Origin of the sequence: Thermus tengchongensis, assembly GCF_021462405.1 — a bacterium.
GTDB lineage: Bacteria > Deinococcota > Deinococci > Deinococcales > Thermaceae > Thermus > Thermus tengchongensis.
The window spans coordinates 1-50,276 of record NZ_JAKEDU010000008.1; the positions used below are offsets into that span (position 1 = coordinate 1).

At 67.6% G+C, this 50,276-nt stretch carries 67 protein-coding genes and 2 tRNA genes (1 of these 69 running past the window's edge); 45 read left to right on the forward strand and 24 right to left on the reverse strand.

Annotated elements, in window-relative coordinates:
• The first annotated feature begins 83 nt into the window (after nucleotides 1–83).
• The 11 genes from rpmG to lysS all read left to right on the forward strand — a co-directional run bounded on the left by rpmG (nucleotide 84) and on the right by lysS (nucleotide 7,281).
• A complete protein-coding gene (gene rpmG / locus L1087_RS09580; RefSeq protein ID WP_135260992.1) occupies nucleotides 84–248 on the forward strand; it encodes a 50S ribosomal protein L33 in 165 nt (54 codons plus the stop codon).
• A complete protein-coding gene (gene secE / locus L1087_RS09585) occupies nucleotides 248–430 on the forward strand; it encodes a preprotein translocase subunit SecE (RefSeq protein WP_038040676.1) in 183 nt (60 codons plus the stop codon). The genes rpmG and secE overlap by 1 nt, the downstream gene beginning before the upstream one ends.
• The gene (nusG, locus tag L1087_RS09590) at nucleotides 427–981 is read left to right on the forward strand and encodes a transcription termination/antitermination protein NusG (RefSeq protein WP_038040673.1); all 555 of its coding nucleotides are present in this window, start codon (nucleotides 427–429) and stop codon (nucleotides 979–981) included. The genes secE and nusG overlap by 4 nt, the downstream gene beginning before the upstream one ends.
• A gap of 44 nt (nucleotides 982–1,025) precedes the next feature.
• Nucleotides 1,026–1,469 (forward strand): 50S ribosomal protein L11, encoded by a 444-nt coding sequence (rplK, locus tag L1087_RS09595; protein ID WP_015716108.1) that lies wholly within the window; start codon nucleotides 1,026–1,028, stop codon nucleotides 1,467–1,469.
• Nucleotides 1,462–2,151 carry a 50S ribosomal protein L1 gene (rplA, locus tag L1087_RS09600; RefSeq protein ID WP_135260991.1) on the forward strand — a complete coding sequence of 230 codons (690 nt, stop codon included), beginning with the start codon at nucleotides 1,462–1,464 and terminating at the stop codon, nucleotides 2,149–2,151. The genes rplK and rplA overlap by 8 nt, the downstream gene beginning before the upstream one ends.
• 211 nt (nucleotides 2,152–2,362) lie before the next feature.
• Nucleotides 2,363–2,884, forward strand: coding sequence for a 50S ribosomal protein L10 (gene rplJ, locus L1087_RS09605; protein WP_234558691.1), 522 nt, complete (start codon nucleotides 2,363–2,365; stop codon nucleotides 2,882–2,884).
• A gap of 10 nt (nucleotides 2,885–2,894) precedes the next feature.
• Nucleotides 2,895–3,272 carry a 50S ribosomal protein L7/L12 gene (gene rplL / locus L1087_RS09610; RefSeq protein ID WP_038040662.1) on the forward strand — a complete coding sequence of 126 codons (378 nt, stop codon included), beginning with the start codon at nucleotides 2,895–2,897 and terminating at the stop codon, nucleotides 3,270–3,272.
• Nucleotides 3,273–3,348: 76 nt separating this feature from the next.
• Entirely contained in the window at nucleotides 3,349–3,915 is a 567-nt protein-coding gene (locus tag L1087_RS09615) for a UbiX family flavin prenyltransferase (protein ID WP_234558692.1), read from the forward strand.
• A gap of 130 nt (nucleotides 3,916–4,045) precedes the next feature.
• Nucleotides 4,046–5,164 carry an acyl-CoA dehydrogenase family protein gene (locus tag L1087_RS09620; protein WP_038040660.1) on the forward strand — a complete coding sequence of 373 codons (1,119 nt, stop codon included), beginning with the start codon at nucleotides 4,046–4,048 and terminating at the stop codon, nucleotides 5,162–5,164.
• Nucleotides 5,165–5,215: 51 nt separating this feature from the next.
• Nucleotides 5,216–6,007 (forward strand): isoprenyl transferase, encoded by a 792-nt coding sequence (locus L1087_RS09625; RefSeq protein WP_135260987.1) that lies wholly within the window; start codon nucleotides 5,216–5,218, stop codon nucleotides 6,005–6,007.
• A 143-nt stretch (nucleotides 6,008–6,150) separates the two neighbouring features.
• A complete protein-coding gene (gene lysS / locus L1087_RS09630; protein WP_038040656.1) occupies nucleotides 6,151–7,281 on the forward strand; it encodes a homocitrate synthase in 1,131 nt (376 codons plus the stop codon).
• A gap of 2 nt (nucleotides 7,282–7,283) precedes the next feature.
• On the opposite strand, the gene L1087_RS09635 is transcribed toward lysS, so the two are convergent.
• Entirely contained in the window at nucleotides 7,284–7,490 is a 207-nt protein-coding gene (locus L1087_RS09635) for a type II toxin-antitoxin system HicA family toxin (protein ID WP_038040654.1), read from the reverse strand.
• Entirely contained in the window at nucleotides 7,480–7,707 is a 228-nt protein-coding gene (locus L1087_RS09640) for a type II toxin-antitoxin system HicB family antitoxin (protein ID WP_038040652.1), read from the reverse strand. Before L1087_RS09640 ends, L1087_RS09635 begins: the two co-directional genes overlap by 11 nt.
• A 22-nt stretch (nucleotides 7,708–7,729) precedes the next feature.
• Between L1087_RS09640 and L1087_RS09645 the strand changes: the two genes are divergently transcribed.
• The 12 genes from L1087_RS09645 to L1087_RS09700 all read left to right on the forward strand — a co-directional run bounded on the left by L1087_RS09645 (nucleotide 7,730) and on the right by L1087_RS09700 (nucleotide 17,506).
• Nucleotides 7,730–8,980, forward strand: coding sequence for a 3-isopropylmalate dehydratase large subunit (locus tag L1087_RS09645; protein ID WP_234558693.1), 1,251 nt, complete (start codon nucleotides 7,730–7,732; stop codon nucleotides 8,978–8,980).
• Complete coding sequence (locus tag L1087_RS09650) at nucleotides 8,973–9,464, forward strand: LeuD/DmdB family oxidoreductase small subunit (protein WP_135343799.1); 492 nt, start codon at nucleotides 8,973–8,975, stop codon at nucleotides 9,462–9,464. Before L1087_RS09645 ends, L1087_RS09650 begins: the two co-directional genes overlap by 8 nt.
• Nucleotides 9,465–9,473: 9 nt before the next feature.
• The gene (locus L1087_RS09655; RefSeq protein WP_234558694.1) at nucleotides 9,474–9,788 is read left to right on the forward strand and encodes a paraquat-inducible protein A; all 315 of its coding nucleotides are present in this window, start codon (nucleotides 9,474–9,476) and stop codon (nucleotides 9,786–9,788) included.
• Nucleotides 9,782–9,946, forward strand: coding sequence for a lysine biosynthesis protein LysW (gene lysW / locus L1087_RS09660; protein ID WP_038040644.1), 165 nt, complete (start codon nucleotides 9,782–9,784; stop codon nucleotides 9,944–9,946). The genes L1087_RS09655 and lysW overlap by 7 nt, the downstream gene beginning before the upstream one ends.
• 89 nt (nucleotides 9,947–10,035) lie before the next feature.
• Nucleotides 10,036–10,881, forward strand: a complete 846-nt coding sequence (gene lysX, locus L1087_RS09665; RefSeq protein ID WP_038040635.1) for a lysine biosynthesis protein LysX — start codon at nucleotides 10,036–10,038, stop codon at nucleotides 10,879–10,881.
• A complete protein-coding gene (gene argC, locus L1087_RS09670) occupies nucleotides 10,874–11,908 on the forward strand; it encodes an N-acetyl-gamma-glutamyl-phosphate reductase (RefSeq protein WP_234558695.1) in 1,035 nt (344 codons plus the stop codon). Before lysX ends, argC begins: the two co-directional genes overlap by 8 nt.
• A 10-nt stretch (nucleotides 11,909–11,918) precedes the next feature.
• The gene (locus L1087_RS09675) at nucleotides 11,919–12,728 is read left to right on the forward strand and encodes a [LysW]-aminoadipate kinase (protein ID WP_038040631.1); all 810 of its coding nucleotides are present in this window, start codon (nucleotides 11,919–11,921) and stop codon (nucleotides 12,726–12,728) included.
• Between the two features lie 4 nt (nucleotides 12,729–12,732).
• Nucleotides 12,733–14,301, forward strand: coding sequence for a 1,4-alpha-glucan branching protein (locus tag L1087_RS09680; RefSeq protein WP_234558696.1), 1,569 nt, complete (start codon nucleotides 12,733–12,735; stop codon nucleotides 14,299–14,301).
• Nucleotides 14,302–14,317: 16 nt separating this feature from the next.
• Nucleotides 14,318–15,253, forward strand: coding sequence for a nitrilase-related carbon-nitrogen hydrolase (locus tag L1087_RS09685; RefSeq protein WP_234558697.1), 936 nt, complete (start codon nucleotides 14,318–14,320; stop codon nucleotides 15,251–15,253).
• The gene (locus L1087_RS09690; RefSeq protein WP_234558699.1) at nucleotides 15,250–16,095 is read left to right on the forward strand and encodes an NAD+ synthase; all 846 of its coding nucleotides are present in this window, start codon (nucleotides 15,250–15,252) and stop codon (nucleotides 16,093–16,095) included. The genes L1087_RS09685 and L1087_RS09690 overlap by 4 nt, the downstream gene beginning before the upstream one ends.
• Nucleotides 16,092–16,502 carry a CoA-binding protein gene (locus L1087_RS09695; RefSeq protein ID WP_234558701.1) on the forward strand — a complete coding sequence of 137 codons (411 nt, stop codon included), beginning with the start codon at nucleotides 16,092–16,094 and terminating at the stop codon, nucleotides 16,500–16,502. The genes L1087_RS09690 and L1087_RS09695 overlap by 4 nt, the downstream gene beginning before the upstream one ends.
• Before the next feature lie 20 nt (nucleotides 16,503–16,522).
• Nucleotides 16,523–17,506: an A/G-specific adenine glycosylase gene (locus L1087_RS09700; RefSeq protein WP_234558703.1), complete on the forward strand. Its 984-nt coding sequence runs from the start codon at nucleotides 16,523–16,525 to the stop codon at nucleotides 17,504–17,506.
• On the opposite strand, the gene L1087_RS09705 is transcribed toward L1087_RS09700, so the two are convergent.
• Together L1087_RS09705 and L1087_RS09710 are read right to left on the reverse strand one after the other, a co-directional pair.
• Nucleotides 17,417–18,115, reverse strand: coding sequence for an FAD-dependent oxidoreductase (locus tag L1087_RS09705; protein WP_234558706.1), 699 nt, complete (start codon nucleotides 18,113–18,115; stop codon nucleotides 17,417–17,419). The two genes, L1087_RS09700 and L1087_RS09705, sit on opposite strands and share 90 nt — an antisense overlap.
• 27 nt (nucleotides 18,116–18,142) lie before the next feature.
• Nucleotides 18,143–18,218 (reverse strand) — tRNA-Trp (locus L1087_RS09710).
• 67 nt (nucleotides 18,219–18,285) lie between these two features.
• Between L1087_RS09710 and L1087_RS09715 the strand changes: the two genes are divergently transcribed.
• Complete coding sequence (locus L1087_RS09715) at nucleotides 18,286–19,164, forward strand: C40 family peptidase (RefSeq protein WP_234558708.1); 879 nt, start codon at nucleotides 18,286–18,288, stop codon at nucleotides 19,162–19,164.
• A 15-nt stretch (nucleotides 19,165–19,179) separates the two neighbouring features.
• Here L1087_RS09715 and L1087_RS09720 read toward each other — a convergent pair whose 3' ends face one another.
• Nucleotides 19,180–20,106, reverse strand: a complete 927-nt coding sequence (locus tag L1087_RS09720) for a nitroreductase family protein (RefSeq protein ID WP_267964849.1) — start codon at nucleotides 20,104–20,106, stop codon at nucleotides 19,180–19,182.
• 8 nt (nucleotides 20,107–20,114) lie between these two features.
• The gene (locus L1087_RS09725; RefSeq protein WP_234558709.1) at nucleotides 20,115–21,194 is read right to left on the reverse strand and encodes an A24 family peptidase; all 1,080 of its coding nucleotides are present in this window, start codon (nucleotides 21,192–21,194) and stop codon (nucleotides 20,115–20,117) included.
• 63 nt (nucleotides 21,195–21,257) lie between these two features.
• On the opposite strand from L1087_RS09725, the gene L1087_RS09730 reads away from it, so the two are divergent.
• A complete protein-coding gene (locus L1087_RS09730) occupies nucleotides 21,258–22,793 on the forward strand; it encodes a carboxypeptidase M32 (RefSeq protein ID WP_234558710.1) in 1,536 nt (511 codons plus the stop codon).
• Here the strand turns inward: L1087_RS09730 and L1087_RS09735 are convergent.
• From L1087_RS09735 to L1087_RS09750, 4 genes are read right to left on the reverse strand one after another with little or no spacing between them, the layout of a single operon-like run.
• Nucleotides 22,781–23,854, reverse strand: coding sequence for a YbfB/YjiJ family MFS transporter (locus L1087_RS09735; RefSeq protein WP_234558711.1), 1,074 nt, complete (start codon nucleotides 23,852–23,854; stop codon nucleotides 22,781–22,783). The two genes, L1087_RS09730 and L1087_RS09735, sit on opposite strands and share 13 nt — an antisense overlap.
• Entirely contained in the window at nucleotides 23,844–24,188 is a 345-nt protein-coding gene (locus L1087_RS13405) for an ATP-binding cassette domain-containing protein (protein WP_386082805.1), read from the reverse strand. Before L1087_RS13405 ends, L1087_RS09735 begins: the two co-directional genes overlap by 11 nt.
• A gap of 9 nt (nucleotides 24,189–24,197) precedes the next feature.
• On the reverse strand, nucleotides 24,198–24,521 hold the full coding sequence (locus L1087_RS09745; protein ID WP_038040604.1) for a nucleotide pyrophosphohydrolase: 324 nt from the start codon (nucleotides 24,519–24,521) through the stop codon (nucleotides 24,198–24,200).
• A 9-nt stretch (nucleotides 24,522–24,530) separates the two neighbouring features.
• Entirely contained in the window at nucleotides 24,531–25,562 is a 1,032-nt protein-coding gene (locus L1087_RS09750; protein WP_135343788.1) for a M42 family metallopeptidase, read from the reverse strand.
• A 22-nt stretch (nucleotides 25,563–25,584) separates the two neighbouring features.
• On the opposite strand from L1087_RS09750, the gene mgsA reads away from it, so the two are divergent.
• On the forward strand, nucleotides 25,585–25,962 hold the full coding sequence (gene mgsA, locus L1087_RS09755; protein ID WP_234558712.1) for a methylglyoxal synthase: 378 nt from the start codon (nucleotides 25,585–25,587) through the stop codon (nucleotides 25,960–25,962).
• Here mgsA and L1087_RS09760 read toward each other — a convergent pair.
• The 4 genes from L1087_RS09760 to L1087_RS09775 are packed head-to-tail and all read right to left on the reverse strand — an operon-like array spanning nucleotide 25,959 to nucleotide 30,287.
• Entirely contained in the window at nucleotides 25,959–27,443 is a 1,485-nt protein-coding gene (locus L1087_RS09760) for a YifB family Mg chelatase-like AAA ATPase (RefSeq protein ID WP_234558713.1), read from the reverse strand. The two genes, mgsA and L1087_RS09760, sit on opposite strands and share 4 nt — an antisense overlap.
• Before the next feature lie 9 nt (nucleotides 27,444–27,452).
• A complete protein-coding gene (locus L1087_RS09765) occupies nucleotides 27,453–28,589 on the reverse strand; it encodes an MFS transporter (RefSeq protein ID WP_234558714.1) in 1,137 nt (378 codons plus the stop codon).
• Nucleotide 28,590: 1 nt separating this feature from the next.
• On the reverse strand, nucleotides 28,591–29,403 hold the full coding sequence (locus L1087_RS09770) for an EamA family transporter (protein WP_234558715.1): 813 nt from the start codon (nucleotides 29,401–29,403) through the stop codon (nucleotides 28,591–28,593).
• On the reverse strand, nucleotides 29,400–30,287 hold the full coding sequence (locus L1087_RS09775) for a DMT family transporter (RefSeq protein WP_234558716.1): 888 nt from the start codon (nucleotides 30,285–30,287) through the stop codon (nucleotides 29,400–29,402). Before L1087_RS09775 ends, L1087_RS09770 begins: the two co-directional genes overlap by 4 nt.
• 106 nt (nucleotides 30,288–30,393) lie before the next feature.
• On the opposite strand from L1087_RS09775, the gene L1087_RS09780 reads away from it, so the two are divergent.
• From L1087_RS09780 to L1087_RS09820, 9 genes are all read left to right on the forward strand, one after another.
• On the forward strand, nucleotides 30,394–31,521 hold the full coding sequence (locus L1087_RS09780) for an NAD(P) transhydrogenase subunit alpha (RefSeq protein ID WP_234558717.1): 1,128 nt from the start codon (nucleotides 30,394–30,396) through the stop codon (nucleotides 31,519–31,521).
• Entirely contained in the window at nucleotides 31,521–31,823 is a 303-nt protein-coding gene (locus tag L1087_RS09785; protein ID WP_038040591.1) for a proton-translocating transhydrogenase family protein, read from the forward strand. Before L1087_RS09780 ends, L1087_RS09785 begins: the two co-directional genes overlap by 1 nt.
• Nucleotides 31,823–33,175 (forward strand): NAD(P)(+) transhydrogenase (Re/Si-specific) subunit beta, encoded by a 1,353-nt coding sequence (locus L1087_RS09790; protein WP_234558719.1) that lies wholly within the window; start codon nucleotides 31,823–31,825, stop codon nucleotides 33,173–33,175. The genes L1087_RS09785 and L1087_RS09790 overlap by 1 nt, the downstream gene beginning before the upstream one ends.
• Nucleotides 33,176–33,265: 90 nt before the next feature.
• A tRNA-Asn gene (locus L1087_RS09795) sits at nucleotides 33,266–33,341 on the forward strand.
• A gap of 97 nt (nucleotides 33,342–33,438) precedes the next feature.
• Entirely contained in the window at nucleotides 33,439–33,744 is a 306-nt protein-coding gene (rpsF, locus tag L1087_RS09800; protein WP_135260584.1) for a 30S ribosomal protein S6, read from the forward strand.
• A 9-nt stretch (nucleotides 33,745–33,753) separates the two neighbouring features.
• Nucleotides 33,754–34,566, forward strand: coding sequence for a single-stranded DNA-binding protein (locus L1087_RS09805; RefSeq protein ID WP_038040575.1), 813 nt, complete (start codon nucleotides 33,754–33,756; stop codon nucleotides 34,564–34,566).
• Nucleotides 34,563–34,829: a 30S ribosomal protein S18 gene (rpsR, locus tag L1087_RS09810; RefSeq protein ID WP_038040573.1), complete on the forward strand. Its 267-nt coding sequence runs from the start codon at nucleotides 34,563–34,565 to the stop codon at nucleotides 34,827–34,829. Before L1087_RS09805 ends, rpsR begins: the two co-directional genes overlap by 4 nt.
• A 9-nt stretch (nucleotides 34,830–34,838) precedes the next feature.
• Nucleotides 34,839–35,282: a 50S ribosomal protein L9 gene (gene rplI / locus L1087_RS09815; RefSeq protein ID WP_038040571.1), complete on the forward strand. Its 444-nt coding sequence runs from the start codon at nucleotides 34,839–34,841 to the stop codon at nucleotides 35,280–35,282.
• 58 nt (nucleotides 35,283–35,340) lie between these two features.
• Entirely contained in the window at nucleotides 35,341–36,165 is an 825-nt protein-coding gene (locus L1087_RS09820; protein ID WP_234558721.1) for an SDR family NAD(P)-dependent oxidoreductase, read from the forward strand.
• 98 nt (nucleotides 36,166–36,263) lie between these two features.
• Here L1087_RS09820 and L1087_RS09825 read toward each other — a convergent pair whose 3' ends face one another.
• Nucleotides 36,264–36,458 (reverse strand): hypothetical protein, encoded by a 195-nt coding sequence (locus tag L1087_RS09825; RefSeq protein ID WP_038040563.1) that lies wholly within the window; start codon nucleotides 36,456–36,458, stop codon nucleotides 36,264–36,266.
• A gap of 95 nt (nucleotides 36,459–36,553) precedes the next feature.
• Between L1087_RS09825 and lipB the strand changes: the two genes are divergently transcribed.
• Genes lipB through L1087_RS09855 form a run of 6 tightly spaced genes read left to right on the forward strand, consistent with a single transcriptional unit; the run spans nucleotide 36,554 to nucleotide 40,322 of the window.
• Complete coding sequence (gene lipB / locus L1087_RS09830) at nucleotides 36,554–37,216, forward strand: lipoyl(octanoyl) transferase LipB (RefSeq protein ID WP_234558775.1); 663 nt, start codon at nucleotides 36,554–36,556, stop codon at nucleotides 37,214–37,216.
• On the forward strand, nucleotides 37,200–38,174 hold the full coding sequence (gene lipA, locus L1087_RS09835) for a lipoyl synthase (RefSeq protein WP_234558722.1): 975 nt from the start codon (nucleotides 37,200–37,202) through the stop codon (nucleotides 38,172–38,174). Before lipB ends, lipA begins: the two co-directional genes overlap by 17 nt.
• A complete protein-coding gene (locus L1087_RS09840) occupies nucleotides 38,171–38,521 on the forward strand; it encodes a DUF3054 domain-containing protein (protein WP_234558724.1) in 351 nt (116 codons plus the stop codon). The genes lipA and L1087_RS09840 overlap by 4 nt, the downstream gene beginning before the upstream one ends.
• A 9-nt stretch (nucleotides 38,522–38,530) precedes the next feature.
• A complete protein-coding gene (locus tag L1087_RS09845) occupies nucleotides 38,531–39,400 on the forward strand; it encodes an NAD(P)-dependent oxidoreductase (RefSeq protein WP_234558725.1) in 870 nt (289 codons plus the stop codon).
• Between the two features lie 2 nt (nucleotides 39,401–39,402).
• Nucleotides 39,403–40,047 (forward strand): AzlC family ABC transporter permease, encoded by a 645-nt coding sequence (locus L1087_RS09850; protein WP_135260564.1) that lies wholly within the window; start codon nucleotides 39,403–39,405, stop codon nucleotides 40,045–40,047.
• Nucleotides 40,044–40,322 (forward strand): branched-chain amino acid transport, encoded by a 279-nt coding sequence (locus tag L1087_RS09855; RefSeq protein WP_135260563.1) that lies wholly within the window; start codon nucleotides 40,044–40,046, stop codon nucleotides 40,320–40,322. Before L1087_RS09850 ends, L1087_RS09855 begins: the two co-directional genes overlap by 4 nt.
• A gap of 53 nt (nucleotides 40,323–40,375) precedes the next feature.
• Here the strand turns inward: L1087_RS09855 and lpdA are convergent, their stop codons facing one another.
• The 6 genes from lpdA to L1087_RS09885 are packed head-to-tail and all read right to left on the reverse strand — an operon-like array spanning nucleotide 40,376 to nucleotide 45,688.
• The gene (gene lpdA, locus L1087_RS09860; protein ID WP_234558726.1) at nucleotides 40,376–41,761 is read right to left on the reverse strand and encodes a dihydrolipoyl dehydrogenase; all 1,386 of its coding nucleotides are present in this window, start codon (nucleotides 41,759–41,761) and stop codon (nucleotides 40,376–40,378) included.
• Nucleotides 41,762–41,771: 10 nt separating this feature from the next.
• A complete protein-coding gene (locus L1087_RS09865; protein WP_234558727.1) occupies nucleotides 41,772–43,136 on the reverse strand; it encodes a dihydrolipoamide acetyltransferase family protein in 1,365 nt (454 codons plus the stop codon).
• 8 nt (nucleotides 43,137–43,144) lie between these two features.
• Nucleotides 43,145–43,390 carry a type II toxin-antitoxin system HicA family toxin gene (locus L1087_RS09870; protein WP_234558728.1) on the reverse strand — a complete coding sequence of 82 codons (246 nt, stop codon included), beginning with the start codon at nucleotides 43,388–43,390 and terminating at the stop codon, nucleotides 43,145–43,147.
• The gene (locus L1087_RS09875) at nucleotides 43,387–43,596 is read right to left on the reverse strand and encodes a type II toxin-antitoxin system HicB family antitoxin (RefSeq protein ID WP_038040548.1); all 210 of its coding nucleotides are present in this window, start codon (nucleotides 43,594–43,596) and stop codon (nucleotides 43,387–43,389) included. The genes L1087_RS09870 and L1087_RS09875 overlap by 4 nt, the downstream gene beginning before the upstream one ends.
• A 1-nt stretch (nucleotide 43,597) precedes the next feature.
• The gene (locus tag L1087_RS09880; protein ID WP_234558729.1) at nucleotides 43,598–44,572 is read right to left on the reverse strand and encodes an alpha-ketoacid dehydrogenase subunit beta; all 975 of its coding nucleotides are present in this window, start codon (nucleotides 44,570–44,572) and stop codon (nucleotides 43,598–43,600) included.
• 12 nt (nucleotides 44,573–44,584) lie between these two features.
• A complete protein-coding gene (locus L1087_RS09885) occupies nucleotides 44,585–45,688 on the reverse strand; it encodes a thiamine pyrophosphate-dependent dehydrogenase E1 component subunit alpha (protein ID WP_234558730.1) in 1,104 nt (367 codons plus the stop codon).
• Nucleotides 45,689–45,819: 131 nt separating this feature from the next.
• On the opposite strand from L1087_RS09885, the gene L1087_RS09890 reads away from it, so the two are divergent.
• Both L1087_RS09890 and L1087_RS09895 read left to right on the forward strand, forming a co-directional pair.
• A complete protein-coding gene (locus L1087_RS09890) occupies nucleotides 45,820–46,233 on the forward strand; it encodes a 23S rRNA (pseudouridine(1915)-N(3))-methyltransferase RlmH (protein WP_234558731.1) in 414 nt (137 codons plus the stop codon).
• Nucleotides 46,230–46,628, forward strand: a complete 399-nt coding sequence (locus L1087_RS09895) for a metallopeptidase family protein (protein ID WP_234558732.1) — start codon at nucleotides 46,230–46,232, stop codon at nucleotides 46,626–46,628. Before L1087_RS09890 ends, L1087_RS09895 begins: the two co-directional genes overlap by 4 nt.
• On the opposite strand, the gene L1087_RS09900 is transcribed toward L1087_RS09895, so the two are convergent.
• From L1087_RS09900 to L1087_RS09910, 3 genes are read right to left on the reverse strand one after another with little or no spacing between them, the layout of a single operon-like run.
• Nucleotides 46,573–47,001 (reverse strand): DUF2203 domain-containing protein, encoded by a 429-nt coding sequence (locus tag L1087_RS09900; protein WP_135260558.1) that lies wholly within the window; start codon nucleotides 46,999–47,001, stop codon nucleotides 46,573–46,575. The genes L1087_RS09895 and L1087_RS09900 overlap by 56 nt on opposite strands.
• A gap of 51 nt (nucleotides 47,002–47,052) precedes the next feature.
• On the reverse strand, nucleotides 47,053–47,958 hold the full coding sequence (locus L1087_RS09905; RefSeq protein WP_234558734.1) for a biotin--[acetyl-CoA-carboxylase] ligase: 906 nt from the start codon (nucleotides 47,956–47,958) through the stop codon (nucleotides 47,053–47,055).
• 10 nt (nucleotides 47,959–47,968) lie between these two features.
• On the reverse strand, nucleotides 47,969–49,015 hold the full coding sequence (locus tag L1087_RS09910; protein WP_135260556.1) for a glucose-1-phosphate thymidylyltransferase: 1,047 nt from the start codon (nucleotides 49,013–49,015) through the stop codon (nucleotides 47,969–47,971).
• A gap of 34 nt (nucleotides 49,016–49,049) precedes the next feature.
• On the opposite strand from L1087_RS09910, the gene L1087_RS09915 reads away from it, so the two are divergent.
• Together L1087_RS09915 and L1087_RS09920 are read left to right on the forward strand one after the other, a co-directional pair.
• A complete protein-coding gene (locus tag L1087_RS09915) occupies nucleotides 49,050–49,841 on the forward strand; it encodes a class I SAM-dependent methyltransferase (protein WP_135343718.1) in 792 nt (263 codons plus the stop codon).
• 93 nt (nucleotides 49,842–49,934) lie between these two features.
• Nucleotides 49,935–50,276: the 5' portion of a secondary thiamine-phosphate synthase enzyme YjbQ gene (locus tag L1087_RS09920; RefSeq protein WP_038040528.1), read on the forward strand. It continues 48 nt past the right edge of the window; 342 of the gene's 390 nt are visible here — the first part of the coding sequence; the start codon lies at nucleotides 49,935–49,937; its stop codon lies beyond the right edge, outside the window.

Sequence of the window (50,276 nt, forward strand, 5' to 3'; positions counted from 1 at the left end):
GACCGTGGGCGCCGGCGTGGTCACCAAGATCCTGGAGTGAGCTTGGGGGCGGTTGGCCGCCCCTCGAGGAAAGGGGGTGAACCATGGCCAGCGAGGTCCGCATCAAAATCCTCCTGGAGTGCACCGAGTGTAAGCGCCGCAACTACGCCACCGAGAAGAACAAGCGCAACACCACCACCAAGCTGGAGCTGAAGAAGTACTGCCCCTGGTGCGATAAACACACGGTGCACAGGGAAGTGAAGGTCTGATGTTTACCCGGATTGTGCGCTACTTCCAGGAAGCCCGGGCGGAGCTTTCCCGGGTTACCTGGCCCACGCGGGAGCAGATCGTGGAGGGTACCCAGGCCATCCTGGTCTTCACCGTGGTGGCCATGGTGATCTTGGGATTTTACGATCTTGTCTTCCGGTTCCTGATAGGGCTTGTGCGATGAGCATTGAATGGTACGCGGTCCACACCTACGTGGGGCAGGAGGAGAAGGCCAAGGCCAACCTGGAGAAGCGGGTAAAGGCCTTCGGCATGGAGGACAAGATCTTCCAGGTGCTCATCCCCACGGAGGAGGTGGTGGAACTCCGCGAGGGGGGAAAGAAGGAGATCGTCAAGAAGAAGCTCTTCCCCGGATACCTCTTCGTGCAGATGGACCTGGGGGACGAGGAGGAGCCCAACGAGGCTTGGGAGGTGGTGCGGGGCACCCCGGGCATTACCGGCTTCGTGGGGGCAGGGCATAAGCCGGTGCCCCTTTCCCCGGATGAGGTGCGGCACATCCTGGAGGTGTCGGGGCTTCTGGGCAAGAAGGAGGCCCCCAAGGCCCAGGTGGCTTTTCGGGAGGGGGATCAGGTCCGGGTGGTTTCCGGCCCCTTCGCAGACTTTACCGGCACCGTGACCGAGATCAACCCGGAAAAGGGCAAGGTCAAGGTCATGGTCACCATCTTCGGGCGCGAGACCCCGGTGGAGCTGGATTTCTCCCAGGTGGTCAAGGCTTAGGAGGCGTTTGCACCCCCAACTTGGGGGGAGCCTAGGAGGGAAAAATGAAGAAAGTCGTTGCTGTGGTAAAGCTTCAGTTGCCGGCTGGCAAGGCCACGCCGGCACCCCCGGTGGGCCCGGCTTTGGGCCAGCACGGGGCCAACATCATGGAGTTCGTCAAGGCCTTCAACGCGGCCACCGCCAACATGGGGGATGCCATCGTCCCCGTGGAGATCACCATCTACGCCGACCGCTCCTTTACCTTCATCACCAAGACCCCGCCCGCCAGCTACCTGATCCGCAAGGCGGCGGGGCTGGAGAAGGGGGCTCATAAGCCCGGCCGGGAGAAGGTGGGCCGCATTACCTGGCAGCAGGTTCTGGAGATCGCCAAGCAGAAGATGCCCGACATGAACACCACCGACCTCGAGGCCGCTGCCCGCATGATTGCGGGCTCGGCCCGCTCCATGGGGGTGGAGGTGGTGGGCGCGCCGGAGGTGAAGGATGCCTAAGCACGGCAAGCGCTACCGGGCCCTTTTGGAGAAGGTGGACCCTGCCAAGGTCTACACCATTGACGAGGCCGCCCGACTGGTGAAGGAGCTGGCCACGGCTAAGTTTGACGAGACGGTGGAGGTCCACGCCAAGCTGGGCATTGACCCCCGCAAGTCTGACCAGAACGTGCGCGGCACCGTTTCCTTGCCCCATGGCCTGGGCAAGCAGGTGCGGGTTCTGGCCATCGCCAAGGGGGAGAAGATCAAGGAGGCCGAGGAGGCCGGGGCCGACTACGTGGGCGGGGAGGAGATCATCCAGAAGATCCTGGATGGCTGGATGGACTTCGATGCCGTGGTGGCCACCCCGGATGTGATGGGGGCGGTGGGCTCCAAGCTGGGCCGGATCCTCGGTCCCAGGGGCCTCCTCCCCAACCCCAAGGCCGGCACCGTGGGCTTCAACATCGGGGAGATCATCCGCGAGATCAAGGCGGGCCGCATCGAGTTCCGCAACGACAAGACCGGGGCCATCCACGCCCCCGTGGGCAAGGCGAGCTTCCCCCCGGAGAAGATTGCCGAAAACATCCGGGCCTTCCTCCGGGCCCTCGAGGCCAGCAAGCCCGAGGCGGCCAAGGGCACCTTCCTGCGCTCGGTCTACGTGACCAGCACCATGGGGCCCAGCATCCGCATCAACCCTCACTCCTAAGCGCTTTTAGGCTAGGGCCAGGGGCCAGCTTGACCCCTGGCCCTTTGCCCTTTAAACTCACCTATGGCACCCCGGGCGCGAGCGGCGCCCAGGCCAAAGACAGCGGGGGGCTAAAGGCCTTAAACATCCCGCCGAGGCGCTTGAGGGGGAGCGTTTCTCGATAAGCCCTAAAAGTCGGCCGGGGTTCCCCTGCCCCGAAAGGGAGGAAGGCGTGCCCAATAAGCGTAATGTTGAGCTTCTTGCCGCCCTCAAGGAGAACCTTGAACGGGCCCGTGGCTCCTTCTTCCTGGTGAACTACCAGGGGCTCTCCGCCAAGGAGACCCACGCCCTGCGCCAGGCCCTCAAGGAGAAGGGGGCCCGGCTTTTCGTGGCCAAGAACACCCTGATCCGCATCGCCCTCAAGGAGCTTGGCCTGCCCGAGCTGGATGGCCTCCAGGGGCCGAGCGCCGTGGTCTTTTACGGGGACCCGGTGGCGGCGGCCAAGGCCCTTGCGGAGTTCGCCAAGAAGAACCCCAAGGGCATCCCTGAGGTCAAGGGCGGGCTCCTGCAGGGCCAGATGCTTTCGGCCAAGGACGTGGCCGCGCTGGCGGAGCTCCCCACCATGGATGAGCTCCGGGCGGAGCTTTTGGGCGTGTTGCAGGCCCCCATGGCGGAGCTCGTGGGGGTCTTGGGCGGTGTGGCCCGCGAGCTGGTAGGCATCTTGGAAGCGTACGCGGAGAAGAAGGCGGCGTAGGAGGTGGAGGATGGCTTTGGACATTGAACGCATCAAGGAAGAGCTTTCTCAGGCTACGGTTTTGGAACTCAAGCAGCTCATCGACGTCCTCAAGGAGACCTGGGGTGTGACCGCGGCGGCCCCGGTGGCGGTGGCGGCGGCTCCTGCTGCGGCCCAGGCTGCGGCTCCCGCGGAGGAGAAGACCGAGTTTGACGTGATCCTCAAGGATGCGGGGGCCAAGAAGCTGGAGGTCATCAAGGAGCTTCGCGCCATCACCGGCCTGGGCCTCAAGGAGGCCAAGGACCTGGCCGAGAAAGGCGGCCCCATCAAGGAGGGCATCCCCAAGGCCGAGGCCGAGGAGATCAAGAAGAAGCTCGAGGCCGTGGGCGCGGTGGTGGAGCTGAAGTAAGCCCCCGCCCCACGGGGTGCCCCCCAGGCCCAAGGGGCCTGGGGTTTTTCGCCTTCTTGGGGATAGCATGGAGGCCATGGAGCTTCCTCGGGTGGTGGTGGGCCTTACGGGGGCCAGCGGCATGCCCTACGCCCTGGACTTGCTGAACACCCTCCAGGGCTTGGCCGAGGTGCACCTGGTGGTGAGCCAGGGAGCTAAGCGGGTCCTCTGGGAGGAGATGGGCCTGAGCCCCAAGGACCTCTATCCTCTGGCCCACCGGGTGTACAAGGATGCCGACCTGGGGGCCCCCATCGCCTCGGGTTCCTTCCCCACCCGCGGGATGGTGGTGGTGCCCTGCTCGGCCACCACCTTGGGCAAGGTCGCCCTAGGCTTAGCGGATACCCTCCTCACCCGGGCGGCCTACGTTCACCTGAAAGAAAAGCGCCCCCTGATCCTGGTGCCCCGGGAAACCCCCCTGCCCCTCCCCACCCTGAGGGCCATGGTCCAGGTGGCCGAGGCGGGGGCGGTGGTCCTGCCGGCAAGCCCGGGCTTCTACCACCGGCCCAAGGAGATTGGGGACCTTTTGGGCTTCATCACCCAGCGCATCCTGGACCACCTGGGCCTCGAGGCCAAGCGGGCCCCCCGCTGGGGGGAGGGGGGCTAAGCCCTCCTAGGGGCCTGCGGGGACCCTAGAAAGGCTTCGGCCACTCCTTGGGCAGGGCGGAGCAGACGGCGGGGGGTTGTGGACTGTATATGACGTTTTCCTGCATGCCTGCAGTGCTACGATAAAGAGGATGGTGACCACCCCTGAACAGAAGCTGGTGCTGGATACCGTGCGCCAGGTGGCCAAGGAGGTCTTGTACCCCTTAGCCCCGGAGTACGATCGCACAGGTGAATATCCCTGGCCCCAGCTGAAGGCTTTGGCGGAGCTGGGTTTCCTGGGCATGACCACCCCGGAGGAATGGGGAGGGGCGGGGTTGGACTCGGTCACCTGGGCCTTGGCCCTCGAGGAGATCGCCGCCGCTGACCCCAGCGTGGCGGTGATCGTTTCCGTGACCAGCGGGCTTCCCCAGTACATGCTCTTTCGCTTCGGCACCGAGGCGCAGCGGCGCAGGTATCTCCTCCCCCTGGCCCGGGGGGAGTGGATCGGGGCCTTCTGCCTCACCGAGCCCCATGCGGGTTCGGATGCGGCTAGCATCCGCGCGGAGGCCAGGAGGGTGCCCGGGGGCTACGTGCTGAACGGCACCAAAAGCTGGATCACCTCCGCGGGCCAGGCGCAGCTTTACGTGGTCATGGCCCGCACGGAGAGGGGCATCAGCGCCTTTTTGGTGGAGAAGGACACCCCAGGGCTTTCCTTTGGCCCCCCCGAGGAGAAGATGGGCCTCCACGCCGCCCACACCGCCGAGGTGCGTCTGGAAGAGGTCTTCGTCCCCGAGGAGAACCTCCTGGGGGAGGAGGGGCGGGGCCTGGCCTACGCCCTGGCGGGTTTGGACTCGGGGCGCATCGGGGTGGCGGCCCAGGCGGTGGGCATCGCCCGGGGGGCCTTTGAGATCGCCAAGGCCTACGCCGACCAGCGGGAGCAGTTTGGCAAGAAGCTAAGGGAGCACCAGGCCATCGCCTTCAAGATTGCGGACATGCACGTGAAGATCGCCGCCGCCCGGGCCTTGGTCCTGGAGGCGGCTCGCAAAAAGGACCAGGGGGAGCGGTTCACCCTCGAGGCCAGCACCGCCAAGCTCTTCGCCAGCCAGGTGGCGGTGGAGGTGACCCGGGAGGCGGTGCAGGTGCTTGGGGGTTATGGCTACCACCGGGATTACCGGGTGGAGCGCTACTACCGGGACGCCAAGGTGACGGAGATCTACGAGGGCACCTCGGAGATCCAGCGCCACATCATCGCCCGGGAGCTTTACCGGTAGCCTGCTTAGGGCCTTCCCTTTCTCATCCTCCCGCCTTAGGGTGGAAAGGGTATGGTCCGCCGCCTCCTTTCCCTCACCCGGCCCCTCTACTGGCTCTACGAAAGGCGCCTCCTTAAGGAGGTGAAAGGAGGCCCGGTTCCCAGGCACCTGGGCCTCATCCTGGATGGGAACCGCCGCTACGCCAGAGCCTTGGGCTTATCCCCGGTGAAGGGGCACGAGTTCGGGGTCCAGAAGGCCTACGAGGTCCTGGAATGGTGCCTGGAGATGGGCATTAAAACCGTGACGGTCTGGGTTTTCTCCACGGATAACTTCAAGCGTCCCCCCGAGGAGGTGCAGGAGCTCATGCGCCTATTCGTGCGGGAGGCGGAAAGGATGGCGGAGGACCACCGCATCCTGGAGCACCAGGTGCAGGTGCGCTTCATCGGGCGGCGAGAGGGCTTCTCCGAGGAGGTGCTAAGGGCGCTGGAGCGCCTCGAGGCCAAGACCCAGCACCACCAGGGCATGGTGCTGAACATCGCCATGGGCTACGGGGGGCGGGAGGAGATCGTGGACGCGGTGAAAAGGCTTCTTTTAGAGGCGGATCAAAGGGGCCTTTCCCCCAAGGAGGTGGCGGAGGGGCTTACCCCTGAGGAGATCGCCCGCCACCTCTACACCGCGGGCCTACCCGACCCCGACTTCATCATCCGCACCTCGGGGGAGATAAGGCTTTCCGGCTTCCTCCTTTGGCAGTCCGCTTACTCCGAGTTCTACTTCGCCGACGTGCTCTGGCCGGAGTTCCGGAAGATCGACTTCTTGAGGGCTCTAAGGAGCTACCAGGCCCGCGAGAGGCGGTTTGGGCGTTGACAAAAAGGAGGGTTTCGTATACCCTTACAGGCAAGATGCTGGCCCTGGAGAAAAAACTCGGCCGCCGGGGGGTAGGGTAGCCCCAGAGGGTTCCTTATCCCCCGGCCCGAGTTCGGGCCGGTTTTCTTTTTGGGGAGGAGCGCATGCGGGAATGGAAGATTATAGATTCCACCTTAAGGGAAGGGGAGCAGTTTGAAAGGGCCAACTTTTCCACCCAGGACAAGATCGAGATCGCCAAGGCCCTGGACGAGTTTGGCGTGGAGTACATCGAGGTCACCACCCCCATGGCCTCCCCCCAGTCCCGGAAGGACGCGGAGGTCCTGGCCTCCTTGGGCCTGAAGGCCAAGGTGGTGACCCACATCCAGACCCGGCTGGATGCGGCCAAGGTGGCGGTGGAAACGGGGGTGCAGGGCATCGACCTCCTCTTCGGCACCAGCAAGTACCTCAGGGCGGCCCACGGGCGGGACATCCCCCAGATCATCGAGGAGGCCCGTGAGGTCATTGGCTACATCCGCGAAAGGGCCCCCCATGTGGAGGTGCGCTTCTCCGCCGAGGACACCTTCCGCTCCGACGAGCACGACCTTTTGCAGATCTACGAGGCCATTGCCCCCTACGTGGACCGGGTGGGCCTGGCGGACACCGTGGGCATCGCCACGCCAAGGCAGGTCTATGCCCTGGTGCGGGAGGTGAGGCGGGTGGTGGGGCCTCATGTGGACATCGAGTTCCACGGCCACAACGACACGGGTTGCGCCATCGCCAATGCCTTCGAGGCCATAGAGGCGGGGGCCACCCATGTGGACACCACCATCCTGGGCATCGGGGAGCGGAACGGGATCACCCCTTTAGGGGGTTTCCTGGCCCGCATGTACACCCTGCAACCCGACTACGTGCGTAGGAAGTACAAGCTGGAGATGCTTCCCGAACTGGACCGCATGGTGGCCCGGATGGTGGGGGTGGAGATTCCCTTCAACAACTACATCACCGGGGAGACGGCCTTCAGCCACAAGGCGGGGATGCACCTCAAGGCCATCTATATCAACCCCGAGTCCTACGAGCCCTATCCGCCGGAGATCTTTGGGGTGAAGCGCAAGCTCATCATCGCCTCCAAGCTCACCGGCCGGCACGCCATCAAGGCGCGGGCGGAGGAGCTTGGCCTCCACTACGGGGAGGAGGAGCTCCACCGCATCACCCAGCACATCAAGGCTCTGGCGGATAGGGGCCAGCTCACCTTGGAGGAGCTGGACCGGATTCTTAGGGAGTGGATCACGGCATGAGGCTAGAGTTGGCGGAACTCCTCCTCGGTGAGGCCGACGTCCTTGAGGATGCCCAAGAAGGTGCCCCTTTTGAGTTCTTGCCGATGAAAGGGGACCACCGTGCGGCGGCCGTCGGGGTGGATGAGGACGCGGTGGCTTCCCTTGCCGCCCACTTCCTCGAAGCCCAGGCGTTTCAGCTTGCGCAGGACCTCCTCGGGTCTAGGCGGCATCCACCCTTACCTCTACCCACTCCTCTTCGGGCTCGGGGATGGGCAAGCCCTTGGCCTTCAGGGCTTCCAGCATGGCCTCGAGGGCCTCTTGCACGTTGCGGAGGGCCTCTTCCCGGGTGTCCCCATCGGAACGCACCCCGCGCACGGCAGGCACCTCGGCGAGCCATACCCCGGGCTCTTCAGGGTCCGGGTAGACCCGGATCCAGTAGCGTTTCATACCCTCAGTATAGGAGGCGGGCATGGGCCTGACTTTGGCGGAAAAGATCCTCTCCCATAAGGCGGGAAGAGAGGTGCGGGCCGGGGAGCTTTTGGTGGTGGAGGTGGACCAGGTGATGGTGGTGGACTCCATCGCCGGGAGCTTCTTCCGGCGCCTGGAGTACCTGGGGGCCACCCCCCGGTACCCGGAAAGGGTTTCCATCGTCATCGACCACGTGGCCCCGGCGGCCAACCTCGAGGTGGCCAAGGCCCAAAAGGAGATCAGGGAGTGGGGGCATAAGCACGGCATCCGGGTCTTTGACGTGGGCCGGGGGGTCTGTCACCAGGTGCTGGTGGAGGAGGGCCTAGCCCAGCCGGGCTGGATCGTGGTGGGTTCGGACTCCCACTCCACCACCTACGGGGCGGTGGGGGCCTTCGGCACGGGCATGGGGGCCACGGACATCGCCCTGGCCGCCGCCAGCGGCCGCACCTGGATGAGGGTACCGGAAAGCGTCAAGGTGACCTTCCGGGGGAGGCTTCCTAGAGGGGTCACCGCCAAGGACGCCGCCCTCGAGATGGTGCGCCTCCTCACCGCTGAGGGCGCCACCTACATGGCGGTGGAGATCCACCTCCTGGACGGGGCGGAGTCCTTGAGCCGGGGGGAGCGCATGACCCTGGCCAACCTCACCGTGGAGGCGGGGGCTAAGGCGGGGCTGGTGGTGCCCTCGGGGGAGATCCTGGAGCTTTACCGGGTGCCCGACTGGCTCTACCCCGACCCCGACGCCCGCTACGTGCGGGAGGTGGAGATCGACCTTTCCGCCCTTACCCCTCGGGTTTCCGTCCCCTTCTACGTGGACAACGTGCACGAGGTGGCCGAGGTCCGGGGCAAGCGGGTGGACCAGGTCTTCATCGGCACCTGCACCAATGGGCGCATCGAGGACCTGAGGGCCGCCGCTGAGGTGCTCAAGGGGCGGAAGGTGGCCCCGGGGGTGCGCCTTCTCGTCATCCCCGCCAGCTCCCAGGTCTTGGAAGAGGCGGCCCGGGACGGCACCCTCCTGACCCTCCTTCAGGCTGGGGCTACCATCGGCACCCCGGGGTGCGGCCCCTGCATGGGGCGGCACATGGGGGTTTTGGCCCCGGGGGAGGTGTGCGTGTCCACCAGCAACCGCAACTTCCGGGGGCGGATGGGGGCGCCCGACGCCGAGATCTACCTGGCGAGCCCCCGGGTGGCCGCGGCCAGCGCCGTGGCGGGCTACCTCACCACTCCCGAGGAACTGGAGGAGCGCCATGCCTAGGGTCTGGAAGTTCGGCGACCAGATCAACACCGACGACATCCTTCCCGGCAAGTACGCCCCCTTCATGGTGGGCGAGGACCGCTTCCACACCTTCGCCTTCGCCCACCTGCGGCCCGAGTTCTCCAAAGAAGTAAGGCCCGGGGACATCCTGGTTTTTGGGAGGAACGCGGGGCTTGGCTCTAGCCGGGAGTACGCCCCCGAGGCCTTGAAGCGCCTCGGCATCCGGGCGGTGATCGCCAAGAGCTACGCCCGCATCTTCTTCCGCAACCTGGTGAACCTGGGGATCATTCCCTTTGAGTCGGAGGAGGTGGTGGATGCGCTAGAGGACGGCGACGAGGTGGAGTTGGACCTGGAAGGGGGGGTGTTGCGGAGGGGGGAAGAGCGTTTCCAGCTCCGCCCCCCACCCCCCTTCCTCCTGGAGGCGCTCAAGGAGGGTTCGCTTCTGGACTACTACAAGAAGCACGGCCGCTTCCCGGGGGAGTAGACTGGGCTCATGGAGGACCTGGAGATCACCTGTCCGGTGTGCGGCGAGGCCAGCGTGGTGCTGGCCGAGGACATGGAGACCCTAGAAGTGGGGGACGTGCTGGAGTGCGAAGCTTGCGGGGCCTTTTTGGAGGTGATCTCCCTGGATCCCCTCGAGGTGGAGGTGACGGAGGAGGGCCTCGAGGCCTTCTTTGTGGACTGCCCCCGTTGCGGCTACACCTTTGAGGTATCCGAGGAAGATCAAGGCCAAGAGGTGGAGTGCCCGGAGTGCGGCTTCCGGTTTGTCCCTGACTGGAGCGAAGTGGACGAGGAGGAGGAATGGTAGCCACTTGCCCTGAATGCGGTGCGGAGCTTACCCTGGAGAACCCGGAACTGGGAGAGCTTTTGGTTTGCGAGGACTGCGGCGCGGAGTTAGAGGTGGTGGGGCTGGACCCCCTTCGCCTGGAGCCCGCCCCGGAGGAGGCGGAGGACTGGGGAGAGTGAGGCTATCCCCTTAGGGTAGGGAGCCTCGAGGCCCAGAACCGGACTGAAGCCCGGCCTGGGGGTTCTTGGAAGGGGGAAGAGCCATCGCCATGCTGGCCATCCTGTACGACCGCATCCGCCCCGACGAGAGGATGCTCTTTGAGCGGGCCGAGGCCTTGGGCATCCCCTACAAAAAGGTCTACGCCCCTGCCCTGCGCATGGTCTTGGGGGAGAGGCCCAAGGAGCTGGAAGGGGTCACGGTAGCCCTGGAGCGGTGCGTGAGCCAGAGCCGGGGCCTGGCCGTGGCCCGGTACCTCACCGCCTTGGGCATCCCTGTGGTGAACCGGCCCGAGGTCATGGAAACCTGCGGGGACAAGTGGGCCACCAGCGCGGCCTTGGAGCGCCATGGCCTGCCCCAGCCCAGAACCGCCCTCCTCACCGATGCGGAGGAGGCCCTGAAGCTCATGGAGGAATGGGGCTATCCCGTGGTGCTGAAGCCCGTGATCGGGAGCTGGGGAAGGCTTCTCGCCAAGATCACCGACCGGGAGGCCGCCGAGGCCATCCTGGAGCACAAGGAGGTTCTAGGGGGCTTCCAGCACCAGCTTCTCTACCTCCAGGAGTACGTAAGGAAGCCCGGGCGGGACATCCGGGTCTTCGTGGTGGGGGATCGGGCCATCGCCGCCATCTACCGCCGCAGCCAGCACTGGATCACCAACACCGCCCGGGGCGGGCAGGCGGAAAACTGCCCCGTAACCCCGGAGATCGCGGAGCTTTCCGTGCGGGCAGCCCAGGCGGTGGGGGGTGGGGTGGTGGCCATCGACCTCTTTGAGTCGGAGCGGGGCCTTTTGGTGAACGAGGTGAACCACACCATGGAGTTCAAGAACTCCGTGCACACCACCGGGGTGGACATCCCCGGGGAGATCCTGCGCTACGCCTGGGAGGTGGCCCGTGGATAAGAAGACCCTCGCCATCGTGGGGGCCTCGGGGTATGCGGGAGGGGAGTTTTTGCGCTTGGCCCTTTCCCACCCTTACCTCGAGGTGAAGCAGGTGACCTCGAGGCGCTTCGCCGGGGAGCCCGTGGCCTTCGTCCATCCCAACCTGCGGGGCAGAACCAACCTGAAGTTCATCCCCCCGGAAAGGCTGGAGCCCGCCGACATCCTGGTCCTTTCCCTGCCCCACGGGGTCTTCGCCCAGGAGTTTGAGCGCTACGCCGGCTTAGCCCCTATCCTCATCGACCTCTCCGCGGACTTCCGCCTCAAGGACCTCGAGCTTTACCGCAAGTACTACGGGGAGCACCCGAGGCCCGAGCTCCTGGGTCGCTTCGTCTACGCCCTGCCCGAGCTCTACCGGGACCGCTTGCGGGAAGCGGACTGGATGGCGGGGGCGGGGTGCAACGCCACCGCCACCATCCTGGGGCTTTACCCCCTCCTCCGCGGGGGCGTGCTCAAGCCAGGACCCATCTTCGTCACCCTCCTCATCTCCACCTCGGCGGCGGGGGCCGAGCCCAGCCCCGCCAGCCACCACCCCGAGCGGGCAGGCTCCCTCCGGGTCTACAAGCCCACGGGCCACCGCCACACCGCCGAGGTGGTGGAAAACCTCCCGGGAAAGCCCGAGGTGCACCTCACCGCCATCGCCACCGACCGGGTGCGGGGCATCCTCATGACCGCCCAGGCCTTTCTCCTGGACGGCTGGAGCGAGCGGGACGTGTGGCAGGCCTACCGGGAGGCCTACGGGGGGGAGCCTTTCATCCGCATCGTCAAGCAGAAGAAAGGCGTGCACCGCTACCCGGACCCCCGCTTCGTCCAGGGCACCAACTACGCGGACATCGGCTTTGAGCTGGAGGAGGACACCGGGCGCCTGGTGGTCATGGTGGCCATCGACAACCTGGTGAAGGGCACCGCCGGCCACGCCCTGCAGGCCCTCAACATCCGCATGGGCTGGCCTGAGACCCTGGGGCTGGAGTTTCCCGGGCTACATCCCTAGGAGGTTGGCCGTGATCGTGGTGAAAGTGGGCGGCGCTGAGGGCATCGATTACGGGGCGGTGGCTAAGGACGCCGCCGCTTTGTGGAAGGAGGGGGTGAGGCTCCTTTTGGTGCACGGGGGGAGCGCCCTCACCAACCGGGTGGCGGAGGCCCTGGGCCACCCGCCCCGTTTCCTCACCCACCCTGGAGGGCAGGTGAGCCGCCTCACGGACAAGGAAACCCTGGACATCTTCCTCATGGTCTACTGCGGCCTCACCAACAAGCGGTTGGTGGAGCTGTTGCAGAAGGAAGGGGTGAACGCCCTCGGGCTTTCCGGGGTGGACGGGAGGCTTCTGGAAGGGCGCAGGAAGACCGCGGTGAAGTACGTGGAAGACGGCAAGGTGAAAATCCACCGCGGGGACTACACGGGCACCGTGGAGCGGGTGAACCGGGCCCTTTTGGACCTCCTCCTCGAGGCGGGGTATTTGCCCGTGATCACCCCTCCCGCCATCAGCTACGAGGGGGAGGCCATCAACACCGATGGGGACCAGGTGGCGGCCCTCTTGGCCACCGCTTATGGGGCCGAGGCCCTGGTCTATCTCTCCAACGTGCCCGGCCTTTTGGCCAACTACCCCGACGAGGCCAGCCTGGTGCGGGAGATCCCCGTGGACAAGGTGGAGGCCCCCGAGTATCTGGCCCTGGCCCAGGGGCGGATGAAGCGCAAGGTGATGGGGGCGGTGGAGGCGGTGCGGGGTGGGGTCAAGCGGGTGGTCTTCGCCGACGCCCGGGTGGAAAACCCCATCAGGCGGGCCCTGGCCGGGGAGGGCACCGTGGTACGCTAGACCCATGGCGCGCTTCGCCCTGGTCCTCCACGCCCACCTCCCCTACGTGCGCTCCCACGGGATGTGGCCCTTTGGGGAGGAGACCCTGTACGAGGCCATGGCCGAGACCTACCTGCCCCTCCTGCGGGCCTTGGAGAGGCTTCACCAGGAGGGGGTGGAGGCCCGCTTCACCCTGGGCATCACCCCCATCCTGGCGGAGCAGCTGGCCGACGGCCGGATCAAGGAGGGCTTCCGCGCCTACGCCAAGGACCGCCTGGAGCGGGCCCAGGGCGACTACCTGCGCTACCAGGGGACGGACCTCGAGGCCAGCGCCCGCCACCAGGTGGCCTTCTGGGAGCTCACCCTGGACCACTTCCACCACCTAGGGGGCGACCTCCTCCAGGCCTTCCGCCGGGCCCAGGAGCGGGGGCAGGTGGAGCTCCTCACCTCCAGCGCCACCCACGGCTACTCTCCGCTTCTGGGATACGACGAGGCCCTCTGGGCCCAGATCAAGACGGGGGTGGCCACCTACCGCCGCCACTTCGCCAAGGACCCCACGGGCTACTGGCTTCCGGAGATGGCCTACCGGCCTAGGGGCTTCTGGAAGCCTCCGGTGGAGGGGGCGAGGGAGGGCTTCAGGGCCGGGGTGGACGAGCTTCTGATGCGCGCGGGCATCCGCTACACCTTCGTGGACGCCCATCTGGTCCAGGGGGGGAAGGCCCTTTCCCCCTACGGGGAGGCCTCCTTGGAGGTGGAGAGCGCCGAGGCCACCTTCTATGTGCACGAGCTGGAGTCGGGCCTGCGGGTCCTGGCCCGCAACCAGGAGACCGCCCTCCAGGTCTGGAGCGCGGACCACGGCTACCCCGGGGAGGTGCTTTACCGGGAGTTCCACCGCAAGGACCCCCTTTCCGGCCTCCACCACTGGCGGGTGACCCACCGGCAGGCGGACCTGGCCCAGAAGGCCCCCTACGACCCCGAGGCGGCCTTCGCCAAGGTGCGGGAGCACGCCGCTCACTTCGTGGGGCTCTTGGAGCGCCTGGCCCGGCAGTACCCGGATGGGGTCATCCTTGCCCCCTACGACGCCGAGCTCTTCGGCCACTGGTGGTACGAGGGGGTGGCTTGGCTGGAGGAGGTGCTCCGGCTTCTCGTCCGGGCGGAAGGGGTGCGGGCGGTGACGGCCAAGGAGGCGGTGCAGGGCAAGGCGGTGCGGGCCGCTTTGCCCGAGGGCTCCTGGGGCCGGGGCGGGGACCACCGGGTCTGGCTCAACGAGGGAACCCTGGACTACTGGCGCCTGGTCTACCGGGCGGAGGGGGCCATGCGGGAGGCGGTGCGCCGGGGAAGCCTGCCCCCAAGGGTGCTCCAGCAGGCCATGCGGGAGCTTCTGCTCCTTGAGGCCTCCGACTGGCCCTTCCTCATCGATACCGGCCAGGCGGCGGAGTATGCCAAGGAGCGCTACCAGGGGCATGCCGAGGCCTTCTTTCAGCTCCTCCGAGGGGTTTCCCCCGAGGAGCTCAAGGCCTTGGAGGAGCAGGACAACCCCTTCCCGGAGGCCGACCCCAAGCTTTACCTGGAGCCCGGTCTGGTCCTTTCCTGAGGCGTAGGATAGGTCTGTGATCCGGCACGCCATACTGCAGTTCCGCCCTGAGAAGGCCAGGCTGAAGGAGAACCTGGCCCGCCTCGAGGGCCACCTGAAGGCCCTCCGCTCCCACGCCCCCGAGGTGGTGGTCCTGCCCGAGGCCGCCCTCACCGGCTACTTCCTGCAAGGGGGGGTGCGGGAGCTGGCCCTGACCCGGTTTGAGCTTTTGGAGCTTCTCTCCGAGGTCCACCGGCGGGCGGGGGACGAGGGGCTTTTGGACGTGGGGGGGGGTTTTTACGAGCGGGACGAGGGGGCCTATTACAACAGCGCNTACGAGGGGCTTTTGGACGTGGTGGTGGGTTTTTACGAGCGGGACGAGGGGGCCTATTACAACAGCGCCGCCTACCTGGAGCTTCCCCACCGCATCGTCCACGTGCACCGCAAGGTTTTCCTGCCCACCTACGGGGTCTTTGACGAGGAGCGCTACCTGGCCCGGGGAAGCCGGGTGGGGGCCTTCCAGACCCGCTTTGGCCGCGCGGCCATCCTCATCTGCGAGGACTTCTGGCACTCCATCACCGCAGCCATCGCCGCCCTGGACGGGGCCGAGGTCCTCTACGTGCCCGCGGCCAGCCCGGCCCGGGGCTTCCATGGGGAGCGCCCAGAAAACGTGGAGCGCTGGCGCACCCTGGCCCGGGCGGTGGCGGCGGAGCACGGGGTGTACGTGGTGCTCGCTAGCCTGGTGGGGTTTGAGGCGGGGAAGGGGATGAGCGGAGGGAGCCTGGCGGTGGGGCCCGAAGGGCGGATCCTGGCGGAGGCCCCCCTCTTTGAGGAGGCGGCCCTTCTCTTCGCCCTGGACCGGGAACGCATCCCCCCTGTGCGTTACGATAGCCCCCTCCTTTCCGACCTGCAGGCCGCCTTGCCCCTTCTCCTTCCCGACCTGGAACGGGTGCTGCAAAAGGAGGGAAGATGACCGTTCTGGAAGCTCCCAAGGCCCAGGAGACCCTAGAGCTCAACTGGCCCCTGGTGGCCGACTTCCTCACCCGCTTCATACGGGAAGAGCTCGCCTGGCGGGGCTACGAAAAGGCCATCGTGGCCGTTTCGGGAGGGGTGGACTCCGCCACCACCTTAGCCCTGGCGGTGCGGGCCCTGGGGCCTGAAAGGGTCCATGCCCTCTTCCTGCCCCATCGGGAAAGTAGCCCCCTTTCCCGGGAGCACGCCCACCTGGTGGCGGAGGCCTTTGGGGTGGCCCTGGAGGAGGTGGACATCACCCCCATGGTGGAGGGCTACGCCGCGCAAACCCCGGACCTCACTCCCCACCGCAAGGGCAACGTCATGGCCCGGGCCCGCATGATCGTGCTCTTCGACAAGTCCCAGGCCTACGGGGCCTTGCCCTTGGGCACGGGCAACAAGACGGAAAGGCTTTTCGGCTACTTCACCTGGCACGGGGACGACACCCCCCCGGTGAACCCCTTGGGGGACCTCTACAAGACCCAGGTCTGGGCCCTGGCCCGCTTTCTTGGGGTGCCCGAGGCGGTGGTGGCCAAGGCCCCCACCGCCGACCTCATCCCAGGCCAGACGGACGAGGCCGACCTGGGGGTGCGCTACCTGCGGGCCGACGTCATCCTGGAGCACTACCTGAAGGGCTACCCTGACGCCTACATCGAGAGCCTGGGCTACACCCCTGAGGAGATCGCGCGGGTCAAGGAGCGGGTGAACCGCACCCACTGGAAGCGGGCCCTGCCCACCGTGGCCCTCCTTTCCTCCACCGCCATCGGGGAGTTCTACCTCCGTCCCTTGGACTACCGGTCATGACGGATGCGGAGCTCAAAGCCTACTTGGAAAGGGCGCGCACCATCGCCGTCCTCGGGGCCCACAAGGATCCCCTTCGCCCTGCCCACTACGTGCCCAAGTACCTCTTCGAGCAGGGCTACCGCCTCCTGCCCGTGAACCCCCGCTTTAGGGGAGAGGAGCTTTTCGGGACCAAGGTGGTGGGAAGCCTGGGGGAGATCCTCGAGCCCGTGGACATCTTGGACATCTTCCGCCCCCCGGAGGCCCTCATGGGCCACCTGGAGGAGGTTCTAACCCTCCGCCCTGGGATGGTGTGGCTCCAGTCGGGCATCCGCCACCCTGCCTTTGAGGCCGCCTTGAGGCAGGCGGGCCTCCTGGTGGTGGCGGACCGTTGCCTCATGGTGGAACACCGGCGGCTCTTTTCCCTCTGAACGCGAAGGTCCTACTTCCCATGGAAGCCTGGCAGAAGGCCCTCCTCGCCTGGTACCGGGAGCAGGCCCGCACCCTTCCCTGGCGGGGGGAGAAGGACCCCTACCGGGTTTTGGTGGCCGAGGTCCTCCTCCAGCAGACGCGGGTGGAGCAGGCCATGCCCTACTACCGCCGCTTCCTGGAGCGCTTCCCCACCCTTGCCGCCTTGCGGGCAGCCTCCTTGGAGGAGGTGCTGAAGGTTTGGCAGGGGGCGGGCTACTACCGCCGGGCGGTGAACCTCCACCGCCTGGCCCAGGGGGTGGAGGCCCTGCCCCGAAGCTACGCCGAGCTCCTGAAGCTTCCCGGCCTCGGCCCCTACACTGCGGCGGCGGTGGCCTCCATGGCCTTTGGGGAGCGGGTGGCGGCGGTGGACGGGAACATAAGGAGGGTCCTCGCCCGGCTTTTTGCCCTGGAAGACCCCGCCCCCAAGGCGCTTCAGGACCTGGCGCAACGCCTTCTGCCGCAAGGGGAAGACCCGGGGGTTTGGAACCAGGCCCTCATGGACCTGGGGGCCATGGTCTGCCTCCCCAAAGCCCCCCGCTGCCTGGCCTGCCCCCTTAGGGCCTTCTGCCGGGGCCAGGAGGAGCCGGAGCGCTACCCCAGGCCCCGGCGTCGGGCCGTCCGGGAGGAGGCCCTGGCGGCTTTGGTCCTCCTGGGGCGGAAGGGGGTCCACCTGGAGCGGCTTTCCGGGCGCTTCCAAGGGCTATACGGGGTGCCGCTTTTCCCCCTGGAGGAGCTCCCCGAGCGGGCCCAGGCCTTCGGGGTGGCCCCCAGGCCTGCGGGGAAGGTGCGCCACGCCCTCACCCACCGCCGCCTCGAGGTCCAGGTCTACCTGGCCCCCTGGGAAGGGGAGGGGGAGGACCCCTGGGAGAAGCCCCTACCCAAGCTCATGGAGAAGGTGCTCCGCCAGGCGCAGGCCCTCTTGGCTCATGAGGGCGTAGTCCCCTTCCCGCACGCAAAGCCCTAGGCCGTAGAGCCCCTCTAGCCGCTTCAAGCGGAAGGTGGCCGCTTCCCACTCCTCAGGGTGGAAGGCGTGGTAGCGCACCCGGTAGCCCGGGGTCGTGGGGGTTTCGGGTACCTCGCCCTCCCGCTCCAGGAAGCGGAAGCCCAGGGCCAGGAGGTGCTGGAAAAGGTCGGGGTAGCTGGCCTCGGAAAGCCTCCCCGCCTCCTCCTCCACCTCCCCAATGCGGAGCCTAGCCCCCAGGAAGCTCCCCACCGCCAGCACCACCCGTTCCGCCTCCACCGGGGGGCCTTCCCAGGTGCTCACCCCCACCACGCGGCTTCCCTCCAAGAGGAGGCCCGTGGCCGTGGCTTGGAAAAGGTGCAGGTTCCTTTCGGCCTCCAACAGGTACTTGGCCCGGGCGTGGAAGGTCCAAAGCCGGGGATCGGCCGGGTCATAGGCCCTTTCCAGCAGGCTCCCTGGGGGAAAGGGGGGCTTTGGGGGGAGGAAGGGCATCATCACCGAGTCCAGGCTCTGGGTGAGGAGGCCCACCCGCACCCCTTCCCGCGCCAAACGGTAGGCGGCCTCGCTCCCCGCGAAGCCCGCCCCCACGATGAGGACCTGATACGCGCCCATAACGAAAAAAGGCCCCGAAGGGCCGTTTGGCGGGCCGTGAAGGACTCGAACCTCCAACCCCCGGTTTTGGAGACCGGTGCTCTGCCAGTTGAGCTAACGGCCCCCGCCTCCAGGGATTGTAGCACACCCCCGGGAAAAGGCCAAGGGGCGCCTTCCTGTAGAATGGGGCCATGCCCCGCAGGTTGGCCCTGGTGGTCCTATGTTTGCTTTTCCCTTGGACCCTGGCCCAGGCGACCTCTCCCCAAGGGGGCTCTTTGGAAGGGCCTGTCCTATCGCACACCGTGGCCCCAGGGGATACCCTTTTCTCCATCGCCCGGCGCTACGGCACCACCGTGGAGGAGCTCATGCGCCTCAATGGCCTGGATACCTTCCTCATCCAGCCGGGGCAGGTGCTCAGGCTTCCCCAAGGGGGGGAGCGCATCCACGTGGTGGCTCCCGGGGATACCCTTTTCTCCCTGGCGCGCCGCTACGGCACCACGGTGGAAGAGCTCATGCGCCTCAACGGGCTTTCCACGCCGGGGCTTAAGGTAGGCCAGACCCTAAGGATCCCGGCCTCCAGGGGGGAGGAGGGATCCCGGGGGAAAGCCGCCCTGGAGTCCCCTCCCTGGACCCAGGGTGGAGCCCATGCCCGTGACCTGAGGGAATCCCCCCCGGCGGTGGGCGAGGATTACGACCCGGAAAGCCCGCTTCTCAAAATCGTGCTCCGCTACCTGGGGGTGCCCTACAAGTATGGGGCCAACTCCCCCACCTCCTTGGACTGCTCCGCCTTCGTGGCCCAGGTCTATGCCGAGCTGGGGGTGGCCCTGCCCCGCACCACCCGGGAGCAGTTTCAGGCCTTTCCCGCCGTCGAGTCCTTGCGCCCGGGGGATCTGGTCTTCTTCAGCTTTGGGGGAAAGGATATAGACCACGTGGGCATCTACCTGGGCCGGGGGGTCTTCGCTCATGCCAGCAGCTACGGGAGCCGGGTGGTGATCGAAAGCCTCGAGGCCCCTTTCTATCGGAAGGCCTACCGGGGTGCTCGGCGGGTGGTGCAGGAGGTGGGGAAATAGGTGCCCGCCGGGGCCTCAGGGCCAGTCCTTGATCTCTCCCCGGGCCTTCCTAAGGGCGGTGAGGAGGGCCTCCCCGGGCCGGCCCTCCCCGCGGAAGGCCTCGGTCTCCCGCTCCAGCCAGGCCTCCCCTTCCCGGAAGAGCACCCCGCGGGCCTCTCCTAGGGCCTCCTCCAGGAGGGCCCCCAGGGAGTAGAAGGGAGCGCCAGGGGGAAGGTCGGGGTCCAGGCCCTGATGGGCGATGGCCCGGCCATAGGGCCTTTCCCGCTCCTCCATGGTGCCCCCTTGGGCGAAGTACCGCCTCAAGACCCTCCCCCAGTCCCCCACCCGGCTATAGGGGGCCATGGCCTGGAAGCCCGCTTCCAGGTCCTCAGGCTCGTAAGGGCGGTAGCGGTTCTCGTGCACCACCAGCTTCCGTGGAAGCCGGGGCCTGGGGGGGCCCGCCTCGTCCGGCACCCCCACCGCCAGGCCCACCGCGGGGATGACCCCTTTGGGAAGCTCCAGGAGGTTGATGAGCTCCTCCACCCCGTTCAGCACCCCCCCGATGAAGCAGACCCCGTAACCTAAGGCCTCAGCGGTAAGGGCCAGGTAGCTGGCGGCAAGCCCTGCATCTAAGAGGGCGAAGTGCAAGGCGGTTTTGGGCCAGAAGGCCATCCTTTCCCCCCGATAGGCGAGAAGCCTCTCCAGGCGATGGACGTCCGCCAGGAAAACGAAGAACTCCGCTGCCTGGCGGATGTGCTCCTGGTTACCGGAAAGCTGGGCCACCCTTTCCCTGAGCCCGGGGTCCGTAATCCGGATGGCGCTGTAAAGCTGGGCACTGGCGTCGGTGGGGGCTCTTTGCAGGGCGAAGAGGAGCTTCTCCAAGTCTTCCTCGGGTATGGGCACCGGCTTAAAGCGGCGCACGCTGCGCCTTTGGGCCAGGATGGGAAGAAGGTCCACCGCCATCCTCCCCACTATAGGCCTAGCCAGGCCATGTACGCCCTCCACAGGGTTTCCCCGAAGAAGAAGGCCACCACCCCGCCCAAGGCCAGGTAGGGGCCGAAGGGGATTTTCCGTTGCCGGAAGGCCAGGCCCACCAGGGCCCCGACGAAGACCCCCAGGAACAGGGCCAGGAGGCTATAGAGCCCAAGCCAGGCTCCCAGCGCCCCCAAAAGCTTCACATCCCCATAGCCCATGGCCACGGGATCGGTTTCTTCCCCCTCCTTGTTTACCTCGTTTACGGGTTTAAAGGCCCAGTAAAGCCCCCCTGCCAGGGCCAACCCCCCTGCCGCCAGGAAGGACCCTTTCAAGGTGCTGAGGAGGTCGGCCCCCAGGTAGGGAGCCAGGATCCAGGCCAGGGGCAAGAGGGGAAGGGTGATCCGGTCAGGAAGCACCACGGGCCTCCCCGTGCGCGCCGAAAGGGCCCAGGTGAGGAAGGCCAGGGCCATCCCTACTCCCGGTCCCAAGAGGGCACCGAAAAGGGCGGCCATGTGCACCTGGTGGGGTCCCACGGGCACCTCCGCCCTGGCCTCGCGGAAGCGCCTCAGGAAAAGCCCTCCATACCCCGCCACCAGCCCCAGGATCCCGGCGGCGATCAGGGCCCCGTCCAGGGCCTCGACAAAGGGGCGGGGGAAGGAGAGGAGGTAGGCAGAAAGGAGCCCCAGGAAGAGGAGGCCGTAGGTGAGGCCGTCGGGAAGCTCGTAGGTGTCCAGGTCGATGAAGGCCAGGGCCACCAGGAGGCCCAAGAAGGCGAAGACCAGGAGGGCCTCGAGGGAGGGGGGATAAAAGAGGCTCGCCAGGAGGAAAAGCCCCCCGGTGAGGGCCTCCACCAGGGGGTAGCGGGGGCTGATGGGCTTTCCGCAGTAGCGGCACCTACCCCGGAGGACCAGGTAGGAGAGGACGGGCACCAGGTCCATGGGGCCAAGGCGGTGGCCGCAATGGGGGCAGCGGGAAGGGGGGAAGACGATGGATTCCCCTCTGGGCAGGCGGTGGACCACCACGTTCAGGAAGGAGCCCACCAGAAGGCCTAAGACCAAGGCGAAAAGGGGCCACATGGGGGCATTTTATGGGAGGAAGGCTTTCACGGTGTTTTGGCGGGAGGGGAGTATGATGCCCCCGTGACGCCGGAAACCGCCTATCAGCACCTTTTGGAGTTTCAAAGGGAAACGGCTTACCTGGCCTCTTTGGGCGCTTTGGCCGCATGGGACCAGCGCACCATGATCCCCAGGAAGGGGCACGAGCACCGGGCGAGGCAGATGGCCGCCCTGGCCCGGCTTCTCCACCAGCGGGCCACCGACCCCAGGATCGGGGAGTGGCTTGCGGCGGTGGAGGGCTCCCCCCTGGTGCAAGACCCCCTTTCCGACGCCGCGGTGAACGTGCGGGAGTGGCGGCAGGCCTACGAGCGGGCCCGGGCCATCCCCGAGCGCCTTATGGTGGAGCTGGCCCAGGCTCAGAGCGAGGGGGAAAGCTATTGGGAAGAGGCCCGCCCCAAGGACGACTGGCGGGGCTTCCTGCCCTACCTGAAGCGCATCTTTGCCCTCACCAAGGAGAAGGCGGAGATCCTCTTCTCCCTCCCCGTGGCTCCGGGGGACCCGCCCTACGGGGAGCTCTACGACGCCCTCCTGGATGGGTACGAGCCGGGGATGCGGGCGGCGGAACTGGTGCCCCTCTTCGCCGAGCTGAAGGAGGGCCTCCAGGGCCTCTTGGACCGCATCCTGGGAAGCGGCAGGCGGCCCGACACCGCTTTCCTGCACCGCTCCTATCCCAAAGAGGCGCAACGGGCCTTTGCTCTGGAGCTCCTGCAGGCTTGCGGCTACGACCTAGAAGGGGGTCGCCTGGACCCCACTGCCCATCCCTTTGAAATCTCCATCGGGCCCGGGGACGTGCGCATCACCACCCGCTACTTTGAGGACTTCTTCAACGCCGGTATCTTCGGCACCCTGCACGAGATGGGCCACGCCCTCTACGAGCAGGGCCTGCCCAAGGAGCACTGGGGGACCCCAAGGGGGGAGGCGGTCTCCTTGGGGGTGCACGAGTCGCAAAGCCGCACCTGGGAGAACCTGGTGGGCCGCTCCCTGGGCTTCTGGGAACGCTTCTTCCCCCGGGCCAAGGAGCTCTTCCCCAGCCTCCAGGACGTGGCCCTGGAGGACTTTCACCGGGCGGTGAACGCTGTGGAGCCCTCCCTGATCCGGGTGGAGGCCGACGAGGTCACTTATAACCTCCACATCCTGGTGCGCCTGGAGCTGGAGCTGGCCCTCTTCCGCGGGGAGCTCGCCCTGGAGGACCTGCCCGGGGCCTGGGCGGAAAAGTACCGGGCCTACCTGGGGGTGGCCCCCAAGGACTACAAAGACGGGGTGATGCAGGACGTGCATTGGTCCGGGGGGCTTTTCGGCTACTTCCCCACCTACACCCTGGGGAACCTCTACGCCGCCCAGTTCTTCCGGAAGGCCCAGGAGGAGCTTGGGGACCTCGAGGGCCTTTTCCGCCAGGGGGAGTTCCGGCCCTTTTTGGACTGGAGCCGGAGGAAGATCCACGCCGAGGGGAGCCGCCTCCGGCCTAGGGCCCTGGTGGAGCGGGTGACCGGCACGCCCCCCAGCGCCCAGCCCTTTTTGGCCTACCTGGAGGCGAAGTACCGGGCCCTTTACGGCCTCTGACGGGGCAGGACGGGCAGGAGGGCCAGGAGGAGGAGGACGCTGGCCACCCAGAGGGCCCCCTCCCCTGTGCCCGCTACTTCCGCAAAGAAGCCTGCCGCCGTCGGCCCCATCGCTTGCCCCAAGGCGAAGGCTGCGGTGGAAAGCCCCATGGCCCTGGGCCAGGCGGAAGGGGGCAGGAGGGCGCGGAAGGCCTGGGTGAGGGCGGTGATGACGCCTAAAAAGGAGAGGCCGAAGAGGAAGGCGCTGAGGGCAGGAAGGCTTTGGGCTAAAGGGGGTAGGCTCCCCAGGAAGAGGACCAGAAGCACGTGGAAAAGCCCCCGCCTTCCCCCCACCCGCTCCACCCAGGGACCCCAAAGGGGTCCGGTGAGGAGGGCCCCTACGCCCAGGAGGGTGAAGAGGAGGAGGGCTTCCCCCACGGCGGCCGCCACGAAGGTCATGTAGCCGATGTACCCCGCCCCATAGAGGCCATAGGCCAGGAGGAGGGGGAGGATGGGCCCCAGGCCCCCTTCCCCCCGAGCCGGGGGCGGGGGTTCCCGCAAGAGGGGCCAAGTGTGGAGGACCGGAAGGCCCAGGAGCAGGCTGAAAACCCCTAGCCGGGCCCAGGCGGCTTCCGGGCTCCCCACGCCCAGGAGGATCCAGGGGGCCAGGAGAAGCCCCACCCCCACGCCCCCGTAGTAGACCCCCAGGGCCCGGCCCGAGCCCCCTAGGGTCATGAGGAGGGCGGCCCCGCCCACGAAGACCAGGGCGCCCAGGAAGCCCTGGAAAAGCCTGAGGGCGAACACCCAGGGAAACCCCCCGGACCCGGTGAGGGCCAGTACCGCTCCCTGAAGGAGGAGGGCCAGAAAGAAGCCCCGGCGGTAGCCTGTCCTCTCCAGGAGGCGGTGGCTGAGGAAGGCTCCCAGGAGGTAGCCCAGGGTGTTGGCGCTACCCAAAAGGCCCGCCTCGGCGTAGGAAAGGCCCCAGGCCCCCTGCATGAGGGGCAGGACCAGGGCATAGGCGAAGCGTCCCAAGCCCAGGGCTAAAGCGGGCCCCAGGGCCAGAAGCAGGGCCTTAGTAGCCATGGAGGAGCCCGCGCCGCTTGGCCAGGCGCACCGCGCGGCGGAAGAGGAAAAGCCCCGCCCCCAGGTAGACGAGGCCGTTCAGGAAGCTAAGGAAAAGGGGGGCAGGGTCAAGGGGGGCCCCTTCCGCCAGCATCCTGCGGGCCAGCGCCGCTCCCGGTGCCAAGGGCAGGAGGAGGCCGGAGAGCATCTTCACCGGGGTGGTCTTGCCAGCCCCGTTCTTGCCCAAGAAGGCCAGCACCTCCCCCGGGCGAAGCGCCAGGCTTACGCCCCGGACGGCCTCGAGGGCCCCGAAGCGCTTCCTGAGCCCCTGGGCCTCCAGAAGTGTGGGTTCCACGGGGCCATTCTACTTCCTGCTCCAGCGCTCCTTGTCCCGCTCCCGGTACTTGGCCATGGCCTTCCGGAAGGCCGTTTCCAGGTCTATACCTTCCCGGTTGGCCAGGGAAATGAGGACGAAGAGGAGGTCGGCGAGCTCCTCCGCCAGATCCCCTTCCGCCTCCCCCGGCTTGGGCCGTTTGCCGTGGCGGTGGGCCAGAACCCGGGCCACCTCCCCGAGCTCCTCGGTGAGGCGGGCCAGCATGAGGAGGGGTGGGAAGTACCCCTCCTTAAACTGGCTGATCCAGGCGTCCACCTCCTTTTGGGCTTCCTTGAAGGTGAGGGGCGTTTCCATGGGTCCTCCCTAGAGGCGCAGGATGTAGGCGGCGAGAAGCCGCACCGCCCGCTCCACGTCGCGGAAGTCCACCATCTCCACCGGGGAGTGCATGTAGCGCAAGGGGATGGAAACGATGCCCGTGGGGATGCCCTCCCGCACCTTGGCCACCTCGTCGGCGTCGGTGCCGGACCACCGCCCGTGGGCGTTCAGGACGTAAGGGATCCCCTCTGCTTCCGCCGCCTGCCGCAGGCCCTTCAGGACCTCCCGGTCCACGAAGGGCCCCACGTCCAGCACCACGCCCCGGCCCAGCTCCGCCTCCCCCACCCGGGCTTTATCCATGCCGGGGGCGGCGCTGTCGTGGTGCACGTCCACCACCAGGGCCAGGTCCGGGGCCTCGCGGAAGGCGGCGGTGCGGGCGCCAAAAGCCCCGATCTCCTCCTGCACCGTGGCCACCGCCACCACCTCCGCCTCGGTCTTCCCCGCCACCAGGCGGAGGGCCTCGAGGACCACGAAGGCCCCCAGGCGGTTGTCCAGGGCCTTGGACACCAGGCGCTCCCCCAGAAGCCACTGGGGGGGCTGGTCCAAGACGCCCACCGCCCCCACCTCGAGGTGGGCTAAGGCCTCCTCCCGGCTTCCCGCCCCGATGTCGGCGAAGAGGTCCTCAAGCTCCACCGCCTTCTTGCGCTCCTCCTCCTTCAGGACGTGGACCGCCTTCCGGCCCACCACCCCCAGCACGTGCCCCCGCTTCCCCAAAAAGCGCAGGCGCTGGCCCACCAGCACCTGCGGGTCCCAGCCCCCCAGGGGCTTCAGGCGCAAAAAGCCCTTCTCCTCCACGTGGCTCACGATGACCCCGATCTCGTCCGCGTGCCCCAGGAGGAGGACCTTGGGCCTGCCCCCTGGGTTGAGGCGGGCGTAGGCGTTGCCGTGGCGGTCCCGCTCTGCCTGGGCGAACCCCGCCGCCTTCTCCAGGAAGACCCCGGTGGCCTCCTCCTCAAAGCCCGAGGGCCCGGCAGCCAAAAGGAGCTTTTCTAAAAACTCCAGGTCGGGCGCGTAGTCCATGGCCAAAGCTTACAATGCCCCCATGAAGGCCCTGGCCCTCATCGCCCACGATGCCAAGAAGGAGGAGATGGTGGCCTTTTGCCAACGGCACCGGGAGCTTCTTTCCCGCTTTCCCCTTTTGGCCACGGGCACCACGGGGAAACGTATCCAGGAGGCCACCGGCCTCGAGGTGGAGCAGGTTCTTTCCGGTCCCCTGGGAGGAGATATGCAGATCGGGTCCAAGGTAGCTGAGGGAAAGGTGCTTTGCGTGCTCTTCTTCCAGGATCCCCTCACCCCTAAGCCCCACGAGCCCGACGTGCAGGCCCTCATGCGGGTGTGCAACGTGCACGGGGTGCCCCTGGCCACCAACCCCCAGGCGGCGGAGGCCCTCATCCCCTGGCTGGCCAGCCAGGCGGGCTAAAGGGTTTTGCGGTAGCTCAAGGCCTCAGCCACGTGGGTCTCTTCCACCCGCTCGGAGGCCATGAGGTCGGCCACGGTGCGGGCCACCCGCAGGAGGCGGTCGTAGCTTCGGGCGGAAAGGAGCATCTTCTTGGCGGCGGCCTGAAGGAGGGCCTCGGCTCCAGGGGTGAGGCGCACGTGCTCGCGCAGGGCCTTGCCCGCAAGCTCCCCGTTGGGCCGCCCCTGCCGGGCGAGCATCCTTTCCCGGGCTCTCAAGACCCGTTCCCGCACCACCTCGGTGCTTTCCCCCTCGGGGGCGCGGGCGAGCTCGGCGGGGGTGAGGCGGGGTACCTCCACCACCAGGTCAAACCGGTCCAGAAGGGGCCCGGAGATCTTGCCCACGTAGCGCTGGCGGCTTGCGGGGGTGCAGGTGCAGGCCCTTTCGGGATCCCCGTACCAGCCGCAGGGGCAGGGGTTCATGGCCGCCACCAGGAGGAAGCGGGCGGGAAAGGTGAGGCTGGCCTTGGCCCGGGCCACGGTCACCACCCCGTCCTCCAGGGGCTGGCGCAGGGCTTCCAGGGCGTCCCGGGAGAACTCGGGGAACTCGTCCAGGAAGAGCACCCCCCGGTGGGCCAGGGAAACCTCCCCCGGCTTGGGGATGGCCCCGCCCCCGATGAGGCCCGCGTAGCTCACCGTGTGGTGGGGGGCGCGGAAAGGGGGGGTGCGGAGGAGGCCCTTCAGGGCTTGGCCTGCGGCGGAGTGGATGCGGCTCACCTCGAGGGCGGCCTCTTGGGAGAGGGGGGGCAGGAGGAAGGGGAGGCGCCTGGCCAGCATGGTCTTCCCTGAGCCCGGGCTTCCCACCATGAGGAGGTGGTGGTAGCCTGCGGCGGCGATCTCTAAGGCGCGTTTGGCCTTGGCCTGGCCCTTCACGTCCCGGAGGTCCAGGGCCTCGAGGAGGACCGCGGGGTCCTCCGGCTCGGCCCTCTGGGGGGTTTCTTCCCCCTTGAGGTAGGCCACCGCCTGGAGGAGGCTTTCCGCCCCCCAGACCTCCACCCCCTCCACCAGGGCGGCCTCCTTGGCGCTTTCCATGGGAAGGAGAAGCTTTTTCCCCTCGGCCAAGGCCCCCAGGGCCAGGTTCACCGCCCCGGGCACCGGGCGAAGGGCTCCGTCCAGCCCCAGCTCCCCCGCCACCGCCAGGCCGGAAAGGCTTTCCAAGGGCACCACCCCTTGGGCCGCCAGGAGCCCCAGGGCGATGGGCAGGTCAAAGTGGCTCCCCTCCTTGCGGAGCTCCGCCGGGGCCAGGTTCACCACCACCCGGGCCTGGGGGTAGGGGAAGCCCGCGTTTTTGAGGGCGGCCCTTACCCTTTCCCGGCTTTCCTCCACCGCCTTGTCCGGCAAGCCCACCAGGGCGTAGCTGGGAAGCCCGGGGCTGACATCTACTTCCACGGTGACGGGAACTGCGTCCAGGCCGAAGAGGGTGTAGCTTCTGACCTGGGCTAGCATGGAGGGAGTTTACCACCTGGAGCGAAGCAGGGGCAGGTAGAGGGTAAGCGCCAGGAGAAGGAGCCCCAGAAGCCCGCCGAAGGCCCACCCGTACCCCAAGGCCCCCACCGCCACCCCCACCCCCCACTGCAGGAGGAAGGTACCCCCGATGCCGAAGAGGTTCACCAAGGTGGTGCCCCGGCCCACCAGGTGGGGGGGCACCAGCTCCCGGGCCTGGGTGAGGGTGAGGATGTTGAAGGCCCCGAAGAACCCGAGGAGAAGGTAGGCGGGGAGGAGGAACCCGAGGAGGAGGAGGATCAGGCCCAGGGCGAAGAGGAGGGCGGAGAGGACCAGGACCCGGGCGGTGCCGAAGCGGTCGGCCAGGTATCCGGAGAGAAGGAAGCCCAAGACCGCCGTCCCCGAGTAGAGGAGGAGGAGGTTCCCCACCGCCACCGCCGAAAGGCCCAGGTGGTAGGCGTAGGCCCCGGCCCAGAGGGTCTGCAGGGCCAGGAAGCTTCCCGCAAAGGCCAAGGCCAAAAAGGCCACCCGCAGGAGCCTGGGGTTGCCCAGGACCTCCCTCAGCCCCCCGCCTCCTTCCCCCCGGGGCCAGGGAACCCCAGGGGGGGTGTTCCGCACCCCCAGGTAGAGGAGCAGGGCCACCAGCACCACCACCCCGGCCCCCAGGAGGAAGACCCCCCGCCAGCCCATGGCCTCCTTCATGAGGGCCAGGGGGGTGGCCGCCAAAAGCCCCCCTGTGGCCCCCAGGCCCACCAGCAGGGTGGAGACCGTGGCGTAGCCCTTGGGAAACCACAGGCTGAAGGCCTTCAGCGCCCCCATGAGGGCGGCGGCCATTCCCACCCCGATCAGGGCCCGGCCCAGGGCCAGGACGGGGAAGCTCGGCGCCAGGGCGAAGACCAGGCTGCCGGAGGCGGCCACGAGGAGGAGGGCCGGGGTGACGGTCCGGGGGCCGTAGCGGTCCAGGAGGCTTCCCAAGGGGAGCTGCACCGCGGCGAAGGCCAGGTAGAAGAGGCTGGTCATGAAGCCGAGTTCCGCCGGGCCCAGGCCTAAGTCTTGGGAGAGGTCCTTGGAAAGCACCGCGTTGGCCGAGCGGTAGAAGTAGGAGAGGAAATAGCCCAGGGTGAAGAGGAAAAACACGCGCGCCGCCATATCACCTCCGGTTCAGGGCCACGCCCAGGAGGATCAGGCCACCGCCCAGGAGGGCCTCCAACCGCAAGGGCTGCCCCGCCAGGGGCCAGGCGAAGACCGCTCCCGCCACCGGTTCCAGCATGGCCACCAAGGTGGCCTGGCGGGCGGGAAAGGTGCGCACCCCCAGGAGGAAAAGCCCAAAGGGCACCACCGTGCCGAAGACCACCAGGTAGGCCACCGCGCCCCAGCCTTCCAGGTCCAGGGCCAGCACCTGGGGCAGGTGCAGGAGGAGCACCGGCAGGGAGAGGAGGCTCCCCACCCCCGTGGCCACCCCCAGGCTCACCAGGGGCGGGGTTTTGAGCCCGTAGGAGAGGGCCGCGTACAGGGCGAAGGACACCGCGGAGAGGAGGCCGTAGCCCACCCCCAAGGGACCTCCCACCAGGCCTCCGGGTCCCACCACCAGCGCGTAGGCCCCCAGGAGGGCCAGGGCCACGCCAAGGAGGGCTCTCAGAGGTAGCCTTTCGCCCCGCACCAAGGCGTACAGGGTCAGGAGGGGCGGGGCCAGGTACTGAAGGAAGATGCCCGTGGCCACCGTGGTGGCGTGGATGGCCAGGTAGTAGAAGGCCTGGGCCCCCGAGAGGGCGAACCCCACCCAAAGAAGCCGCGGGCGCTCGCGGGCGCTGGGGGGAAAGCGCAACACCAGGGGCAGGAGGAGGAGGAAGCTCAGGAGGAAGCGCAAGGGGATGAGGACCGAAGGGGGGATGGCCTCCATGAACCGGCCCGCCAGGGCCCCGCCCAGGCCCCAAAGCAAAGCGGCCAAGGCCACGTAGATCACCGCCGACCTCCCACCACCGCTAGCCCCACCCCCAGGAGGAGGACCAGGGCCCCCAGGAGGACCTGAACCCCAGGAAGCTCCCCGAAGAGGAGGAAGGCCAGGAGGCTCGCCCCCACCGGCTCAAAGAGGATGGCTAGGGTGACCAGGACCGGGGGGATGTGCCGGGTGGCCCAGTTGAAGCTGGTGTGGCCTACCAGCTGGGGCAGAAGGGCCATGAGGAGGATGTAGCCGTAGACCGCCAGGGGATAGCCTCCGTAGCCCCCACCGAAGAGGTAGGGCAGGGGAAGGAGAAGGAGGGCCGCAGCGGTGTAGGCCAGGCGCACGTACTCCAGGATGGAGAGGCCCCGCCTTTGGGCTTCCCGGCCCAGGAGGAAGTAGAGGGATGCGGCCACAGCCCCTAGGAGGGCCAGGATATCCCCCAGGAGGGGGTTGCTTCCTGACCCCCCTTGGGCGTCCCCGAGTCCGATCAAAAGCCCTCCCAAGAGGGCTATCCCCACCCCCAAGAGGGTGAGGCCGGAAGGGATTTCTTTGAAGAAGAGCCAGCCGAAGAGGGTGACCCACACCGGGTTGGTGGTGACCAAGGCGGTGCTGGCCGCCACCGAGGTGTAGGAGAGGGAGGTGATCCAGAAGGCGAAGTGAAGGGCCAAAAACCCTCCGGCGGCCAAGGCGTAGGGAAGGCCTGCCCGGCTTCGGGGGAGGGTACGCCAGCCAGGGGCCAGAAGCAGGGCGGCCAGACCCATGCGCCCGGCGCTCATCACCAGGCTGAAGGCGAGGCTCGAGTCGCCGGAGGCCGCCAGGGCCAGGCGCACTAGGATGCTGCCAAAGCTGATGGCGAAGATGCCCAGGAGCACTACGGAGGCGATCTTGAGCCCGGAGGGCCGCATGGGGGCATTCTTTCATAAGCTCCAGGCCTCTGACCAGTAGGTCAGCGCTTGCCCATGGGGCAAATGCCCATACCGGGGTTGGTATACTGGCCCGGAAGGAGGTCCTATGGTGACCGTTGCGGTTCCAAAGGAAAGGGCTCCTGGGGAAAGAAGGGTAGCCCTGGTGCCCGAGGTGGTGGCCCGCCTGGTGAAGCAGGGGGCCAGGGTGCGGGTGGAAAAGGGTGCCGGGGAAGGCGCCTACTACCCCGACGCCGCCTACCTCGAGGCGGGGGCGGAAGTGGTGGAGCGAGGTGCGCTCCTAAAGGGAGCCAATCTCCTCTTCACCGTCCAGCCGTCTCCTGAGGACCTGATCGGGGCCCTCGAGCCTGGGGCCATCGTGGTGGGCTTTGTCCAGGCCCACAAAAACCTGGACCTGGTGAAGGCCCTGGCCGCCAAGAAGGCCACGGTCATCGCCATGGAGCTCATCCCCCGCATCACCCGGGCCCAGAGCATGGACGCCCTCTCCAGCCAGGCCACGGTGGCGGGGTACCTGGCCGCCCTGCATGCGGCTAGGCTTTCCCCCCGGTTCTTCCCCATGCTCACCACCGCCGCGGGCACCATCCGCCCCGCCAAAGTGATGGTCATGGGGGTGGGGGTGGCGGGCCTCATGGCCATCGCCACCGCCAAGCGCCTGGGGGCCCAGGTCTTCGCCTACGACGTGCGCAAGGCAGCGGTGGAGCAGGCCCTCTCCCTGGGGGCCAAGCCCATTGAGCTCCCCATCAGCGCAGAAGGGGAGGGCGGCTACGCCCGCGAGCTCACCGAGGAGGAAAAGCGTATCCAGCACGAGGCCCTCAGGGAGCACGTGGCGGGGATGGACGCCATCATCACCACCGCCCAGGTGCCGGGCCGCCGGGCCCCCATCCTCCTCACGGAGGACATGATGGAGCGCCTGAAGCCGGGCACTGTGGTGGTGGACCTGGCCGCCGAGTCGGGCGGCAACTGCGTCCTCACCCGGCCGGGGGAGGTGGTGGAGGTGAAGGGGGTGCGGATCTTTGGCCCCTTGAACCTGCCCAGCGAGCTGGCCGTCCACGCCTCAGAGATGTACGCCAAGAACCTCCTGAACCTCTCCAGCCTGCTCATGGAAAAGGGCGAGTTCGCCCCCAAGTGGGAGGACGAGATCATCCAGGGGGCGCTTCTCATGAAGGAAGGCGAGATCCTGCACGGGCCCACCAAGGCCCTCTTGGGAGGTGCGTGATGGAGTTTGGCTTCTGGTCTGCCCTTTACATCTTCGTGCTCACGGCCTTCTTGGGGTACGAGCTCATTACGCGGGTGCCCGTCATCCTCCACACCCCCCTGATGTCGGGGTCCAACTTCATCCACGGGGTGGTGGTGGTGGGGGCCATGGTGGTCCTGGGCCACGCGGAAACCAGTTTGGAGAAGCTCATCGGCTTCCTGGGGGTGATCCTGGGAGCGGCCAACGCCGCCGGGGGGTATGCGGTCACGGTGCGCATGCTGGAGATGTTTGAGAAGAAGCCGGGCAAGGGGGGTGGTCAGTGATGGACCTCATCCAGGCGGCCTACTTCGTGGTGGCCATCCTCTTCATCGTGGGCCTGAAGCGCATGGCCCACCCCACCACCGCCAAAAGCGGTATCGTGTGGGCGGGATGGGGCATGGTCTTGGCGGTAGTGGCCACCTTCTTCTGGCCGGGGATGGGCAACTTCGGCCTGATGCTCCTGGCCCTGGTGGTGGGCTCGGTGGTGGCCTGGTGGGCGGCGGTGAAGGTGGCCATGACCGACATGCCCCAGATGGTGGCCATCTACAACGGCATGGGCGGCGGTGCGGCCGCCACCATCGCCGCGGTGGAGCTTCTGAAGGGGGCCTTTGAGAACCCGGGCCTCATGGCCCTGGCCATCCTGGGGGGCCTCATCGGTAGTGTGGCCTTCACGGGTAGCCTCATCGCTTTCGCCAAGCTCCAGGGCATCATGAAAAGCCGCCCCATCCTCTTCCCGGGGCAGAAGGTGGTGAACGCCCTGGTGCTCCTCTTCACGGTGCTCCTGGGCTTCTCCCTGCTCTGGAACGACCCCACCCTGAGCATCGTGCTCTTTTTCCTCCTGGCCCTTCTCTTCGGCATCCTCATGACCCTGCCCATCGGCGGGGGGGACATGCCCGTGGCCATCTCCCTCTACAACGCCCTCACCGGCCTGGCGGTGGGCTTTGAGGGCTTCGCCATCGGCAACCCCGCCCTCATGGTGGCGGGGACCCTGGTGGGGGCGGCGGGTACCCTCCTCACGGTGCTCATGGCCAGGGCCATGAACCGCTCCGTGTGGAGCGTGCTCATGGGGGGTTTCGGCGTGGAGCAGGAGGCCGGGGAGGTCCGGGGCTCCTTGAAGCCCATCGACGTGGAGGATGCCGCCGTGATGCTGGCCTACGCCAGCAAGGTGGTCTTCGTGCCCGGATACGGGATGGCCCTCTCCCAGGCCCAGCACAAGGTGAAGGAGCTGGCCGACCTCTTGGAGAGCAAGGGGGTGGAGGTGAAGTTCGCCATCCACCCGGTGGCGGGGCGGATGCCGGGGCACATGAACGTGCTTTTGGCGGAGGCCGGGGTGGACTACGACAAGCTGAAGGACCTCGAGGAGATCAACCCCGAGTTCCCCACCGTGGACGTGGCGGTGGTCATCGGGGCCAACGACGTGGTGAACCCCGCCGCCCGCCGTCCGGGGAGCCCCCTTTACGGCATGCCCATCCTGGACGTGGACAAGGCCAAGAACGTGATCGTCATCAAGCGCGGCCAGGGTAAGGGCTTCGCCGGGGTGGAGAATGAGCTCTTCTACGCCGACAACACCCGCATGCTCTACGGGGACGCCCAGAACGTCCTCACCCAGCTCACCCAGGCCCTGAAGAAGCTCTAGGGCTCGCGGGCTTCGGACCCGGGGAGCCTCCCCGGGTCCTTGCTTCTTGACGCCTTGGGGGGGGCCTGCTATAGTGCCTAATGCGGTCGGTCCGCGGTAGCTCAGCTGGTAGAGCGGCCGGCTGTTAACCGGTTGGTCGCAGGTTCGAGTCCTGCCCGCGGAGCCAGGTGGGGGCCTTAGGGCCCCCTGGGTCTTTTATTTGTGGGGCGAAACGGGTATAATCCTTCCTCGTGCGGCCTGCCGGGCCCGGAAGGGAGGTGGAGATGCGCAAGTACGAGGTGAACGTCATCCTGAATCCCAACCTGGACCAGAGCCAGCTCGCCCTGGAGAAGGAGATCATTGGCAAGGTCCTCGAGGCCTTTGGGGCCCGGGTGGAGAAGGTGGAGGAGTGGGGCCTTCGCCGCCTGGCCTACCCCATTGCCAAGGACCCCCAGGGCTACTTTCTTTGGTACCAGGTGGAGATGCCCGAGGACCGGGTGAACGACCTGGCCCGGGAGCTTCGCCTACGCGACAACGTGCGCCGGGTCATGGTGGTGAAAACCCAGGAGCCCCTCCTCACCAAGGCGTAGACTGTTTCCATGGCAAGAGGCCTGAACCGTGTATTCCTCATCGGTACGCTCACTGGCCACCCCGATATGCGCTACACCCCGGGGGGCATGGCCATCCTGGACCTCAACCTGGCGGGCCAGGACGTCCTGGTGGACGAGATGGGCCAGGAGCGGGAGATCCCCTGGTACCACCGGGTGCGCCTTCTGGGGCGCCAGGCGGAGATGTGGGGAGATGTGCTGAAGCAGGGTCAGCTCCTCTTCGTGGAGGGGCGGCTGGAGTACCGCCAGTGGGAGCGGGAAGGGGAGAAGCGGAGCGAGATCCAGATCCGGGCGGACTTCGTAGATCCCTTGGAGGGGCGAGGCCGCGAGACCCTGGAGGACGCCCGCGGCCAGCCCCGGCTCCGCCGCGCCTTGAACCAGGTGGTGCTCATGGGGAACCTGACCCGCGACCCGGATCTGCGCTACACCCCCCAGGGGACGGCGGTGGTGCGGCTCGGCCTGGCAGTGAACGAGCGCCGCCGTGGCCAGGGAGCCGAGGAGGAGAAGACCCACTTCATCGAGGTTCAGGCCTGGCGCGACCTGGCCGAGTGGGCTGGGGAGCTTAGGCGGGGCGATGGGCTTTTGGTCATCGGCCGTTTGGTGAACGACTCCTGGACGAGCTCCAGCGGGGAGAGACGCTTCCAGACCCGTGTGGAAGCCCTCCGCCTGGAGCAACCCACCCGTGGGCCTGAAAGGACCGGCGGAAGCAGGCCCCAGGAGCCAGGGCGCTCTGTCCAGACGGGTGGGGTGGACATCGACGAAGGACTGGAAGACTTCCCGCCGGAGGAGGATTTGCCGTTTTGAGCACGAAGAACGCTAAACCCAAGAAGGAGGCGCCAAAGCGCCCTTCCAGGAAGGCCAAGGTCAAAGCCAGCTTAGGGGAGTTTGACCTTAGGGACTACCGCAACGTGGAGGTTCTGAAGCGGTTCCTGTCGGAGACGGGGAAGATCCTTCCCCGTCGCCGCACGGGGCTTTCCGCCAAGGAGCAGCGCATCCTGGCCCGCACCATCAAGCGGGCGAGGATTCTCGGGCTTCTTCCCTTCACGGAGAAGCTGGTGCGCAAATAGGGGGTGGACATGAAGGTCATCCTGCTGGAACCCCTGGAGAACCTGGGCGATGTGGGCCAGGTGGTGAACGTGAAGCCCGGCTATGCCAGGAACTACCTCCTGCCCCGGGGCCTGGCGGTCTTGGCCACGGAGAGCAACCTGAAGGCCCTTCAGGCCAAGATCCGCGCCCAGGCCAAGCGCCTGGCCGAAAGGAAGGCCGAGGCCGAACGCTTGAAGGAGATCCTGGAGAATCTCACCCTCACCATCCCGGTGCGGGCGGGGGAGACCAAGATCTACGGCTCGGTGACCGCCAAGGACATCGCTGAGGCCCTCGCCCGCCAGCACGGCATCACCATTGACCCCAAGCGCCTAGGGCTGGAGAGGCCCATCAAGGAGCTGGGGGAGTACGTCCTCACCTACAAGCCCCACCCCGAGGTGCCCATCCAGGTGAAGGTGAGCGTGGTGGCCCAGTAGGGGCCAGGTCCCGGCAGGCCGCAAGGGGCCCCCAGGTGGGGCCCCTTAAGCTTTTTCCATGCGGCGGGTGCTCATCACGGGAGCGGGTAGCGGCATCGGCCTGGCCACGGCCAGGCTCCTTGCTGCCAAGGGGTACCGGGTCTACGGCGGGGTGCGGAAGGAGGAGGACGCTGAGCGCCTAAGGGCCCTGGGGGTGGAGCCCCTTCTCCTGGACGTGACCCGGGAGGAGGACCTCTTTGGGGCCCGGGAGGCTTTGGGGGGAGGGGGGCTTTTCGGCCTGGTGGCCAACGCAGGGGTGGCGGTGGCGGGGCCCTTGGAGCTGGTGCCCCCTTCCGCCTTCCGACAAGCTTTGGAGGTGAACGTCCTGGGGGTGCATGCCACGGTGCGGGCCTTCTTGCCCCTGTTGCGGGAGGGCGGGGGGCGGGTGGTGCTCATGGGCTCGGTTTCCGGCCTGGTGGCCCTGCCCCTTCTGGGGCCCTACGCCGCCAGCAAGTTCGCCCTCGAGGCCCTGGCCGACGCCCTAAGGGTGGAGCTAACGCCCTTTGGGGTGAAGGTGATCCTCTTGGAGCCGGGCTCCGTGGCCACCCCCATCTGGGAGCGCGCGGAACGGGCGGCGGAGGGCTACCTGCTCCCGCCTCCCCCCGGCACGGAAGGGATCTACGGGCGCTACCTGGAGGTGGCCCGGAGGATGGCCCGGAGGAACGCGAGGCGGGGACTTCCCCCGGAAAGGGTGGCGGAGGCGGTGCTCCGCGCCCTGGAAAGCCCCCGTCCCCGGGCCCGCTACCTGGTGGCCAGGCGGGATAGGGCCTGGCAGACCCTCCTCCTGCGCCTCCTGCCCACCCCCTTGCGGGACCGGCTCTTGGCCCGGGCCCTGGGGGTTTAAGCACCCCGTCGCGGCTTGCGCCACGACGGGGGCCCCAAAGAGGCCATCAGCACGCCGCTTTGGCCTTGGCCGATGGGGCAACCTTTGTGTGCGGACACTTAGGGGGCGAGCTTTGCGGCGGCCAGGAGGAGCACGTGGCCGTCCCGCCGCTCTAGGCGGGCCTCGAGGGCCTGCACCGGGAGGTGGCGGCGCAATACCGCCAGCACCTCGTCCAGCAACTGTTCGGCCAAGGCGGGGTCCATGGCCTCGGGTTCCATTTCCAAAAGCATCTCCAGGCGGCTTTCCACACCCATGCCCCCATCCTTGGCTTCCCAGGTCAGGCCCCGGTCATGGGCGGTTTGTGGTGGCGGTGGCCTGTCTGCCCTGGGCCTGGCGTATGCTTAGGGACGTGGAGTTCTGGGTGGAGGACCTTGGCCTTCTGCCTTACGGGGAGGCCTGGGCGTACCAGAAGGAGGTGCACCAGGAGGTGGTAAGGGGAAAGCGTCCCCCCACCCTCCTCCTCCTGGAGCACCCCCGGGTCATCACCCTGGGCCGGAAGGCCACAGGGGAGAACCTGCTTTTCCCGGAAAGCTGGTACCGGGAAAACGGCTTTGAGCTCTTTTGGGTGGAGCGGGGCGGGGACGTCACCTACCACGGCCCCGGGCAGCTGGTGGGCTACCCCATCTTCCCCGTGGGCCGGGAGGTGCGCCGCTTTCTGCGCCAGATCGAGGAGGCCATCGTGAAGGTGGCGGCAGGCTACGGCCTGGAGGCCTACCCCACCCCGGGGTACGCGGGGGTCTGGGTGGGGGAGGACAAGCTCTGCGCCATCGGGGTGGCGGTGAAGGAGGGGGTGAGCTTCCACGGCTTCGCCCTCAACGTGTCCACCGACCTCAACGACTTCACCGTCATCATCCCCTGCGGTTTGAAGGGCAAGGGGGTGACCTCTTTGGAGAAGCTCTTGGGCCGCAAGGTGCCCATGCCCGAGGTGAAGGAAAGGGTGGTGCAGGCCTTTGCGGAGGTGTTCGGCATGGCGCCCCGCTACAGGGAGGAACGGCATGAAGCCCAAGTTTGAAACGCTGGAGCTTTTGGCCCCCACGGGGGAGGTGATCGAGCTCAAGGTGGTGAAAAACGGCCTCGCCCAGGCCCGGCCCGAGCCCGTGGACCGCCACAAGCCCGCCTGGCTTAAGGCCACCCTGCCCACGGGAGCCAAGTACCAGGCCCTGAAGCGCACCGTGGAGGAGCTCAGGCTCCACACCGTCTGCCAGGAGGCCCTCTGCCCCAACGTGGGGGAGTGCTGGACCCACGGCACCCTCACGGTGATGATCCTGGGCAGCGTCTGCACCCGGGCCTGCAAGTTCTGCGCCGTGGACACGGGGAACCCCCGGGGGATCGTGGACCCCGAGGAGCCCCAGCGGGTGGCCGAGGCCATCAGCAGGCTCGGCATCCGCTACGTGGTCCTCACCAGCGTGGACCGGGACGACCTTCCCGATGGCGGGGCCGCCCACTTCGCCGCCACCATAAGGGCCATCAAGGCCAAGGCCCCCGGGGTCCTGGTGGAGGCCCTGACCCCCGATTTCCAGGGGGACCTGAAGGCGGTGGAGGCGGTCTTGGACGCAGGGCCTGAGGTCTATGCCCAGAACCTGGAAACCGTGCGCCGCCTCACCCCCAAGGTGCGGGATCCCCGCGCCGGGTACGAGCAGACCCTGAAGGTCCTGGCCCACGCCAAGCGCTACCGCCCGGATATCCTCACCAAAAGCAGCCTCATGCTGGGCCTGGGGGAGACCGAGGAGGAGATCCTCGAGGCCATGCGGGACCTAAGGGCCGCGGGGGTGGACATCCTCACCCTGGGCCAGTACCTGCGCCCCACCCCGGCCCACCTGCCGGTAGAGCGCTACGTGCCCCCTGAGGACTTCAAGCGGTACGAGGCTTGGGGGTACGAGCTGGGCTTCAAGGAGGTGTTTTCCGGGCCCCTGGTGCGGAGCTCCTACCGGGCGGACCGGGTCTTCCTGGAGGCCACCTCCCGCCCATGAGCCGCCTCTTCCTCCTGGACCTTCTGGCCCTCCTCCTCTTCGCTGGGGTGGGGCTTCTTTCCCACGGCCAGCCTGTAAACGCAGGGGGGCTTGCCCGGAACGTCCTCCCCGTTCTCTTCGTCTGGCTCCTCCTGGCCCCCTTCCTCGGCACCTACCGCCGGCCCACCTGGAAAAACCTCCTCCTCACCTGGGCCCTTGCCTTCCCTGCGGGGCTATGGCTTAGGCAGATGGTCCTGGGTGAGGGGTTTGGGGTGGGCTTTTTCGTCTTCCTCGCCGTGGCCATGGGCTTCAGCTTCCTCTTCTTCCTCCTCCTCCGGGGCCTCGCCAAGCTCCTCAGGCTCTGGTAAAAAGGGGGCATGGAAAAGGTCGCCTTCCTCGGTCTTGGGGCCATGGGCTACCCCATGGCCGGCCATCTGGCGAAGAGGTTTCCCACCCTGGTTTGGAACCGCACCTTCGCCAAGGCCCTTAAGCACCAGGAGGAGTTTGGCTCCCAGGCGGTGCCCCTGGAAGGGGTGGCGGAGGCCCGGGTGATCTTCACCTGCCTGCCCACCACCAAGGAGGTGGCCGAGGTGGCGGAGGCCCTCCTGCCCCACCTCCGCCCCGGCACCTACTGGGTGGACGCCACCAGCGGGGAGCCCGAGGGAAGCCGCAAGCTGGCGGAGCGCCTCCTGGAGCGGGACGTAGTTTACCTGGATGCCCCGGTCTCCGGTGGGACCATCGGGGCGGAAAAGGGCACCCTCACGGTGATGCTGGGGGGACCAGAGGAGGCCGTAGAGAGGGTGAAGCCCTACCTGGCCTACGCCAAGAAGGTGGTCCACGTGGGGCCCGTGGGGGCAGGGCACGCGGTGAAGGCCATCAACAACGCCCTTTTGGCGGTGAACCTCTGGGCGGCGGGGGAAGGGCTTCTCGCCCTGGTGCGGCAAGGGGTGTCCGCGGAGAAGGCCCTCGAGGTCATCAACGCCTCCTCGGGCCGCTCCAACGCCACGGAGAACCTCATCCCCGAGCGCGTGATAAGCCGCGCCTTTCCCAAGACCTTTGCCCTGGGCCTTTTGGTGAAGGACTTGGGCATCGCCATGGGGGTTCTGGACGGGGAAAAGGCCCCAAGCCCCCTGCTTCGCCTCACCCGGGAGGTCTACGAGATGGCCAAGCGGGAGCTAGGCCCCGAGGCCGACCACGTGGAGGCCCTGAAGCTCTTGGAGCGCTGGGGCGGGGTGGAGATCCGGTAGGGATGAAGGAGGGCCTGCAGGCCGCCTGGCCCATCGCCCTGGGCTACTTCCCCGTGGCCGTGGCCTTCGGTGCCCTGGGGGCCCAGGCGGGGCTTGGCTACCTTTGGATTCAGCTCACCTCCCTCCTGGTCTTCGCCGGGGCCAGCCAGTTCGCCCTGGTGGGGCTTCTGGCCCAGGGGGTGCCGCCCCTTTTGGCGGCCACCTTGGGCCTCCTCCTCAACCTGCGCCACGCCTTCTACGGCCCGGCCCTCAGGCCCTACCTTAAAGGAGGTCCCCTGGAAGCCTTCCTCCTCACCGACGAGGTCTTCGCCCTGGCCCTAAGGGCCCTCCCCGGCCTCCCCCCGGGGGAGCGGCGGGGCTACTTCCTGGGCCTGGGCTTAGGGGCCTACCTTTCCTGGAACCTGGGCACCTTCCTGGGGGCCTTGGGGGGGCAGGGGCTTCTCGCCTGGCCCGGGGTGGGGGAGGCTCTCGCCTTCGCCCTTCCTGCCCTGTTTCTTCTCCTGGCCCTGCCCCACCTGAAAAACCCCGCGGCCCTTCTCGCGGGCGGGGCGGCTTTGGCCCTCCACCTCCTGGGGCAGACCGCCTGGGGGCTTTTCCTGGCGGGGGTCATCGGGTTCCTCTGGCCGGGGAAGGGGGGGAGGCCATGACCCTAGCCCTCCTCCTCCTGGCCCTGGGCACCTTCCTCCTGCGCTTCCTGCCCTGGCGGGGGGAGAGGAGGGTGCCGGCGGGCCAGGCGGGACCCGCCCTGGTGGTGGCCCTTTTCCTGGTCTCCGCCTTCTCCCCCCCGCCTTCCCCGGAGTGGCTCCGGGCGGGGCTCGCCCTCCTGGGCACTTATCTGGGGCTTAGGCTCACCGGGAACCTGGGCGTGGCCGTCTTCCTGGGGGCGGGGCTTTACGGGCTTCTCGGGGCCCTGGGCTTTTAAAGGTCCGGTGGGGCAGAAGCCCCACCGGGAACGCCAAGGGACTCTGGGTTGGGTCAACGGTTCAGGATGTGGATGGCCTGCTTGTGGAGGGCCTCCGCCGCCTCCATGAGCCCCTCGGAGAGGGTGGGGTGGGCGTGGACGGTGAGCCCCAGGTCGGAGACCGTGGCCCCCATCTCCAGGGCCAAGGTGGCCTCGGCGATGAGCTCCCCCGCCTGGGGGCCCACGATGAAAACCCCGAGGAGGAGGTCGCTTTCCTCATCCCCCACCACCTTGATGAGGCCTTCCGTGGTCCCCAGGGTCAGGGCCCGGCCCGAGGCGGAGAGGGGGAACTTCCCCACCTTCACGCGGTAGCCCGCCTTCTTGGCCTCCTCCTCGGTGAGGCCCACCCCGGCCCACTCGGGGGAGGTGTAGACCACGCTGGGCACCTGGTAGTCGAAGGCGCTGGCCTTGCCCGCGGCGTTTTCTGCCGCCACCAGGCCCTCCCGCATGGCCTTGTGGGCCAGGAGGGGGGGGCGGGCCACGTCGCCGATGGCGTAGACCCCGGGGGCCGAGGTTTCCATGCGGGCGTTCACCTGGATGAAGCCCCGTTCGTCCACCTTTACCCCGGCCTTTTCCAGGCCAAGCCCTTCCGTGCGGGGCTTGCGGCCCACGGCCACCAGGATTTTGTCCACCACCAGGGTTTCCCCCTGGCCCCCCTGGGCGGGCTCCAGGGTGACGTGGAGGCCATCTTTCTTCTTCTCGTAGCCCACGGCCTTGGTGCCGGTGCGCACCCGGAGGCCTTCCTTCTCCAGGGCCTTGCGCAACAGGGCCGCGGTCTCGGGGTCGCCTGCGGGGAGGATTTCCGGCATGAACTCAATGAGGGTCACCTCCGAGCCCAGCCGGTGGTAGACCTGGCCCAGCTCGAGGCCCACCGCCCCGCCCCCGATCACCAGGAGGCGCTTGGGGATGCCCTCTTCCACCTTTAGGGCCCGGGTGGAGTCCCAAATGTCCTCGCCGAAGGGGAAGCCCTTGAGGGCCACGGGCTCGCTCCCCGTGGCCACGATGACGCTTTTTCCCCCGTAGCGCTCCCCGTTCACCTCGATCTCCTTAGGCCCCGCGAAGCGGGCGAAGCCCCGCACGAGCTCCACCCGGTTCCCCTTCAAAAGCCCCGCCACGCCCCCGGTGAGCCGCTTCACCACGCTCTCCCGCCAGGCGGCCAGCTTCTTTAGGTCCACCTCGGGGCTCGCCTTCACCCCGAAGCCCTCGGCCACCTTGAGGTGGTGGAGGGTTTCCGCCGCGTGCAGGAGGGCCTTGGTGGGGATGCACCCCACGTTCAGGCATACCCCGCCCACCTCGCCGGCCTCCACCGCCAGCACCTTCAGGCCGAGCTGGGCCCCCCGGATGGCGGCGTGGTAGCCTCCGGGGCCGGTGCCGATCACGATCAGGTCGTAGGTCTTCATGGGGTCCATCCTACATTTCCAGAAGGAGGAGCTCGGGGTTCTCCAAAAGCCGGATCACCTCGCGGGTGAAAGCCGCTGCCTCGGCCCCGTCCACCAGGCGGTGGTCGAAGGAGAGGGAGAGGTACATGATGTCCCGCGCCTCTATGGAGCCATCCGGCATCACCCAGGGGCGCTTGCGGATGGAGTGGACCCCCAGGATGGCGGCGTCGGGCACGTTGATGATGGGGAAGCTCATGAGGGCGCCCACGGAGCCGATGTTGGTGACGGTGAAGGTGGAGCCCGTGACCTCCTCCGGGGCCAGCCGACCCTCGCGGGCCTTGGCGGAAAGGTCGGCGATCTCCTGGGCCAGCTCCAGGATGCTCTTTCGGTCCGCGTCCCGCACCACGGGAACGATGAGGCCCCTTTCCGTGGCCACCGCCAGGCCGATGTGGTAGTAGCGCTTGTAGACGATCTCCTGCCTTTCCTCGTCCAGGCTGGTGTTCAGCATGGGGTACTTCTTCAAAGCCCGCACCACCGCCTTGAAGATGAAGGGCAGGTAGGTGAGCTTCACCCCCTGGCGCTCGGCCTCGGGCTTCAGGCGCTCCCGGAGGGCCACCAGCTCCGTGAGGTCGGCCTCGTCCACGTTCAGGGTGCGCACGGTGTAGAGGTGGCTCTGCCAAAGCCCTTGGGCGATGGTGCGGCGGATGCCCCTAAGGGGGACCCGCTCCTCCAAGCCCTCGTAGCCCTTGGGGGGGACGTAGCGGGGCGGGGGCGGGAAGCCGGGGACCAGGGCGGGAGGAGCCTCCCGAGGGGCCTCCGGGGCGGGCTGGGCCTTCCGCCTTTCCGCATAGGCCCGCACGTCCTCCACCCGCACCCGGCCCAAGGGCCCGGAGCCTGGCACCTCCTCGAGGGGAATCCCCAGCTCCCGGGCCAGCTTCCTGGCGGCGGGAACCGCCAGCACCCGGCCTTGGGGCCTAGCCTCTTCCTTGGGCTTGGTTTCTTGGAGAAAGGGATTTTTTACCACCACCTGGGTGGTGTCGGGCTTGAAGAGGGAGAGGTCCTCCTTTTCCTCCTTGGGAGGAAGCCCGGGTTCCACGATGGAGCGCTCCTCCACCGCTTGCACGGGGGGGGCTTCCTTCACCCCGGCCACCGCCTCCCCAGGTTCCGCCAGGAGGGCGATGGGGGCGTGGACCTTCACCACGTCTCCCTCCTTGGCCAGCTTCTTCAGGAGCACCCCCTCGTAGGGGGAGGGGAGCTCCACGGTGACCTTGTCGGTCATCACCTCCACGAAGGGCTGGTCCTTCTTGAGGTAGTCCCCTTCCTCCACCAGCCACTTGAGGATCTCGCCTTCCACCACGCTCTCGGCCAGTTCGGGCATCAGGATTTCCCTAGGCATAAGCCTCCTCAGAGGTCAAGGATTGCCAAAAGTTCTTCCCGGGCCAGGTTATGTGCCTGGGCGATCTCCCTCACGATCCCCGCCAGGGTACCCAGCTTGAGGGGACGGTGGAGGGGAATGGTCACATGGTGTTCCCGGTCCCCTTCCCGCCAGGTGAGGCGCAGGTGGCTTCCCGTCTGCCGCGTGACCCGGTACCCTAAACGGGAAAGGCGTTTGGCGAGCTCTTCTCCCTCCAGATCCTTGGGGAGCCTCACGGGGCCAAGACCTCCTCCCGTACGAAGTGCAGGCGAATGATCTTCGGGGCTTCTCCTTCAGGGAAGTGGCAGCGCACCGCGTCCCGGACCATCTCCTTCAGCTCCTCCCAGGTTTCCCCTTGGGTGAAGATGCCCTCCCCCAAAGCCCGGGCCACGTAGCCCCCTTCGTCCGCCTCTTCTACCAAAAAGATGAGCTCCCTGGGCATATCAGTAGTCTAGCGCCCGCTTGGCGGCGTTCAGGATGCGGGTGACGGTGGGCAGGTAGAGCTTGTCCTGGGCGTAGGGGTAGGGGGTGTCGAAGCCCGTCACCCGGATGGGAGGGGCGAGGAGCATGTCCAGGAGGTCCTCGGCGATGGTGGCCGCCACCTCGCTCACGAAGCTGGCGTGCCGGGGAGCGTCGGAGACCAGCACCGCCCTTCCCGTCTTGGCCACGGACTCCATCACCGCCTCGTAGTCCCAGGGCATGAGGGTGCGGAGGTCCAGGACCTCGGCGGAAACCCCAGCCTTCTCCAGCTCCTCGGCCGCCTGCAAGACCTCGGGCATCACCGTGCCGTAGCCGATGAGGGTGAGGTCCTTGCCCTCCTTCCGCTTGGCCGCCTTGCCGATGGGAAGGACATAATCCTCCTCCGGCACCTCCTCCTTCACCGAGCGGTAGAGGCGCTTGGGCTCGAGGAAGACCACGGGGTCCTCGTCGCGGATGGCGGCCTTGAGAAGCCCCTTGGCGTCGTAAGGGGTGGAGACGGCCACCACCTTGAGCCCGGCGGTGTGCACGAAGTGGGCCTCGGGGCTTTGCGAGTGGTGGTGCCCCCCCTTCACCCCGCCCCCGGAGGGCATGCGCACCACCAGGGGGGCGGTGAACTGGCCCCCGGAGCGGTAGCGGAGCTTGGCCACCTGGCTCACCAGCTGGTCAAAGCCGGGGAAGATGTAGTCGGCGAACTGGATCTCGGCCACGGGCCTAAGCCCGTGGGCGGCCATGCCCAAGGCGGCCCCCACGATGGCCGCCTCGGAGAGGGGGGTGTCCATGACCCGGTCGGGGCCGTACTTCTGCAAAAGCCCCTCCGTCACCAGGAAGACCCCGCCCCTCTTGCCCACGTCCTCCCCCAGGACCACCACCCGGGGGTCCTTGGCCATCTCCTCGTCCAGGGCCCGGTTCAGGGCCTGCACCATGGTCATGACGGCCATAGCGCGCCTCCTTTAGAGCTCCTCCCGGAGGAGGGCCTCCTGGCGCTTTAGGTGCCAGGGTTTTTCCGCAAGGACGTCGTCGAACATCCACTCGGGGGGTACGGCGCCCGCCTCCTCGGCCTCCTTCAGGCCCCGCTCCAGCTCGGCGCGGATCTCCGCCTTCAGGTTCTCCTCCCATTCCAGGTTCCAAAGGCCCCGCTCCTCCAGGAAGCGCTGGAAGCGCCCCAGGGGATCGCGCTTGCGCCAGGCCTCCACCTCCTCCCTGGGGCGGTAGCGGCTGTCGTCGTCGGCGGAGGAGTGGGGGCCGTAGCGGTAGACCCTGAGCTCCACCAGGCTGGGGCCTTCCCCCATGCGGGCCCGTTCCACCGCCTCCCGCACCACGTAGTAGGAGGCCAGGATGTCCATTCCGTCCACCAGGTAGCCGGGAATGCCGAAGGCGTGGGCTTTTTCGGCGATGGTGGGGCTATGGGTCTGGCGGCGGTAGTCCACGCTGATGGCGTAGAAGTTGTTCTCGGCGATGAAGACGGCAGGGGCTCCCTGCACCGCGGCGAAGTTGATCCCCGCGTACCAGTCCCCCTCGCTGGTGGCCCCGTCCCCGAAGGTGCAGACCGCCACCTGGCCCGTGCCCTGGAGCTTCATGCTGATGGCCGCCCCAGCGGCGGGGGGCACGTGGGAGGCGATGGGGCTGGCCACGGTGAAGTAGTTGAGGGCTTTGGAGCCCGGATGTTCGGGCATCTGGCGGCCCTTGTTGGGGTCGGCCTGGGTGGCCAGCATCTGGCCGAAGAGCTCCTTGGGGGGGATGCCCAGGGCCAGGGCCAGGCCGTGGTCGCGGTAGTAGGGGAAGACCCAGTCAAAGCCCCTCCGGATGGCGTGGGCGATGGCCACCTGGGCGGCCTCGTGGCCGGCCGAAGGGGCGATGAAGCTGGTTTTGCCGGTGCGGATGAGGATGGTGTAGCGCTCGTCCAGCATCCGGGCCGCCAGCATGTCCCGGTATAGGCGGCGTAGCTTATCCTCGTCCAGGTCCAGGGGGAAATCCCCCAGCCACTCCCCTTTCTCCCCGATGAGCCTTATGGGCTCGGGGGTGAAGGGCTGAAACCGGTGGGTATCCTTTACCATAAACCCTCCTTTTTCGGCGCTTTTGGCGCCCTTAGAGCCTGCCCTGGGTAAGGGCCTGGGGCTCCTTATAGGGGTGGGTGAGGTCCCACGTTCCCTTCGCCCTGAGTATACCCTGGCCCTAAAATGGGGAGGTGCGCCTTAGGGTGGTGGCGGTGGGCAAACCCAAGTTGGATTACGCCCGGAGGGGAGTGGAAGAGTATGCGATGCGCATCCGGAAATATGCTCCCCTCGAGGTCCACTTCGTCAAGGAAGCCCAGGACCTCCTGCCCAAGGCGGAGGGCCACCGCAAGGTGGTCCTGGACGAAAGGGGAAAGCTCTTCACCACGGAGGGCCTTTTGGAAGAGTTGGGGCGCTGGGAGGGGGAACGGGTGGCCTTTTTGGTGGGGGGTGCCGAAGGGTACCCGGAAGGGGTGCGGGGGCGGGCCGACCTCCTCCTTGCCCTCTCCCCCCTTACCCTGCAGCATGAGCTGGCCCTTTTGGTCCTCATGGAACAGCTTTACCGGATCCTCACCTTAAGGGCCGGGCATCCCTACCATCGGCCATGACCTACGAGGCCTTTGTAGCCCTGGTGGAAAGGCTTTGGGCGGAGGTTCCCGAGGCCTTCAAACGGGAGCTTCAGGGGGTGCACGTCCTGCCCCAGGCCAAGCCCGAGCCCGGGCTAGAGGGGGTTTGGCGGCTTGGGGAGTACCTGGACCCCGGGCCCCCCTCGGCCCTAGGGGGATTTGAGGGGCTGGGGCGGCACATCGCCCTCTACTACGGTTCCTTCCGAAAGGTGGCGGGACCGGGGTTTGACTGGGAGGAGGAGGTCTGGGAAACCCTCCTCCACGAGCTAAGGCACCACCTGGAGTCCCTTGCGGGCCGGGACGAGCTGGTCCAGGAAGACCTTAGGCGCCTGGCCGAGTTTCGCCGGGGCGGGGGGCCTGGGGGAGAAGGCCGTTAGTTTCTTCCTTTAAGGGGCGCCGCTCGGCAAACCCTCCCGCCAGGGGATGGTAATGGGTTACCTCGGGTTCGCCTTCCTGCCAGCAGAGGAAGACCACCTCACCCCCGACCCGGGCGGGGAAGTCCACCAGGCCGCGGTCCAGGTCCTTGAGGAAGACGCCCAGGGAGGCCAGGTAACGGGCGTCGGCTTCCAAGGAGCCCAGGAGGAAGCGGGCCTCCTCCTCCAAGGCCCTTCGTTCCAGCCCGCGGGCCTCGGGAAGCCGGGCCTGCACTTCGGAGAGCTCCTTCCGGGCCTGCCGCATCTGGGAGAGGACCCTCCGGATCTCGGGCAAGAGGGCATCGGCCTCTTCCTTGGTAAAGATGCGGGCAAACATACCTAGCCCTATCCTAGCACAGACGCTTTGGGAAATCTAAGCCTGGGATACTCAAGGATCGGACGCCCCGGTCCGGAGGGGGGACATGAGGGCTACCTCGCCCGCGCCGATCCTGACCCCCTCCACCTGGAGGCTGCCGTCGGGGAGGATGGCCTCCGCCACCCCCTCCACCACCCCCTTAGGGGTTTGGACCCGCACCCTGCGGCCCAGGGTGTAGGAGGCCTCCCGGTAGAGGGAGAGGAGGGTTTCCGGGCTTTCCAGAAGGGGGAGGAGGCTTTCCAGGTGGAGGAGGAAACCCGAAAGCACCTCCCGCCGGGGAAGGGGAGAGAACTCCCTCAAGGCGGCGGCGCCCTCGGGGGCCCAGTCCACGTTCACCCCTACCCCCAGGAGGAGGTAGGCCACCTCCTCCCCCTCGGCCTTGGCCTCCAAAAGGACCCCGGCCAGCTTCCTGCCATCGGGGGCCAGAAGGTCGTTGGGCCACTTGAGCCCCCCCACCCCCACCGCCCGCCAAAGGGCCAGGCCGGCGAGGAGGGGAAGGAGGCCCATGGAGGAGAGGGGAAGGGTGGGGCGGAGGAGGAGGGAGAAGGTGAGGCTTTCCCCCGGGCGGCTTTCCCAGCGCCTTCCCCGCCTTCCCCGGCCCCTTTCCTGGACCTCCGCCAGGACCAGGGCTCCCTCCTCAGCTCCTTCCTCCGCCCAAGCCCTTAGGACATCCTGGGTGCTTCCCACCCGCCCCAGGTACCGGTAGGGCCGGCCGAGGCGCCCTGGGGGGTGGAAGAGGTGGGGAAGGGGAGTGCCGGGCCGGATGCGGTAGCCCTTCCGGCTCATCTCCACGGGGAAGCCCTCGGCGAGAAGCCTTCTCGCTTCCTTGGAGACCGCTTGGCGGCTCACCCCGAGCCTTTGGGCCAAGGCCTCGCCGCTTTGGTACGCCTCGGTGAGGAGGTCCAGAAGCCGGGCCATGGGGCGGGGATCAGGCCAGCTCCACCTGGGAGAGGTCCCCCAGGATGAGGCGGTGGGCCCGGGGAAGCCCGTTGCGGCTTTTCACCTGGGCCCCCACCCCCAGGATGCTTTCCTGCAGGCGTAAGGCCACGTCTTCCAGGATGGCGTGGTCCTCGAGGATGGAGTACTCCACCTCCGAGCGCACCACCTTGGCCCCAGGCCCTAAGGAGGTGAAGGGCCCGATGTAGGCCCCTTCCACCACCGCTCCCTCCCCGATAAAGGCGGGGCCGATCACGGTGCTTTTCCGGACCCTGGCCCCCTTCTCCACCACCACCCGGCCGGTGAGCTGGCTTTCCACCACCTCCCCCTCCACCCGGGGTAGAAGTTCTTCCAGAAGGAGGCGGTTGGCGTCCAAGAGATCGGCGGGGCGGCCGGTGTCCTTCCACCAGCCCTCCACCTCCACCCCCACCACCCGCTTCCCCCGGTCGATGAGGCCCTGGATGGCGTCGGTGATTTCGTACTCCCCCCGGGCGGAGGGCTTAAGCCCCTCGATGACCTCCAGGACCTCCGGGGTGAAGACATAAACCCCGGCCACCGCTAGGTCCGAGGGGGGCTCCTTGGGCTTTTCCAGAAGGCGCACGATCCTTTCCCCTTCCAGCACCGCCACCCCGAACTGGCTGGGGTTTTCCACCCGCACCAGGGCGATCACCGCGCTCACCCCAGGGGTGAAGGCCTGGAGGAAATGGGCGATCCCCTTTTGGAAGAGGTTATCCCCCAGGTAGAGGACGAAGGGGCTTTGGCCCAGGAAGTCCCTGGCCACCGCCACCGCATGGGCCAGCCCCTGGGGCTCCTCTTGCAGGATGTAGCGCACCCGGTAGCCCGCAAGGGCCTCCCGGATGTCCTTTTCCGTTTCCGGGGAGACCACCACCCCGATCTCCTCTATCCCCGCTTGCAGGAGGTTTTCCAGGCCGTAGTGGAGGATGGGCCTTCCCGCCACCCGGATCACGGGTTTGGGCCTGGTGTGGGTCAGGGGGCGAAGCCTCGTGCCCCGTCCGGCAGCCAGAATGAGTCCTTTCACGCCGGGAAGTATACCCCATAAAATGAGAAGAAGGATGCCCAAGGCCTCCGTGCGTATGGCCTACGCCTACGACCGCCTCCGGGCCTATCCGCCGGAGGTGGCAGGCCGCATCGCCACCGCCATAGGGAACGCCCTGGGGGTGCGGGGGGAGGAGGCGGTGCTCCTGGAGCTAGGGGTGGGGACCGGACGCATCGCCCTGCCCCTCATCGCCCGGGGCTACCGCTACCTGGCCCTGGACAAGGACCCGGCCATGCTGGAGGTCTTCCGCCAGAAGGTGGCCGGGGTCATGCGCAAGGTACGCCTCTTGGAGGCCGATGCCCGGGCCATTCCCCTGCCCGATGAGAGCGTGCACGGGGTCATCGTAGTCCACCTCTGGCACCTCCTCCCCGACTGGCCCAAGGCCCTGGCGGAGGCCTTGAGGGTGCTGAAGCCGGGGGGGGTGCTTCTGGAGGGCTGGGATGAGATGGAGGCGGAGGAGGAGCGCCTGATCCAGGAAAGGTGGCGCTCCCTGGTGGAGGCGGAAGGTGTGGGGGTGGTGCGGGGCTTGCACAGAAAGCGCCTCGAGGAGGTGGAGGAAGCCCTAAAGCGGCTTGGCCTCAGGCCCAAGACCAAGCAGGTGGTCCAGTGGCGGGAGGAGCGCACCCTGCGCCAGGCCCTCGAGGCCCTGGAGGAAAGGCTTTACTCCTTCACCCAGGCGGTTCCCGAGGAGGTGCACGAGCGCATCATGCCTGAGCTCTGGGCCTGGGCGGAAAGGGAGTTTGGCCACCTGGACCGCCCCTTTACCCTAGAAAGGGGCTTCACCCTGCGCACCACCCGCATGGCCTAGCGCTGCCCGGTAAGGCCCTTTCTCAAGCCACATTTCGGGGTGTCTGGAGCTCCTGGGGCGGGAGGGGTCTTCCTAGCCCCGTATGCTGAAGGGATGAAGGCCATCCGGATCCCCACGCCCAAGGAGGGCTTGGTGAACATCACCCGCCAGGTGGAGGAGGCTTTGGCCGGGCATACTGGCTTGGTCTACCTCTTCGTTCCCCACACCACCTGTGGCCTCCTGGTGCAGGAGGGGGCGGACCCCGATGTGGCCCGCGACCTTCTCGCCCGCTTGGAGGAGCTGGCCCCCAGGGTGCATCCCAAGGACCGGCACGCGGAGGGCAACACCCACGCCCACCTGAAAAGCCTCCTCACCGGGGTGCACCTCCTCCTTCCCGCGGAAGGAGGAAGGCTCAAGCTTGGCCGCTGGCAACAGGTTTTCTTGGCGGAGTTCGAT

What these genes read in the sequence shown, in the direction of transcription:
- L1087_RS09725 (WP_234558709.1), bottom strand. Translation starts at nt 21,194, where the DNA reads ATGTGGCCCCTTTTCGCCTTGGTCTTAGGCCTTCTGGTGGGCTCCTTC.
- L1087_RS09915 (WP_135343718.1), top strand. Translation starts at nt 49,050, where the DNA reads ATGCCCAAGGCCTCCGTGCGTATGGCCTACGCCTACGACCGCCTCCGG.
- L1087_RS09775 (WP_234558716.1), bottom strand. Translation starts at nt 30,287, where the DNA reads ATGCGGCCCTCCGGGCTCAAGATCGCCTCCGTAGTGCTCCTGGGCATC.
- L1087_RS09635 (WP_038040654.1), bottom strand. Translation starts at nt 7,490, where the DNA reads ATGCCGCCTAGACCCGAGGAGGTCCTGCGCAAGCTGAAACGCCTGGGC.
- L1087_RS09840 (WP_234558724.1), top strand. Translation starts at nt 38,171, where the DNA reads ATGAGCCGCCTCTTCCTCCTGGACCTTCTGGCCCTCCTCCTCTTCGCT.
- L1087_RS09885 (WP_234558730.1), bottom strand. Translation starts at nt 45,688, where the DNA reads ATGGTAAAGGATACCCACCGGTTTCAGCCCTTCACCCCCGAGCCCATA.
- L1087_RS09845 (WP_234558725.1), top strand. Translation starts at nt 38,531, where the DNA reads ATGGAAAAGGTCGCCTTCCTCGGTCTTGGGGCCATGGGCTACCCCATG.
- rplI (WP_038040571.1), top strand. Translation starts at nt 34,839, where the DNA reads ATGAAGGTCATCCTGCTGGAACCCCTGGAGAACCTGGGCGATGTGGGC.
- rpsF (WP_135260584.1), top strand. Translation starts at nt 33,439, where the DNA reads ATGCGCAAGTACGAGGTGAACGTCATCCTGAATCCCAACCTGGACCAG.
- L1087_RS09715 (WP_234558708.1), top strand. Translation starts at nt 18,286, where the DNA reads ATGCCCCGCAGGTTGGCCCTGGTGGTCCTATGTTTGCTTTTCCCTTGG.
- lpdA (WP_234558726.1), bottom strand. Translation starts at nt 41,761, where the DNA reads ATGAAGACCTACGACCTGATCGTGATCGGCACCGGCCCCGGAGGCTAC.
- L1087_RS09735 (WP_234558711.1), bottom strand. Translation starts at nt 23,854, where the DNA reads ATGGCTACTAAGGCCCTGCTTCTGGCCCTGGGGCCCGCTTTAGCCCTG.
- L1087_RS09620 (WP_038040660.1), top strand. Translation starts at nt 4,046, where the DNA reads ATGGTGACCACCCCTGAACAGAAGCTGGTGCTGGATACCGTGCGCCAG.
- L1087_RS09785 (WP_038040591.1), top strand. Translation starts at nt 31,521, where the DNA reads ATGGAGTTTGGCTTCTGGTCTGCCCTTTACATCTTCGTGCTCACGGCC.
- L1087_RS09805 (WP_038040575.1), top strand. Translation starts at nt 33,754, where the DNA reads ATGGCAAGAGGCCTGAACCGTGTATTCCTCATCGGTACGCTCACTGGC.
- L1087_RS09820 (WP_234558721.1), top strand. Translation starts at nt 35,341, where the DNA reads ATGCGGCGGGTGCTCATCACGGGAGCGGGTAGCGGCATCGGCCTGGCC.
- L1087_RS09765 (WP_234558714.1), bottom strand. Translation starts at nt 28,589, where the DNA reads ATGGCGGCGCGCGTGTTTTTCCTCTTCACCCTGGGCTATTTCCTCTCC.
- L1087_RS09640 (WP_038040652.1), bottom strand. Translation starts at nt 7,707, where the DNA reads ATGAAACGCTACTGGATCCGGGTCTACCCGGACCCTGAAGAGCCCGGG.
- L1087_RS09880 (WP_234558729.1), bottom strand. Translation starts at nt 44,572, where the DNA reads ATGGCCGTCATGACCATGGTGCAGGCCCTGAACCGGGCCCTGGACGAG.
- L1087_RS09680 (WP_234558696.1), top strand. Translation starts at nt 12,733, where the DNA reads ATGGCGCGCTTCGCCCTGGTCCTCCACGCCCACCTCCCCTACGTGCGC.
- L1087_RS09615 (WP_234558692.1), top strand. Translation starts at nt 3,349, where the DNA reads ATGGAGCTTCCTCGGGTGGTGGTGGGCCTTACGGGGGCCAGCGGCATG.
- lysS (WP_038040656.1), top strand. Translation starts at nt 6,151, where the DNA reads ATGCGGGAATGGAAGATTATAGATTCCACCTTAAGGGAAGGGGAGCAG.
- L1087_RS09750 (WP_135343788.1), bottom strand. Translation starts at nt 25,562, where the DNA reads ATGGACTACGCGCCCGACCTGGAGTTTTTAGAAAAGCTCCTTTTGGCT.
- lysW (WP_038040644.1), top strand. Translation starts at nt 9,782, where the DNA reads ATGGTAGCCACTTGCCCTGAATGCGGTGCGGAGCTTACCCTGGAGAAC.
- rplK (WP_015716108.1), top strand. Translation starts at nt 1,026, where the DNA reads ATGAAGAAAGTCGTTGCTGTGGTAAAGCTTCAGTTGCCGGCTGGCAAG.
- L1087_RS09650 (WP_135343799.1), top strand. Translation starts at nt 8,973, where the DNA reads ATGCCTAGGGTCTGGAAGTTCGGCGACCAGATCAACACCGACGACATC.
- L1087_RS09655 (WP_234558694.1), top strand. Translation starts at nt 9,474, where the DNA reads ATGGAGGACCTGGAGATCACCTGTCCGGTGTGCGGCGAGGCCAGCGTG.
- L1087_RS09705 (WP_234558706.1), bottom strand. Translation starts at nt 18,115, where the DNA reads ATGGGCGCGTATCAGGTCCTCATCGTGGGGGCGGGCTTCGCGGGGAGC.
- L1087_RS09865 (WP_234558727.1), bottom strand. Translation starts at nt 43,136, where the DNA reads ATGCCTAGGGAAATCCTGATGCCCGAACTGGCCGAGAGCGTGGTGGAA.
- L1087_RS09645 (WP_234558693.1), top strand. Translation starts at nt 7,730, where the DNA reads ATGGGCCTGACTTTGGCGGAAAAGATCCTCTCCCATAAGGCGGGAAGA.
- L1087_RS09850 (WP_135260564.1), top strand. Translation starts at nt 39,403, where the DNA reads ATGAAGGAGGGCCTGCAGGCCGCCTGGCCCATCGCCCTGGGCTACTTC.
- mgsA (WP_234558712.1), top strand. Translation starts at nt 25,585, where the DNA reads ATGAAGGCCCTGGCCCTCATCGCCCACGATGCCAAGAAGGAGGAGATG.
- L1087_RS09720 (WP_267964849.1), bottom strand. Translation starts at nt 20,106, where the DNA reads ATGGCGGTGGACCTTCTTCCCATCCTGGCCCAAAGGCGCAGCGTGCGC.
- L1087_RS09905 (WP_234558734.1), bottom strand. Translation starts at nt 47,958, where the DNA reads ATGGCCCGGCTTCTGGACCTCCTCACCGAGGCGTACCAAAGCGGCGAG.
- L1087_RS09690 (WP_234558699.1), top strand. Translation starts at nt 15,250, where the DNA reads ATGACCGTTCTGGAAGCTCCCAAGGCCCAGGAGACCCTAGAGCTCAAC.
- rplL (WP_038040662.1), top strand. Translation starts at nt 2,895, where the DNA reads ATGGCTTTGGACATTGAACGCATCAAGGAAGAGCTTTCTCAGGCTACG.
- rpmG (WP_135260992.1), top strand. Translation starts at nt 84, where the DNA reads ATGGCCAGCGAGGTCCGCATCAAAATCCTCCTGGAGTGCACCGAGTGT.
- L1087_RS09760 (WP_234558713.1), bottom strand. Translation starts at nt 27,443, where the DNA reads ATGCTAGCCCAGGTCAGAAGCTACACCCTCTTCGGCCTGGACGCAGTT.
- L1087_RS09700 (WP_234558703.1), top strand. Translation starts at nt 16,523, where the DNA reads ATGGAAGCCTGGCAGAAGGCCCTCCTCGCCTGGTACCGGGAGCAGGCC.
- nusG (WP_038040673.1), top strand. Translation starts at nt 427, where the DNA reads ATGAGCATTGAATGGTACGCGGTCCACACCTACGTGGGGCAGGAGGAG.
- secE (WP_038040676.1), top strand. Translation starts at nt 248, where the DNA reads ATGTTTACCCGGATTGTGCGCTACTTCCAGGAAGCCCGGGCGGAGCTT.
- L1087_RS09745 (WP_038040604.1), bottom strand. Translation starts at nt 24,521, where the DNA reads ATGGAAACGCCCCTCACCTTCAAGGAAGCCCAAAAGGAGGTGGACGCC.
- L1087_RS09625 (WP_135260987.1), top strand. Translation starts at nt 5,216, where the DNA reads ATGGTCCGCCGCCTCCTTTCCCTCACCCGGCCCCTCTACTGGCTCTAC.
- L1087_RS09695 (WP_234558701.1), top strand. Translation starts at nt 16,092, where the DNA reads ATGACGGATGCGGAGCTCAAAGCCTACTTGGAAAGGGCGCGCACCATC.
- lysX (WP_038040635.1), top strand. Translation starts at nt 10,036, where the DNA reads ATGCTGGCCATCCTGTACGACCGCATCCGCCCCGACGAGAGGATGCTC.
- lipA (WP_234558722.1), top strand. Translation starts at nt 37,200, where the DNA reads ATGAAGCCCAAGTTTGAAACGCTGGAGCTTTTGGCCCCCACGGGGGAG.
- L1087_RS09780 (WP_234558717.1), top strand. Translation starts at nt 30,394, where the DNA reads ATGGTGACCGTTGCGGTTCCAAAGGAAAGGGCTCCTGGGGAAAGAAGG.
- L1087_RS09900 (WP_135260558.1), bottom strand. Translation starts at nt 47,001, where the DNA reads ATGTTTGCCCGCATCTTTACCAAGGAAGAGGCCGATGCCCTCTTGCCC.
- L1087_RS09855 (WP_135260563.1), top strand. Translation starts at nt 40,044, where the DNA reads ATGACCCTAGCCCTCCTCCTCCTGGCCCTGGGCACCTTCCTCCTGCGC.
- L1087_RS09790 (WP_234558719.1), top strand. Translation starts at nt 31,823, where the DNA reads ATGGACCTCATCCAGGCGGCCTACTTCGTGGTGGCCATCCTCTTCATC.
- L1087_RS09825 (WP_038040563.1), bottom strand. Translation starts at nt 36,458, where the DNA reads ATGGGTGTGGAAAGCCGCCTGGAGATGCTTTTGGAAATGGAACCCGAG.
- L1087_RS09895 (WP_234558732.1), top strand. Translation starts at nt 46,230, where the DNA reads ATGACCTACGAGGCCTTTGTAGCCCTGGTGGAAAGGCTTTGGGCGGAG.
- rplA (WP_135260991.1), top strand. Translation starts at nt 1,462, where the DNA reads ATGCCTAAGCACGGCAAGCGCTACCGGGCCCTTTTGGAGAAGGTGGAC.
- L1087_RS09875 (WP_038040548.1), bottom strand. Translation starts at nt 43,596, where the DNA reads ATGCCCAGGGAGCTCATCTTTTTGGTAGAAGAGGCGGACGAAGGGGGC.